Raw genomic sequence first — 55442 nt, 5'->3', positions numbered from 1 at the left:
CTGAACGCGGCTTCGGCCGTGCTGACCGGGGACGGCCACCACCCCTTGGCCTCCATCGCGTCGAACTCGTGGCAGATCCCGCTGGGAATGGTGTCGCCATGGATCGTGCACGTCATCGACGTGCGGGCCGCCGCCGAGGGGGTCGGCATGTACTTCGCCTCCGGCGACACCCCGGGCCTCACCGTCACCGACTCCGACCCGTACGCGGTGGCAGTCGGCGGCACCACCCTGGGTATCGGGGCCGCGAAGAACCGGGTGTTCGAGACCGGCTGGTCCGACGACTTCGGCTCGCTGGACGGCGGCAAGTGGACCGACCTCGGCGTCAGCGGAGGCGGCGGGGGCGTCAGCGACGTCTACCGGCAGCCGTCGTACCAGAAGGGCGTCGTCCCGGCGTCGATGGCACGGGTCAAGGTGGCCCACAAGACGGTGCTCGGCCGGACCGTGCCCGACATCGCCGCCGACGCCGACCCCGACACCGGCATGCTGACCGGCTACACCGACACGGACAGCGACGGGAACCCAGGGCGCTACCGCACCGTGTCGAGCGCCGGCACCAGCCTGGCCACCCCGCTGGTCGCGGGTCTCGTCGCCGACGCCCAGCAAGGACGGAAGTCGCCCTACGGCTTCATCAACCCGCTGCTCTACCGCCTGGCCCGCACCCATGCGTGCCACGACGCCCTGCCGATTAGCACGTCCACGCCGCAGCGCAACCGGGCCGCGTACATCGCGCCCGACGACACCTCCACCAGCGCGAACGTCGACGTCTTCGACGCCCAAAAACGCCCCGACACCCAGCAGGTGACCGCCAAGGGCTACGACACCATGACCGGCATCGGCACCCCCAACGGCGCCGCCTTCATCGCCGCCCTGCGCCGCGGCTACTGGATCCATCCCGGCGGCTGAGGCCGCCGGGATGGATCCACCGAGCGAGGCCGTGTCGATGGACAGTGACGTGCTCATCCGAGACGGGCGCGGCCACCCTGCACGCCACCAGTTCCTCCAACTCCTGCAGGCGGACTCAGAGGAAGTTGCCCACCAGATCGACCACCCCGTCCAGGCCCAGTGACAAGTATCGCGACCAGGTGACAACTATCTCGACCAATCACAGCAGGCCCAAGGCGGCCATCAGCAAAGCCTGCGTTGTCGGTGACGGCTGCAAGGCTGGTCCGTTGACTTCCTCCCCCTCCTGAAGGAGGGGGATTCCTACGGCTCGCGCTGTAGGGGTTCCTGCTTCAACGCCGGCTGCCCGCCAGGAGTGCTCCCGTGAGGTCTTACACCGGCTCCACAGGCCGAGACGGCCAGCCCGGCCGCCTTGATGGTGCAGGCCGCGTTGATGTCGCGGTCATGTACGGCGCCGCAGTCGCACGTCCACGCGCGGACATTCAGCGCCATCCTCGCCGCGACCGTGCCGCAGGCCCCGCACAGCTTGCTGCTGGGGAAGAAGCGGTCGACCACGACGAGTTCACGCCCATACCAAGCGCACTTGTACTCCAGCATCGACCTCAGATGCCTCCACGACACATCCGAGATGGCACGCGCCAGTGTGTGGTTGTTCAGCAGGTTGCGGACGGTGAGGTCCTCGATCACGACCGTTTGGTTCTTACGGACGAGCCGGGTCGACAGTTTGTGCAGGTGGTCGCGGCGCCGGTCGGCGATCCGCGCATGCACGCGGGCAACCCTGCGACGGGCCTTCTCCCGGTTCGCCGAGCCCTTCGCCTTCCGCGACAACTCCCGCTGCGCACGGGCCAGACGAGCACGGTCGCGGCGCTCGTGCCGGGGGTTGGCGACCTTCTCGCCGGTGGACAGCGTCACCAGGGAGGTGATCCCGGCGTCGATGCCAACCGCGTTCTTCGTGGCCGGAGCCGGGGTGATGCAGTCCTCGCACAGCAGCGACACGAACCAGCGTCCCGCACTGTCACGGGACACCGTCACCGTGGTCGGCTCCGCGCCCTGGGGCAGCGGACGCGACCAGCGGATGTCCAGGGGGTCGGCCATCTTCGCCAACGTCAGCCGTCCCTCACGCCACGTGAAGGCACTGCGCGTGTACTCGGCCGACGCACGGGATTTCTTCCGGGACTTGAAACGCGGATACTTCGCCCGCTGGGCGAAGAAGTTCCCGAACGCCGTCTGCAGATGGCGCAGCGCCTGCTGCAGCGGGACCGAGGACACCTCCGTCAGGAAGGCCAGCTCCCCGGTCTTCTTCCACTCCGTGAGTGCGGCGGAGGACTGCACGTAGGACAGACGGCGCTGCTCTGTGTACCAGGCCCGCGTGCGTTCCTCCAGCGCCTTGTTGTAGACGAGGCGGACGCAGCCGAACGTGCGCGACAACTCCGCCGCCTGCTCGCCTGTGGGGTAAAAGCGGTACGTGAACACCCGCTTGACCTGCCGCGCCATGCCTCACACCTTATCGGATTCCGTGTGATCGACAGGTTTCGGCCGGTGGATGGCGCACGCCGGTCCGCCCGGGCGGACCGGCTTTCCTGCCCTGCTTCGCAGGAGCTTCGTTTCCTCCCCCGGCTGAAGCCGGGGGTATCCACAAAGGAGAGCCCCGATGAACGGCGATGAGCAGCTGCTGAACGGCCGGGTCTACGGTGCGGAGCACGACGACCCCAACCCCGGCCCGCTCCCTCACCGGACCTACGCCGCACTGGTCGGCGGGCCGCTGGACGGCCTCCTGCTGGACATCCACGGATGGCGGACCGAGGAAGTCGACGACGGCGTCGCCCTGTCCACCGAGCTGACGCGGTGGCCCGGCGGCCGCGCCCTGTACGACCCGCACCCCGGCGAGCCCCGCACGCCAGGCCCGGGTGTGACGTGCCGCTTCTACTACTCCGGCGACACGCCCTGACACCGTCGCCCCGACCACGACCCCGAGCATCTCGACCGCAGGCCCGACCACGCTTGGTCAGCGTGCTGGCGAACCCTGACGCCGGTGGTGGAGGGCTGCTCGGGTGCCTGGTGCGGTTGGTGCTTTTAGGCTGTGTAGGATCCCGTCGCTCGTCTCCCACGGCGATCCTGTGACCTGCGGCTTCTCGCGGTGTCTCACGTCGTGGCCACTCACTCAGTCTCACGGCCCTGGCCGAATCCTCGGGATGACCGCAGAAAGATAACTCGGGGCGGCTTCCCCGCCTCAAGGGCCGGATGCGTGGGCTGTGTCCGTCATACCCGCAGGTCAGCCCCGCTCCCGGTACAGGTCCGCCGGCAGGGCTAGCGAGCCGCCGCTGACCGAGTCTGCCCGGCACCTGGCGGAGGAGTTCGCCCAGCAGCGGCGGGAGCGACGACCGGACTACCGCAAGGACTCTCGCACGCTCACCATCCTCAGGTACTGCCTGGGCGCCGGGACGGCTGTCTGCGAGCGCGCTCTGTCCACGCTCTTGCCCGGCTCGATGCGAACCGGGCGGCCAAGCCCGGTCTGCCAGTTCCTGCGCGGCCGCAGCCTGCTCGTGGGGGATCCCGAGCTCCACCGGAACGCGGATCTGGTGTGGATCAATACCGGAGGTCGATGAAGCAAATCGGCACCGCGCTGCTGTCCAACCCCGCCGTCAGCGCTAGCTGCAACTACACCAGTAGGCACGTTGGCCACTGTCGTGAGTAACTACTCCAGGCGTCCACACACAGCTACACGACCGCCTTCTGGGCTGCCGCCCCGTCCGCGGTCACGGCTGCCCTGGCGACGTTTCCTGGTCTGGCCCTGTACGTGAGTCGGGGCTCTAGGACCAGCCAGCCGGAACCCACCACGCCGAAAGCCCGCCGAGCTCGCTCGCGAGAAACACATGATGGCCGTCCGCGGCCGGTGCGGTGGCCAGCGCTCGGATCGGACCCGTCGCGCACAACACGGTGGACCTGCCGTCGTGCTCCCAGATCCGTACGTGATCGGAGTCGCCCGCAGTGACGAATCGCCCGTCGGATAGGGCGACGGCAGTGACGTCTCGGCCGTGGTGACCAAGGTGCGTCGGGTGCGGGAACGGTTCGGTGAGGTCCCAGAGGTAGAGGTCTCCAGGGCCGATGCCCACCGTGAGCAGGGTGGTCTCGGCCAGGGCCAGCATGATTTTGACCTTCCGACCGAGCCTGCCCAGTTCGAACGGACCGTCGATTGCGGTGAGATCCCACAGCAGCAGTTGACCATGGTCGCCGGACGCCGTGATGACGTGACGAGCGGAAACCGGAAGCAGGTGATCGACCGGTTCGACGAGCCCTGCGACGACCGCAGGGTCCGAGCCCGGAAGATCGGGGTCCCAGACCGCCAGCCCCAGCCGCCTGCCCGCGGTTACGACGTATCCGGTCGGCAGAACCGCGAGCGGAACGGCCTGTGTCCCCACGAACCCGAGGGATCGCGAGGGCTCTTCCGGGCTCGCGGGATCCCAGATCAGCAACTCTTCCAGCGCTCCGGCTTTGGTCACGGACTGGGTGACGACGTGTCCATCGGGCAGCACCGCGAGGGCGTCGACGTGGCCACCTGTGCTGCCCAACTTGGTCGGTTGCTGGCCGCCATCGGCCGGGTCCCAGACCAGCAGGTCGCCTTCCCAGCGGGACGCGCTGACTATGCGTTCGCCGGGCAGGGTGGCGAGCCTGTCGATGGGTTCATGGTAGGCGGGGCCATGCCGGTAGTGGTACCGGAAGGTGGTATCCCACCCCAGCAGTCGGCCCCCATCGCGGCCGGCGGTGATCAGGCGGTTGTGGGATACCGCCGACAGCTGGCGGACGGCCTCGCCATGGAATCCGAGTGGGATTGGCTCGCGATTGGCCCGCATCACATTCCAGTTGATCTCCTGGCCACGAGGGCCCGGTGAAGATCCCATCGTACTGAGCCACCAGACGAGCAGCCGGCCTTCAGGGCCGGATGCCGTTACAAGTTCGTCCGGAGTCATCGCGGCCGTTGTGTGCACGATGTCCTTGTGGTCGCCCTGTCTGCTCAGCTCGAACGGCGTCGTGCCAGGCTCGATCGGCTCCCACAGCAGGACTTGTCCCTCACGTTTGCCAACGGTCGCCAGGATTCCGTCCGTCAACAGGGCCATGCCGATCACCCGCTCGCCGTGCGAGCCGAGGCGAACCGGCCGCTCGTCAAGCTGGCTGGCGTGTGGCTCCCAGATGTCCAGGTGGCCTTCGGGTCCGGACGCCGTCAGCACTCGGCCGCCGGGCAGGCCGATCACCGCGTCCACAAAGTCGTTGTGGCGGCGGAGCTGCATCGGGTCCTTCGCTGGTGCGGTGAGGTCCCACACCAGCAACGGCCCAGCCACCCGGGTGGCGCTCACCAACCGTCCGTCCGGGAGCATCACAAGGTGGGCCACCAAGCCCGCACGTGCCGTGAACTCGGAGTCGGGGGCGCCTTTGGAGACCTGGCTCCAGAGGAACATCCGACCGGAGGCAGTTGCGGCGACGATCAGGTTCTCCGGTGTGCTGGTCATCGCGGTGACACCTAGGCCATGCTCGCCGAGCTCCCGCGGCCGGGATCCGGGCAGCGTCGGATCCCACAGCAGCAGCCTGCCGCGGGCGCCGCCCGCCGTCGCGATCTGGCCGTTCGACAACACGGTCAGGGCGGAGACCCCGCCCGGGTGGATGCCGAGCTCGTAGGCCAGCGCGGGGTTGGTGCGGTGGGCCCATAGCGGGAACGGCACCTTCTGATCGAGGTCGCTTAGGCGCTCCCGGCCGTACCGTTCGGTCACCAAGGCGCCGTCAAGCTGGGCTTGCAGGATTAACTGTCCGACGACGTAGCCAGGTCGCTCGGTGGGAAGCGGAGGGCGAAGATTGTGCGCTTGCGCCACGATCAGCTTGTCCGCGATCGAGGTACCCACCTCCGTGACGAGCCTGGCATTGCGCATGTGAGGGAGCACAGCGTCGACGCCGATGCTGCGAACGGCGGTGTCCTGCCAGCCGATGTCCGTGACGAATACGTGAAACCGCTCCCGGTCAAGGGCGGCCAGCACGGCGGGGTACGAGTCCAGGAGGTAGCGAGGGGTCGTGTCCGTCGGCCAGCCCTGAGCTTGCCATTCCTGCGCCCATTGATGGATCCGGGCTTGGAACTCCAGCTCACTGGTGTCCTCGCCGTTCGCGCAGTAGTCGAGGAGGGCAGCATGGGCGAACTGGTACCTGCGCTGCCCTTCCGCGCCTACTGGCTGCAGGCTGCGGGCCGCGCGTTCCGTAGCGAACCGCCGGATGGTTCGCGGGCGTTGGCCGGTGAGAGCAGTCAGGTCGTCGACGGCAAGCGGCCCGGACGCGGCGGCCAGGAGACCGAGCACCTCGACAGCCAGGTCGGCCTGCGGATCGTTGCCCCGGAGGAGCTCCTCGATTTCCTGTCTGGCCCGCTGCTCCACTGCCCGTGCCTCTGAGCTCTGCCGCAGGGGCGTGGGGGTGACACCTCGCAGCGGGTGGTCGACCGGTAGATCGGTCGGCAGGTCGGGGTGTGGCCGGCTGGTCACCAGCACGTGCGCGGCTCCGCCCGCAAGCGTAGGCAGGAGAGCGGCCACGCTCGGCGACCCTGGCGGCTGCAGGTCTTCGTCGAGCGCGTCGACGACCAGTAGGAGGTGGCGGTTGTGCTGCGCAGCCCACGCCGTCGCACGTTCCCAGAGCGCCCGGAACCCATGCAGGTCGGGATCTGGTGGGTCGTCGTCGAGCAGGTACGCGAGCTGCGGAACGACCGCGGCGAGGAAGTGGTTGCTGTCGGCGTCGGCTTCCCGCCGGGACAGGAAGTACGCCACCACGCGGACCTGCGGCGGCATCGCCCCCAGCACGACCTCCGCTGCCAGCGAGGTCTTGCCGGCCCACGCACCGCCGACCATCCAGCGATAGCTCTGGTCGCTGACGGCGAAGGCCGCGACGTCGGCGAGCTCGCGCTCCCGGTTCAGCAGCAGAGAAGTACGCGCGTGGATCTCGCGCAGCGTCGCGGTGTAGGCGGGGCGCTGCCGTTCGCCGCTGGGCGCGGGCATGAGTACCAGCCCGGCCGCGCACTCCACGCCGAGCTTTGGCCACCAGAGCTCGGCGTTGCTCAACCGTTCGAGGTGCGTGAGCGGCGTGACGGTGAGCGCCGATGCCCCTTCGCGGGGGGCGTGCTCGGTAACGACGCCGACGAGGTATTCGCCTGCCCAGACAGGTGCGCCCGACATGCCGGACCACTCCGTCTGGGCCAACAACTGCCCGTGCTGCGGCAACGGCCGAGGGGACGCGGTGACGTGCAGTGTGAGCAATTCGCTGACCAGGTTCGCCAGCACGGAGATGTGCCCGCTGACGCCTACCGTGTCCCTGACCGTGGCACCCTGCGTAGTACGTTCTTTGAAAGCCGGGTAGCCGACAGTGTGGCAGCGATCGATGACCTCGGGTACGGCACTTCCACGGTCCACCGCAGCAGCCAAGAGCGCTGGGAAGCCTGTGTCCTCGTCGAGCTCGACCAGCGCGAGGTCGACGGACTCCGGATCACCGACATAGGCGGGATCCACGCGAGCTGCGCGCTGGCGCTTGTCGCGTCCCCGTACCCAGACCGTGTCAGCCCCCACCACGGCATGCGCCGCGGTGAGCACAGTTCGCCCGGACATGACGCAGCCGGATCCGTACCGGTATCTCGGCGAGGTGCTCGGACCGAAGTCGCTGACAACCTCGACCACCCGGTCTGCCAGGGCCACCACGACGGGACTAGCCCTTCACCTGGTCTCCGGCCGAGACCACCTTGACCCGGTTGCCGGCTTGGTCGACGGGCGCGTCGAACACCACGGTGATCGCCTGCAGGCTTTCCTTCTGCCACCCGGTGCCAGCGCCCAACTCGGCGTTGACGAACGGAATCTTGAAGCCCGCCTTGCCGTCTGCCGAGCGCGTGGCGGCTACCTTCAGCTCGATCGTGATGCTCTGGATCGGGAACTGGATGTCCTGGTGACTCGGATCGCGCTGAGCGGCAAGTAGCTCGGCACGTAGCGTCTGGATGGCCTCGGTGAGTCCAATCCCCGGTATCCCCTGGTCCTCGCCGGCCATCCAACCCTCCACTCGACATCCACTGCTGTCCAGGACCAGTGTCGCAGGCCCGGTCGGCGGCGCGCCCCTATTCGGCTCCCGTCCTGCTCGACTGATCGACGACTTCACCGCCTCGACGGCGAAACACTGAGCGTGATGGCAGGACGATCATGGTGTACCCCCTCCCCCCACACACACGAGCCGGTTGCCGACCAGCCACGCTGTTAGGACACTGGGGGCCACGTCGCACGGCAGTGGACCGTGCCGGAGATGCCCCGTAGCGCTCCAGCCGCGACAGCGGCCTGGCCTGGCCTGGCCTGGCCATGAGATGAGTTGATCAGCGGGATATCGAAGCACACATACTCGAACTCACTTTTTGTACCACCGCGACCTTGAGGGAAATGTTCATGGCGGAGCGCGAGGCGACCCGGTCGGAATTGATGGCCGGGCAGCTGGGAATTTGGCACGCCCAACAACTCGCCCCCGACGACCCTCGCTACAACATCGGCGAGTACTTCGAGTTCCGGGGCCCGTTGGATCTCACCGCGTTCGAGGAAGCACTGCGGAGGACCCTGCGCGAGGTCGACGCGTTCCATCTGCGGTTCGGTGGTGACGGCGCGGACGTGTGGCAGGTCGTGGGGGACCGCGACGACTGGACATTGTGCCGGGTGGACGTCAGCGCCGAGGCCGACCCACGTGCGGCGGCGGCGGAGTGGATGCGGGCCGACATGGGCTGCCCCGTGGATCTCCAGGAGGGCCCGCTGTTCACCTCGGCGCTCCTCACCGTCGGCGACGACCACTATTTCTGCTATCAGCGGTGCCACCACATTGCCATCGACGGGTTCAGCGGCTCGGTCATCCTGGCACGCGTCGCACAGGTCTACGACGCGTTGACGGTCGGCGGCGACCCGGACGAGGGGCGGTTGGCGCCGGTTTCCGTCCTGTTCGAGGACGAGGGAGCCTATCGCGCATCGGCGGACCGCGCCGCGGACGAGGTGTACTGGAGAGAGACGCTCGCGCAGCCGCCCGCGCCGCTCGATTTCGGGGGACGTGGCACCGCGGGTGCGCGGTCGCGGGCAACGGTGCGTGCGACACACCCGATCGGTCCGGCCGGGACGGAGGCGCTGCGCGAGGCGGCCCGGGGGCTGCGGACGAGTCTGTCCGGCCTGGTCATCGCCGCCTCGGCGGTGTACGTGCACCGCGTCACGGGGGCGGAGGACTTTCTTGTGGGCATCCCTGTGCTCGGTCGCCCGGGGTCCCGGCGGCTCCGGATACCCGGCATGACCTCGAACGTCCTTCCCGTTCGCTGCCGCGTGCAGGCCGGCATGTCGCTGGGCGAGGTGGCGGCGGAGGTCACGGCGTCGGTGCGGCGCGGGCTGCGGCACCAGCGGTACCGCTACGAGGACATGCTCCGCGACCTGAGGCTCGTCGAGCGGGGCACTCTCGCCGACTTCCGTGTGAACGTGATGTCGTTCGACCACTCGGCGATGTCCTTCGGCGGGTGTGTGGTCAGCGGCCGGAACCTGTCGAACGGGCCGGTGGACGACGTGTCGCTCGCCGTGTACGACAGGCGAGGCGGTGACGGCATGGAGATCGTCGTCGACGCCGCCGCCGACAGGTACGACGCGCACGACGTCGGTGAGCACGTCGACAGGTTTCGGCGCGTGCTTGACTGGGCGGTCCGGTCCGGGGCCGACGCGACGGTGGGTGATGCCGAGTTGCTCGGCGACACCGAGCGTGGACGCGTCCTGGCCCTGGGCAGCCGTCCGGCGCCTACGGTGTCCGGAGCGGCGCTGCCGGAGCTGTTCGAGGCGCAGGTGGCACGCGCTCCGGGAGCGACGGCGCTGACGCACGGCGCCCAGGCGCTGTCGTACGGAGAGCTGAACGCGCGGGCCAACCGGCTCGCGCGCCTGCTGCGGTTCCGGGGTGCAGGGCCGGACACGCGCGTGGCCGTAGTGCTGGAGCGTTCCGCCGGGCTGGTGGTGGCGATCCTGGCGACGCTGAAGGTCGGCGCGGCCTACGTCCCGGTCGATCCCGGCTATCCGCCAGAGCGCATCGCCTCTTTACTGGAGGACTCCATGCCCCTGCTGGCGGTGACCGATACCGCGTCCGCCGGTGCGGTATCGGGCGGGGTGCCCGTCGTGGTGTCGGACGATCCGGGGACGGCCGAATGGCTGGCGGGGCTGAGCGGGGCGAACCTCACGCCGGGCGTGGACGCGCGGCAGCCGGCCTACGTGATCTTCACGTCCGGTTCGACGGGGCGGCCGAAGGGGGTCGCCGTGACGCACGGCAGCGTCGTGAGTCTGCTCGCGGCGACTCGTGAGCGCTTCGCGTTCGGCCCGCAGGACGTGTGGACGCTGTTCCACTCGTTCGCCTTCGACTTCTCTGTGTGGGAGCTGTGGGGGGCACTGCTGCACGGCGGCCGGCTCGTTGTCGTGCCGTTCTCGGTCTCGCGTTCGCCGGCGCAGTTCCTCGCGCTGCTGGTGAGTGAGCGGATCACGGTGCTGAACCAGACCCCCTCGGCCTTCTACCAGCTGGTGCGCGCCGACGAACAGGCACCGCGGCTGTCCGCGCGGCTGGAGCTGCGCACGGTGGTCCTCGGCGGCGAGGCACTGGACCATGCGCGTCTGCAGGGGTGGTTCGCACGGCACGGCGCCAAGTCGCCGAGCCTGGTGAACATGTACGGGATCACCGAGACGACGGTCCACGCGAGCTGCCAGGAGCTGCCTGTGGAGTCCGGATCGGCGCGGGCGTCGAGCGTGATCGGTCCGCCGTTGCCGGGCCTGGAGGCGTACGTGCTGGACGCGCGGCTGCGTCCGGTGCCGGTGGGCGTGGCGGGCGACCTCCATCTGGCGGGTGCCCAGCTCGCACACGGTTACCTGGGGCGCCCCGGCCTGACGGCGGAGCGGTTCGTCGCCTGTCCGTTCGGGGAACAGGGCAGGCGCATGTACCGGACCGGGGACGTCGTCCGGTGGAACCGTGAGGGGCGTCTTGAGTACCTCGGGCGCTCGGACTCGCAGGTCAAGGTGCGGGGTTTCCGGATCGAGCCGGGCGAGGTGGAGGCGCGGCTCGCCGCCCATACCACGGTGGGCGAGGCCGCCGTCGTGGTACGTGAGGACTCCCCTGGCGACCGGCGTCTCGTCGGCTACACGACATCGGCCGGCGGTCTCGACATCGCTGAGCTGCGGGCGTGGGTGGCGGCAGCGTTGCCCGAGCACATGGTGCCCGCTGCCTTCGTCGAGCTGCCCGCCCTCCCCCTCACGGTCAACGGAAAGCTCGACCGGGCGGCGCTGCCGGCTCCCGATTACGCGGCACCCCACGACGGTGCGCACCGGGAGGCGGCCACACCGGACGAGGAACTGCTGTGCACGACGTTCGCGCAGGTTCTCGGCGTCGACCGGGTGGGTGTCGACGACAACTTCTTCGAGCTGGGCGGCCACTCCCTGCTGGTGGTACAGCTGGTGGAGGCGTTGCGCGCCCAGGGGATACGGCTGGACGTCCGCGCCGTGTTCTCGGCACCGACCGCGGCCGGCCTCGCCTCGGCGCTCGGCGCGCCGGGCGCCGCGACAGAAGTACCGCCGAACCTGGTGACGCCCGGAACCCGGGCGATCACCCCGGAAATGCTGACGTTGGTCGAGCTGACCCAGGGGGAGATAGACCGGGTGCTCACCACCGTCCCGGAGGGGGCAGCGGACGTGCAGGACATCTATCCGCTGACCTCCCTCCAGGAGGGCATGCTCTTCCACCACGCCCTGGCGCAGGAGGGCGACCCGTACGTGATCTCGGGCCTGCTGGCCGTCGACTCGCGGGAAAGGCTCGACGCGTTCCTCGACGCACTCCACAAGGCCGTCGAGCGTCACGACGTCCTACGGACCGCGGTGGTGTGGCGGGGACTTCCGCTGCCGGTCCAGGTGGTGCGGCGGCGCGCGGAGCTGCCGGTCCGGTGGCTCGGGCAGGGCTCGGCCGCGGACCTGGCGAGTGCGGTCGACGCGCGCCGGTACCGGATGGATCTCGAAGCGGCACCCCTGCTGCGGGTCTCCACCATGTTCGACGCGGAACACGGGCGCTGGCTCGTCTCGCTGCTGCTGCACCACCTGGTGGACGACAACACGTCGCTGCAGTTTCTGCTCGCCGAGATCGGCGCGCACATGGCGGGAACCGGCGGACGGCTGCCGGACCCCGTGCCGTACCGCACGGTGGTCGCCCGGTCGCTCCTCGACGCCCAGGAGGCGGAGCACGACGGGTTCTTCCGGCGGATGCTGGACGGGGTGACCGGGCCGACAGCACCGTTCGGCGTTCTGGACGTGCAGGGGAACGGCCTCGGCGTCGACGAAGCACGGACGTGGCTCGACACGGAGCTGGCAGCGCGCGTACGAGGGACGGCGCGAGCAGCGGGGGTTTCTCCGGCGACGCTGTTCCACGTCGCTTGGGGACGGGCCCTGGCACGCACCACCGGCCAGGACGACGCGGTGTTCGGCACGGTGCTGTTCGGGCGGGGCGGCGCGCACGCGCAGCGAGGGATCGGCGCCTTCATCAACACGCTGCCGGTCCGGGTGGCGGCGGGCGCGCGAGACGCCGCTGCGTGCGTGCGAAGCACGCACCGGCTCCTGGCCGAGCTCATGCGCCACGAACACGCCTCGCTGGCACGGGCGCAGCGGTGCGGTGCGGTGGACGCCGGACTGCCGCTGTTCACGACCGTCCTCAACTACCGGCACGCCACGTCCGTCGTACTGGAACCGGGGGTGACGGAGATAGTGCCGGGCGTCACGCTCCTGGCCGGCGAGGAGCGGACGAACTACCCGGTTTTCCTGTCGGTCGACGACTCCGCGGACGGCTTCCTGCTCGTCGCCCAGGCGCTCCCGTCGATCGGCACCGACTGGGTGCGCACCGCACTGGTCGAAGCCCTGCACCACGTGGTCTCGGAGCTGGAGTCCACACCGGATTCGCCGACCCGAGATCACACCCTGCCGAAGACCACGGCGCCCACCCTCCCGCCCTTGCCCGCCCCACGTGTCGGCCGGGTGACCCCGCCAGGCTCGGAGGCAGTCCTGTCCAAACTCTTCGCCGAGATACTCGACATACCCTCCGTCGGCGCCGACGACGACTTCTTCGCGCTGGGCGGCCATTCGCTGCTCGCCCTGCGGATGACCGGCAGGGTGCTGGCCGCGCTGGACATCGAACTCCCGGTGCGCGCGCTGTTCGAGAACCCGACCGTCGCCGGGCTCGCCCGCCGGCTCAACCTCGCTTCGGAACAGCCACCCAAAGACAGCCCACTGCCGCACACAGCTTGTCCGTAACGTGAGCCGGCCCCTTTCACCGCGGAGATACCTATGCTTGCGCTGGGTTCGGGTCAGCCGCATGGTGCCCGAGGAGGAGCCGCTCTGCGTTCAGGCGAGCGAGCTTCGTCTTGTCCGGCGCGCTGATCGGGGCGGTGTCCACGAACTCCGGTGCGCCGGTGGTGCTCGTGTACCCGGCCGCGCCGTAGGGGTCGTCGGCGCCGTACATCACGCGGTCCGGTCCGAGCACGTCGAGCGCCTGGGCCAGCATGCGGTGGCTGAAGATGCCGCCGGCGGTGACGTTGAGGTTAGCTGTGATGTAGTCGAGGACTCGCCGCTGCAGATGTGTCCTCGCCGCGCTGAGCAGGTCGGCGCGATCGGCGAACGGCACGAGCATTTCACCCCAGTGCCCCAGGATGATCTGCAGATCCGGGTGGCGATCGAACGTGCCGGCCAGGATGAGCCGGAGCGTGGCCAGGCCGGCGTCTGCGTGCCAGCCCCAGCCGCCGGCGGCGAGGACCATGTTGGTGAAGTCGTCGAATCCGCTGAAGTAGGCGTCGCGCACCGGCTTGGGCGGCAACGCAGGGTGAATGTAGAGCGGTACCTGGAGGTGGGCGGCGACTTCGAACACGGGCCGGAACATGTCGTGGTCGAAGTAGGCCTCGCCGGTGCGCGGAAACAGCATGGCACCGACGAGGTGGAGTCGGGTGACACAGCGTTCCAGTTCGTCCGCCGCGGCCTGCGGATCGGGGGTCGGCAGCGTGGCGAACGCGGCGAGGCGGTCGGGTCGGCGCTTCACCGCGTCGGCGGGAGAGTCGTTCGCGTCGCGAGCCAGCGGGACGGCTTCGGCGGCCGGCAGGGGCTGGGTGCCGGGTGTCGTTATGGACAGGACCTGCAGGTCCACACCAGCGGCGTCCATCCGCGCCAGGCGTTCGTCGCCGACGCGGTGAAGGACACGAGTGCCGAGGCGATCACCCGGCTGCGCGCGCTCGGCCTGACTCCGGTGCTACTGACCGGCGACAACCGGGCCGTGGCCGAGTCCGTCGCCCGCGAGGTCGCCATCGCGCCCGAGGACGTCATCGCCGAGGTGCTGCCGCAGGACAAGGTCGACGTCGTCAAGCGCCTTCAGGGCGAGGGCCGTTCGGTGGCGATGGTCGGCGACGGCGTCAACGACGCGGCCGCCCTGGCCCAGGCGGATCTGGGGCTGGCCATGGGCACGGGTACGGACGCCGCGATCGAAGCGGGTGACCTGACGCTCGTGCGCGGTGACCTGCGTGCCGCGGCCGACGCCATCCGGCTGGCCCGCAGGACCTTCGGCACCATCCGTTCCAACCTGTTCTGGGCGTTCGCCTACAACGTCTCCGCGCTGCCGCTCGCCGCGGCCGGCCTACTCAATCCGATGATCGCCGGAGCGGCGATGGCCTTCTCCTCGGTCTTCGTGGTCGGCAACTCCCTGCGCCTGCGCTCGTTCCGCACCGCGGGCTGAACCGCCCGCACGCTCGGCCGACTCGGCATTGACCCTCGGCGATAAACCTTGCAACACTGTTTGGTCTTGCTCACGAACGGGGGAAAGCACGGGGGTTGACGGCTTTGAACGAGCACACTGTCGGGAGCTTCGCGCGGATACTGGCTGAGAGGGCAATGCGCTCGCCCGATGTCGTCGCGTACCGGTTCGTCGCCGACGACGAGTCGGCCGTCGAGATCACGTACGCCCAACTCGACGCGCGGGCACGCGCGGTCGCGGCCCGCATCATGACGGCCACCGGGGGACGGCGCGAACCGGCCTTCCTGCTGTTCGCGCCCGGCCTCGACTATCTCGCGGGCCTGTTCGGCTGTTTCTACGCGGGCGTGCCGGCGGTCCCCGCCTTCCCGCCCGACCCGGCACGGCTCGCGCGCACGATGCCCCGCCTCGCCGCCATCATCGAGGACGCCGGTTCGGACGTCGTCCTGACCACCTCGGACATCGCGCCGTTCGTGGAGGACCGGCTCGCCACCGCGCTCGGCGACCGCACCCCTCGTACGGTCGCGACCGACGTCGTCGACGTCAGCGAGGGGGCCGCGTCGACGCCCCTGTCCCGGCCGGATGCGCCGGCGCTGCTGCAGTACACCTCGGGATCGACGTCGCTGCCGCGCGGCGTGATGCTCACCCAAACACAACTGGTCGACAACTGCCGTGAGATCGCCCGCGGGTTCGGGATTCACCAGGACAGTTCGGGCGGCCTGTGGCTGCCTCCGTACCATGACATGGGGCTGATCGGCGGCATCCTCACCCCGCTGTACTCCGGCATACCGGTGACGCTGATGTCGCCGGTGACGTTTCTGCGGCGTCCCCTGTCGTGGCTGGCCATGGTCTCCCGCTACCGCTCGACGATCATCGGCGCCCCGAACTTCGCCTACGCCCTGTGCGTGCGGCGCGCGACCGACATCGATGTCAGCGGGCTCGACCTGTCCGGCGTGTCGAACTCACCTTCACCGGCGCCGAGCCCGTGCGCGCCGAGACGCTCACCCGCTTCGTCGAACGCTTCGGACAGTGCGGTTTCCGGGCCGAGTCGTTCTACCCGTGCTACGGGCTCGCGGAGGCGACGTTGTTCGTGACCCGTGGCACACGGTTGGGCGGATGGCGTTCGGTGTCCGTCGCCCGGGACCCGCTCGAAGTCGAGGGCATCGCCCGGCCCGCCGAGCCCGCCGATGCGTCACGGTCGCTGGTCGGCTGCGGTAGCCCGGGCCCGGACACCCGGCTACTGATCGTGGACCCAGGTTCCCACGAACCCCTGGACGACGGAGCGGTGGGCGAGATCTGGGTGAACTCCCCGAGCGTCGCCCGTGGTTACTGGCGCCGACCCGAAGAGTCCACCGCCACCTTCGGCGCCAGAACCTCGACCGGGGAGGGCCCCTACCTGCGCACCGGCGACCTCGGATTCCTCCTCGACGGCGAACTGTTCGTGGCCGGGCGTATGAAGGACCTGATCGTCATCAACGGACGCAACCACCATCCGGTCGACATCGAGCGGGTCTGCGAGTCGTCGGTCGCCGGGATCCGACGCAACTGCGGTGCCGCGTTCGCCGTCGAGGACGACGAGAGGGCTACCGAGCGGCTCGTGCTGGTCTACGAGGCCGATCCGGGCGGCGAGGAGCAGTACGCGGCGTCCGTCGACAGCATCCGGCGCACCGTCTCGATGGAGCTGAGCGTTCCGCCGTACGGCGTCGTCCTGGTGCGGCCACGGACGATCCCCAAGACATCGAGCGGAAAAGTGCAGCGCTGGCTGACCCGGCGGCAGTACCTGGCCGGTGAACTCGAAGAACTCGCGCGCTGGCAGGCGGTCCGCGGCGGAGGCAAGTCCTAGGAACAGGTCTTCGGCCTCTGTCCCACGCCGGCCCGCCCCTACCGAAGGTACTGAGCAATGACCCGCTTCGCGCTGCTGATCGGCTGTCTCGTCGTGTGTGCCGTCGGGGTGCCCCGGCCGCTGTCCCGGGCAGCGTGGCCGTCGCGCTTTCCCCAGTCGGCGTTGGCCGTGTGGATGGTTCTGGTGGTGACGGTGTCGGCCGCCGCGGTCGCCGCCGTCCTGATGACAGCACGGCATGTGCTCCGGCATTCGGCGGGCGGCGCCGTGCTGAGGTGCTGTGTGGAGCCCCTCTCCTCCCCCGCCCTGAGCCGGCTCGTCGCGATCGTCTGCCTGGCGGCAACGGGGTGGGGAGCCGCCGCCGTGCTGCGCGCCGCCTTCGTCGGCGGGCGCGCGCTGCGGCGACTGCGCAAGGGGTGGCGCGGGCATGTCGCGGCGCTCGACATGCTGGCCCGCCCGATTCCGGGGCTGGCCGCCCTGGTCCTGGAGCATGCGGCTCCGGCCGCGTACTGCGTACCCACACGGGGCGGCCGCGTGGTGATCACCTCGGGTGCGCTCAGTCGGCTCACCCCGGGCGAGGGGGCCGCCGTGGTCGAGCACGAACGGGCCCATCTGCTGGGCCGTCACCACCTGTTGACGGCCGTGACCACGTCTCTCGCGCGGGCGTTCCCGCACGTGCCGCTGTTCGGACTGGCCCGCCCCGCCGTCGCCCGGCTCATCGAACTGGCCGCGGACGACCGTGCGTCACGGCACTGCCGTTCCGATGTCGTGGTCGGGGCCCTGCGCGTCCTGGCCGCGGCTACGGGCACGCCGGCCGCGCAGCGGACGGACGACGGCAGGATCCCCGAACGCATCCATCGGCTGCGCCGGATACCCACGACCAGGTCATGTCAGGCGATGACGGCCATGGCCGGTTTCCTCGCCGCGATCGGTCCGCTCCCGCTGATCACCATATGGGCGTGGACAGGCGGCTGTTGACCAGGACGCCGGCCAGCGGGGCGGGAGCACTCGTCGAGATCGACGGGTGCTCCGGAGCGCCTTCGCCAGTCGCCGCGGCCTACGGCCGTCGTGCCGCGATCAGCCGGATGCCGAGGGCGGCGTCCTCCCATGCGGCCCGCAGTATGTCTTCCAACTCGTCCGCCGTCCACGCCGCTCCGCCCGCGAGGGCGAGGCCGAGACGTGCGACCGCGGCACCGATCGGGCGTTTGGGGAGCAGTGGGCAAGGGAGGACGATCCACCCGCCCGGTGTCAACGCCTGCTCGGCGGCCGTGACGGCCCGGCGCAGGACGTCGGCGGGCAGTCCGGCGACGGGCAACCAGACGAGACCGAGCTGATCGCCCTTCTCGAAGCCCGCGAGGTCGGTGACCCTCACCTGCACGTCAACGTCCTCGGTCACCGCCGCGGGCACCCGTCGCGATTCCATGGCGAGCACCGGCACGAACGGGACGTGACGTGCCAGCACGACTGCGGACCGGCCGTCGTCGTCGGCCGCGCAGCCGATGCGCGCGCCCGCGCCGGTGAGCAGCGCCGACAGCCCTTCCAGCCGTCCGAGCAGGGAGTTGACCAGCACGTCCGCGAGCGCTGACGCCTCGTCACCGCGGCCGGGCGCGGGTTCGTGTCCCGTACCCGGCTCGGCGGCACGCAACAGCGCTCCCCCGGCCAGTGCGCGCCGTACTCGTGCGGCGAACGCCGAGGTGCGCGGGCCCCCATGAGTACCCGCTCCAGTCCCGGGTCGACGGTGTGGCGGCCGTCGCCGTCCACCCGCACCACCGAGGCGCCCGCCAGGATATCCAGGAGTCCCCGCGTGAACTCCACGGGGAGGTCTGCGGCCGCCTGTTCAAGCGTGCACGGCTGCAGCAGCCGGGCGAGTAGTCCGGTCTCCTGGGCGACACCGCAGGCCAGCGGCGACCACGCGCCCGTGGCCGCCGCCGCGAGCCGTCCGGTGAAGAGGCCCGCCGGTCCGCGCGGCATCGTCTCGGGCATCCGCCCCGACCGTACGGTGGTCAGGAGCGCGTGGGCACGGTCGAGCAGCGCGGTCAGTTCGCCGCCCCGGCCGGCGGCTCCCGTGTCAGAGGGGTCGAGCCCGGCCGCCGACACCACCTCGCGTACGGCATGGGTGAGTTGCCCGGCGTTGTCGTCGTGCGCGACGGCTTCCGCCGCGTGCAGTGCCCACCAGGAGTCCGACAGTACGGCGATGCCGCGCTCGGGGGCATCCGCGCGCACCCGCTCGCCCTCCAGGCCGACGATCGTGCGCTGTCCCATCTGGATGAGGAGGAGTTCCTGGGAGCCCTGGCCGCCGATCATGCCGGTGATGTCACGGACGAACCGCTCCCATGGGAACGCGGAGATGTAGCCCTCGCCACCCTGGAGGTTCATCACCAACTGGCCGATGCGCAGCGCGCATTCCGCCGCGTGGTGTTTCGCCACGGTGGCGAACTCGTCGAAGTACGGGTCGCGGCCCGCTGCACGGGTGCCGTCCAGCGCCCGGTAGACGCTCGCGCGCGCGGCCTGGAGGAGCACACGCATCTCACCGATGGAGCGCTCGACGTTGGGGTGGTCGAGCACCCGGCGCCCGCTGCGCCTGCGCTCGGACAGCGACTCCACGCAGTTGTCGACGACGCTCTCCAATGCGCCGAGAATGCCGCAGCCGGTCATCGTGCGGCGCCCGCGCGCATAGGTGTTCAGCTCGCTGAGCGCGTCCGCACGCCACATCAGCCGCCATGAGGGCAGGCGCACCTCGTGCAGGATCACCTGGGCCAGGCCCATGGTGCGCAGGCCCATGGTCTCCAGAGGTGTCACCGTCACGCCCGGATCGTCCTTCTCGACCACGAACGCGAGCATGTCGTTGGACACCGCGTCGCGTACGAACAGGACGAACAGATCGGCGAAGGGGCCGCCGGTGACGAAGTTCTTGGTGCCGTTCAGGATCCACTCGTCGCCCGTGGGCCGGGCGACGGTCTCGTAGTCGTAGGGGTCCCTGCTCTCGTAGGCGCCCAGCGCCACGTAGCGTCGGCCGGCCACGAGGTCCGGGATGTAGCGGTCGGTCAACTCCCGTTTGCCACTGGACAGGATCACCTCGGTGATCTCGACCGTGGTGTCGATCAGCACGCGACACCGCGCGCACCACGCCCAGCAGCGACTCGAAGGTGGCGAGTCGGCCGCCTTCGGAGACGGGCACGATGTGCTCGTGCAGTCCGGCCGCCCAGGCGGCCTCGTAGGCCGCGGTGGGTTCGGTCTCCGCCTCGTCCGCGCGCACGCCGCCGGCCAGGGACATACCGGTGTCGGGGTCGAAGGGGCAGCCGAGCCGCCGCTCGAACTCCGCCGCCGGGTCGAACGATGTCGCCAACTGGCCTTCCGTGGTGGTCATGTGCGCTCCACCACGATCGCGTGGGGTCCGCCGCCGTCGTCCTCGGCGAGTCCCAGTTCGTGGACGAAGGCGATGTCCGCGCCGTGTCGGTACGCGGTGGTGCGGACCTGGAGCAGGTCCCACAGTTGGCCGGAGCGCAGCCACATCGCGTCGATCCGGCGGATCCCCTCCGCCAGCGCGCGGCGCAGCTCGGGGGTGCTCCTGCCGTGCCGTCGTACGCATTCCTCCCGGGCGCCGCCGGCGAAGCCGATGGACTCCGCCCAGTACCACTGGTCGGCCACCTCGCAGTGATGGCGGTGGACGCGGAACGTCGGCAGGTCGGTCGGGTCCGGCGTGAGCCGTTCGCCGTTCCGCTCCAACTCGGCCCGCAGTGCGGGCACTTGGGACCGGTGCGGCGAGCGTTCGTTCTCGTCGTCCCGGAAGGCGGCGACGAGTTTCTCCGGCAGCCCCGCCGGGGTACCGGAGAGCGCCCGGTCGCCGGCGAGCCGCAGTGGTACCGAGGCGGCGCGGGTCCGTGCCGCGACACCGGCCGGTCCGGAGATCGTCGTCTCGACCTCCAGTTGCGAGGACCGGGGTCCGCGCACCCGTGCCCGGACGTCCACTCGTGCCTCGTCGGCGTCCACGAACCGCAGCGTGTTGTCGTACTCCAACTCCCAGGCCCACAGCACGAATCCGACGCGGTGTCTGGTAACCAGGGTGCGGTGGCTGCCGACGTGGTCGCGCATCCAGCGGGTTCCGGCCTGGAACCCGAGTCGTCCGACGGCGGTGGCCTGCAGTTGCGTCGGGGTGAAGAGGCCGGCGTCGAGCACGACCTCGTAGGTGGAGCTGCGCGGCATCGGCTCAGCCTCCGGACACCGCGGTGACCATGTCCACCCTGTCGTCCTCGGTGGCCTCCCGGTCCAGTTCCTCCCGGGCGAGCTGTTCGCCGTTGAGAGCGATGAGATGGGTGGCCCGCACGTTGCCCTCGCGGTCCAGCAACACCTCGCCGAGGTGGGGATAGCGGTTGGTCAGCGCGACCAGGCCGTCGCGGACGGTACGGCCGCCGATCTCGATCTCGTTCTCGTAGTTGGTGAACCGGAGCAGGACGCCCCTCACCTTGACGATCATCGCCCGGCCTCCGGGCGCGCGCAGCACAGCGTTGCACTCACGGACGCACCTCCCCCGCACCCATGAACACGAACAACACTGTTCAGGTTAGGGGGTCATCGCGACCAGGACAACAAGTCGAACGATTCTGTAAGAGTTACGGAAGGTCGGTCTCGGGCTCGTCGGCGTCGGGCAGCCGGTGCAGAGCGGAACGCAGTGCCGTCGACCGCTCCGTGCCGAGCCCTTCGACAAAGTGCAGCAGCGCCACTTCGGGGTCGGCGCTGCTCCCCAGGACCTGTGTCATAAGCCGGGCGACACAGGCATCCCGGGCCTCGACCGGGGCGTAGACGAACTGCTTTCCGCGTTTGTCGCGCTCCAGCCACCCCTTGCGGAAGAGCTTGAACATCGTGGTCATCACCGTGGTGTACGCGAGGGGTTGAGCCCGGGAGGCGTTGATCTGTCCGGTCACGTCACGGACGGACACCGGTTCGGTGGCGGACCAGATCAGGTCCATCACCTCGGCCTCCAGACTGCCCAGATTCCACATCGCCCGACCTCCCCAACCGTGCCCCGCGATGATAGCGACAGGGCACGGCACCGGCTCACTTGCGCAGCGCGGCGAGCAAGGTGCGCTCCAGCACGGACGCTGCTTCTCCCGCCCGCAGCCGCCGCGCCCCGGTCTCCCCGGTCGCGGTGTGCAGCAGGCTGTAGAAGACGGTGACCAGCCAGGTACGGGGCAGGTCGGTGCGGAAGACGCCCTCCTCCTGCCCGCGGGCGATGAGGCGGTCGACGCGGTCCAGCACCGTACGGTGCTGCCGGCGCCGGCGCGGCTCGCCGACGAGGCCCTCGGAGGCGGTCACCAGGAAGGAGTGCTGGTCGAGGATCCGCCAACAGGAATGCACCATGCGGGCCATCGCCTCGTCGGCGGGGCCGACGTCCAGCTCCTGGGCTTCCAGCGCCTTGTCCGCCTCGTTGACGGAGTAGGCCAGCACGGCCTCGAACAGCGCCTCACGCGACGGGAAGTGCGAGTAGAGCGTCACCCGGCTGACCCCCGCGGCACGCGCGACGGCGGTCATGCTCGCCTGGGAATCCTCGCGGAAGCACTCAAGACCGGCGGCGACGATCGAGACGATGCTCCGCTCCGCGTCGGCACGCCTGCGCGGGGCTCCCGACGGGCCGCCCGCCGTCCGCGCCGCACCGCCCTGCGCGGGGCGGCTGGGGGTCGTAGGCATGCGGGGAGTCTACGACAACGCTCCGCTGCCCGGTCCCGGGTGGCTCCCCGCGTCAGGTCGTCCCGGAGGGGGCGTCGCTCGCGCCGTCGGCCGGCACGAGATGGCGTGACACGCTGCGCAGCTTCTCGCAGGTCTCCTCGAACTCACGCTCCGGGCGCGACTCCCCGACGATGCCCGCCCCGGCGCGCAGCCAGGTGCGGCCACCTCTGCGGTAGACCGTGCGCAGGACCAGGGCCGCGTCCAGGTCGCCCGCGCTGCCCACCATCAGGACCGCGCCACTGTACAGGCCCCGGGGCTCGGACTCGTGACGGCGGATCACCTCGTACGCGGCCGTCTTGGGCACGCCGGACGCGGTGACGGCCGGGAAGACGGCGGCCAGAGCCGGCCAGGGTCCCTCGGTCCGTTCGGCGAGCCGGCCGGTGACGCGGGAGGCCAGGTGCTGGACGCTGCCCCGTTGTTTCACCCCCATCAGTTCCTCGACCCTGGCCGATCCCGGCGCGCACACCGCCGTCATCTCGTTCCAGGCCACCTGCACGGATATCGCGTGCTCGTACACCTCCTTGGGGTCCGCGAGCAGTTCGAGGCGCAGCCGCTCGTCCTGGGTGGCGTCTCCGGTCAGTGCCCGGGTGCCGGCGAGCGGCTGGGTGGAGACCGCGCCGTCCGCGCCGACCTCCACCACGGTCTCCGGGCTGAACCCCGCGGCCTCGATGCCGCCGAGGCGCAACAGGAAGGAACGGGCCGGGTTGTTGGCCCGGCGTCCGGTCACGTAGGTGTCGATCAGGTCGATCTCCTGGTCCACGTCGACGGTCCGGGAGAGGATGACCTTGTGCAGTTCACCGCCGCGGATGGCGGAGACCGCGGCGGAGACGGCGGCCTGGTACGGCTCCCTGCCGCTACCGACGATGTCGACGCGGAGGGCGGGCGCAGGCACCGGTTCGGCATCGGGGTCGGCCAGCAGGCGACGGATCTTGTCCGCCATGGCCGGGTCGGTACATCGGATCAGTGCCTCCCCGGACCTGACCCGCACCTCTACCGCGGGCACGACGAGATGCATCAGCAGGTCCTCGGCCGGCCCGGCGGCCTGTTGTTCCGGCCGGCCGGCCAGTGTGTACGACAGCTCGAACGACGCCCAGCCGTAGGCGCGCCAGCCGTCGAACGGCAGCTTGTCGAGCGTCAGGTGGACCTGCCGCAGGGGTTCGTCCCCGCACGGGGTCGAGACGTGTTCCGTGCCGGTGCGGAGGTCGACGCGGTCGGGGAAGAGGGTGAGTTCGGCCTCGGCGCCCGCCGCGTAGCACCACTCGCCCGCGCGCTCGTACACGACGTACTGCTCATGCGGTCCGTGGCGGGCGAGGCGCGCCGCGTGGAGCATCGGGTCGCCCGGAACCGGCACGGTGATTTCGAGGTAGCGCTGCCGTTCGGTCATGGCCGTCCTTGAGGTTGAGGGTGATCGGATCGGGTCGGAGCGCTCGGCACGGTGCGATCACCCGGCGGGGCGGCCTCGGGATCGCCGGGGCCGGCGACCCGCCGGGGGATCAACGGGAGCGGGTGCCCGCGCCGGGATCGCCGGGGCGGAGCTCCGAGGCCGTCGCATCCGTTTTCGGGGTGACGGCACGGGCGAGTTCACGCTTGTCGACCTTGCCGACGCTGGTCAGCGGGAAGGCGTCGAAGATCCGCACCACGTCGGGGATCTTGTAGGTCGCGAGGCCTCGGTCGTGGAGGAAGGCGGTGAGGTCGGGGGCCTCGTCGTGGCCGTCGCGCAGGAGCAGGCACGCGCAGGTCCGCTCACCCAGATAGAGGTCGGGGACGGGCACGACGGCGGCGTCCAGGACGGCGGGGTGGGCACGCAGATGGTTCTGCAGCTCGTCAGCGGAGATCTTGTCGCCGCCGCGGTTCACCAGGTCCTTCTCCCGGCCCTCGACGACGAGTCGGCCTTCGGCGGTGAGTCTGACCAGGTCGCCGGTGCGGTAGTAGCCGTCCGCGGTGAAGGCCCGGAGGTTGTGCTCGGGGGCGCGGTAGTAGCCGCGCAGCGTGTACGGGCCCCGGGTGAGCAGGTTGCCGACCGCACCGGGCGGTACGTCCTCGCCTGCCGCGTCGACGACGCGTATCTCGTCGTCGGGGCTGAGCGGGAAGCCCTGGGTGGTGGCGACGGTCTCCGCGTCGTCGCCGCGGCGTGTGTAGCTGAGCAGGCCCTCCGCCATGCCGAAGACCTGCTGGAGTTCGCAGCCCAGGGCGGGGCCGATGAGCCGGGCCGCGTCCGGGGAGAGCCGGGCGCCGCCCACCTGGACGAGTTCGAGGCTGCCGATGTCGGCGGCACTCCATCGGACGGCCTGGGACCAGAGCGCGGCCAGCGGCGGCACCACGGCCGTCACGGTCGCCCGGAACCGTTCGATCGCGGCGAACGCGGTCTCCGGGCTCGGTGACGGGCACAGGGCGACCGTGCCGCCGGCGTGGAGCACCCCGAGGACGCCGGGGCAGGCCAGCGGGAAGTTGTGGCCGATGGGCAGGACGGCGAGGTAGACGCTGCGTTCGTGGAGCCCGCAGACCTCGGCACTGGCGCGGAGGTTGTAGAAGTAGTCGTCGTGGGTGCGCGGGATCAACTTGGGCAGCCCCGTCGTACCGCCGGACACCAGCAGCACCGCCGGATCGCCCGCCGCGGGCGCGGGCAGCGGCCGTGGAGCGGCGTCGACCTCGCGCAAGGGGGTGTACAGCCCCGGCTCACCGGCGACCAGCACGTGGCGCAGCGAGGGGGCCTTCGCCCGCACCTCGGCGGCGAGTTCGCGGTAGTCGAAGCCCGTGTCCGGGTCCGTGTCGGGTACGACGTAGGCGACGGCGTCGGTGCTGCGGCAGAGGTGGACGGCTTCGCTGGCGCGGTAGGCGGGCAGCCCGAGCACGGGCAGGGCGCCCAGGCGGAACAGGGCGATGAGCAACGGCAGGATCTCGGGGATGTTGGGGAGTTGGACGACCACCCGGTCTCCGGGACGGACCCCCAGGTCGACGAGACCGGCGGCGAGCCGGTCGCCGCGCTCGTCCAGTTCGGCATAGCTCCACGACAGGCCGTCGGAGAGCAGAGCCGGGGCGTCTGGGTGCTCGCGCGCCCGCTCGCGCAGCAGCTCTCCCAGCGGCCGCCCCTGCCAGTGGCCGGCCCGCCGATACCGCTCCACCAATTCCTCCGGCCAAGGAACCACGTCCACAGGATTCACACCCTAAAATCGAGATTCTCAGGAACTTCAAACACTTACGCAGATGTAAAGAATCTGATCCAGGAGAACACCTGAAGTCAATAACGTAAAGATAATGTTTAAGTAAAGCACACTCCAAACCGCTAAGCTGTTTGCCCGGTTATGAATAGACACTTCGGACACGCCCGACATACCCCTACCGGGTACTACCTCTTCGGCCACTCCCCTTTCGGTGTGCACGCACGATGTTTTACGTTGAGTTCGCTTGAGAGACAACAAAAGCCAGCTTTCTAATTCCTGAAAATTTCCCGTAATCGCCCTTCCCGAATCGCCGGTAAATCAGTCGGTGAGACCCCGAGAGAGGACAGCGATGACGCACCCCGCACCCGCTGTAGCGCGCAAGATCCGCGAGGCCCTGTCCGAAGTACTCGGTATCCCACCGGAGACGGTGGGGGACACGGACAACCTGATCTCGCACGGGCTCGACTCGATCCGCACCATGGCTCTCGTCGGGCGCTGGCGCTCCGCCGGGGCAGAGGTCGACTACGCGGAACTGGCCAAGGAACCGACCGTCGCCGCCTGGACCCGGCTCCTGGAACAACACCTCTCCGTCGCCCGCCCGCCGGAGGCCGACCGATGTACCGGCGGCCCGGACGAGGACGCCGCCTTCCCGCTGACGCCGGTGCAGCAGGCGTACTGGATCGGGCGCGCGGACGGCCAGTCGCTGGGCGGCAACGGCTGCCACGCCTATATGGAGTTCGACGGCCGTGACGTGCGCGCCACCCGCCTCGAGTCGGCCGTGCGTGCCCTCATCGCGCGCCACGGGATGCTCCGGGCGCGCTTCCTGGAGGACGGTACACAACGGGTGGCGGCCGTCTCACCCTGGCCGGGCCTGACCGTGCACGACTTCCGGCGGTTGTCGCCGGGGGCGGCGGAGAAGGCACTGCGCCAGGTCCGGGGGCGGCTCTCGCACCGGCGGTTCGACGTCGCCGCCGGCCATGTCCTCGACGTCCAACTGTCCCTGCGCCCCGGCGGCGAGACGCGCATCCACTTCGGGATCGACCTGCTCGTCGCCGACGTCCTCAGCATCCAGCACCTGCTCGCCGAGATGGCCCGGCACTATGCCGAGGGCACCGCCGCGTCCGGTCCCGCGTACTCCTTCCCCCGCTATCTCAACGACCTTTCCGCGCAACGGAGTTCGTCCCGCGAGCGCGCCCGCGCCTACTGGCGGGAACGTCTCCCCGAGCTGCCGGGTGGCCCCGCGCTGCCGCTGGCCGTGGACCCGGACCTGGTCGAGCGGCCCCGGTTCACGCGCCGTTTCACCCGGCTGGCGCCCGACGCGTGGCGGGGTTTCGCCGAGCGGGCCCGTGCCTGTGGGGTGACCCCCGCCATGGCGCTGGCGGCGGCCTACGCCGAGGTGCTCGGTGCCTGGAGTGCGCAGCGGCGCTTCGTGCTCAATCTGCCGCTCTTCGACCGGCAGCCGCTGCACCCCGAAGTGGGTGACCTGGTCGCCGACTTCACCAATCTCGTCCTGGTGACGGCCGACACCTCGGACGGCCTGCCGTTCAGGGAGCACGCCCGACGGCTGCAGACGCAGTTCCAGGGCGACGCCGCGCATGCCGAGTACTCCGCGGTCGAGGTGCTGCGGGACCTGGCACGGGCCCGGCCCGGTGACCGGGCGTCCGCCCCGGTGGTGTTCGCCAGCAATCTCGGTTCCGAGTTCGTCGACGAGCGGTTCCGCAGCAGCCTCGGCGAGTTCGGCTGGATGATCTCGCAGACCCCGCAGGTGTGGCTCGACCACCAGGTGTACGAGGACGCCGAAGGCCTGTTGCTCGCCTGGGACGCCGCGGAGGAGCTGTTCCCGGACGGCGTGCTGGACGCCATGTTCGACGCGTACGGACAGTTCGTGCGGGCGCTCGCCACCACCGACGGCGCCTGGTCGGCCCCCGTTCCCGCACTCCTGCCGGAGCGCCAGCGCGCCACCCGCAACCGGGTCAACGACACCGCGACCCCCGAGACCGGACAGCTCTTGCACGACGCCGTGGTCCAGGCGGCGCGGTGCCACGGGCAGGACACCGCCCTGCGCTGGGGCACCAACGAGCGGATGAGCTACGACGAACTCCTGCGCCGCGCCCTCACGGTGGCCGACGTGCTGCGCGCCAGGGGCATACGCACCGGCGAGCCGGTCGCCGTGGTCCTGGACAAGGGCTGGGAGCAGGTCGTCGCCGTCCTCGGCATTCTGCTCGCGGGCGGCGCGTATCTGCCCGTGGACACCAACCAGCCGCCGGCCCGCCGGGACGTCATGCTCACGGACGCCGGGGTGCGCGAACTCCTCACCCACTCCTGGTCGGCCGCCTTCGAGCACTTCCCGGCCGCACTGAACACCGTCGAGGTCGACGCCCTGGAACCCGCCGCCCTCGGGACACCGTTGCCCGAAGCGACGGCGAGCGGCGAGGACCTGGCGTACGTCATCTACACCTCCGGCTCGACCGGCCGCCCGAAGGGGGTGATGATCAGCCATCGGAGCGCGGTCAACACCGTCACCGACATCAACCACAGGTTCAAGGTCACCTCCGAGGACCGTGGACTCGCCCTCGCCGCACTGGGCTTCGACCTCTCCGTGTACGACGTCTTCGGCGTGCTGGGTGTCGGCGGCTGTCTCGTCCTGCCGGACCCGGAACGCCGCGGCGACCCCTCGCACTGGGCCGAGCTGATCACCCGGCACCGTGTCACCGTGTGGAACTCCGTACCGGCCCAGCTCCAGATGCTCCAGCACTTCGCGGAGAGCGAACCGGCCCTCGATCTGAGCACGCTCCGGCTCGCCCTGCTGTCGGGCGACTGGATCCCCGTGACCCTGCCCGACGCGGTACGCCGTCGCTGTCCCGGCCTCGAACTGATCAGCCTCGGCGGTGCCACCGAGGCAGCGATCTGGTCGATCTACCATCCCATCGGCGAGGTCCCCGCCGACTGGCGCAGCATCCCCTACGGCAAGCCGCTGGCCAACCAGACCTTCCACGTCCTGGACGACGCCATGCGCCCGCGCCCCGAACTGGTCCCCGGCGAGCTGTGGATCGGCGGTGTCGGTGTCGCCATGGGCTACCTGGGAGACGAGCGACGCACCGCCGAACGGTTCGTCACCCGTCCAGGCACGGGCGAACGCCTCTACCGCACCGGCGACCTGGGCCGCTGTCTCCCGGACGGCACCATCGAGTTCCTGGGCCGCGAGGACTCCCAGGTCAAGGTGCGCGGTCATCGGATCGAACTCGCCGAGATCGAGGCCGCGTTGCTCTCCTACCCGGAGGTCGGTACCACCGCGGTAGTCGTCGACGGTTCGACCGCCACGAACCGGCGCATCGCCGCCGTCGTGACCGGCAGCCGCGTCACGCAACCATCGGTCGCGGCCGAAATGGCTCGGGAACTGGCCGAGGCGGCCCACTTGGCCGGCACGCGAGCCGCCGCCCGGTCCGAGCTCTCCCGTGTCCGTGCGGAGCAACAGCGGCTGAACCATGTGGCGTTCACCGCCATGGCGGCGGCCCTGCGCGCGCTGGGCGCCTTCCCCCCGGACGCCGAAGCGCCGACGGCGACGCAGGTGCTGCGCCGCGCGGGCGTGCCACCGCGGTTCCACCGGGTCGTACGCCGCTGGCTCGTGGCGCTGGAGAAAGAAGGTCTGGTGCGCCGCGATCCCGACTCCGGCCGCTATCTGGATCTGCTGCCGGCCGACGCGCGGGTCCTCGACGAGGAACTGCGCCGGCTGGAGACCGAGGGCTGCGAGCCGCTGTGGACCGCGCCCGTACTGGAGTTGCTCACCACGAGCATGCGACGGCTGCCGGAACTGCTGCGCGGGGAACTGGACCAGGTACGACTGCTGTTCCCCGACGGCAAACCGCAGTCCGCGCGGGCCCTGTACGCGGACAACGCGATCATGCGGTATCTCAACCGTGCTACGGCGGCACTCGCCGGCGCACTCGCCGCGGGGACCGCACCCGGCCGACCCCTGCGCGTCCTGGAGGTCGGGGCCGGGGTCGGTGCGACGACGGACCAGATGGTCGCGGTGCTTCCCGCCGCCGCGGGGGCTCCGGGGATGGAACCCGACTACCTCTTCACCGACGTGTCGCACTTCTTCCTGAACGAGGCGCGCGCCCGCTTCGCCGCCCAACCCTGGGTGCGGCACGGCCTGTTCGACTTCAACACCGACTACCGCGCCCAGGGGTTCCGGCCGCAGAGCTTCGACCTGATCGTGATCGCCAACGCGCTCCACAACGCCCGGGACATCGACACCGTGCTCGGCGGACTGCGGGAGCTGCTCGCTCCGGGCGGCTGGCTGGTACTCACCGAACTCACCGTGGACCGGCCCGACTTGATGACCTGGATGGAGTTCCTCATCCAGCTCGACGGTGCGGCACCGGACGCCGAGGGTGACTTCGCGGACCAGAGGCGGGGCCGCGACCAGACCTTCTTCGACGTGGACGAGTGGCGCGCGCTCCTCACCGGGGCGGGAGCGCAGGCCGTCTTGGTCCTCCCGGAGGGGGACGGCGAACTCGCCTCGTTCGGGCAGCACTTGATCGCGGCCACCTTCAAACGGGACCGGGCCGACATCGACCTGGAGGACCTGCGCGACCATCTCGCCGAGCAGCTCCCCGAGTACATGATCCCGGCCCACATCGAGACGGTCGAGGAACTCCCGCTGAGCGCGAACGGCAAGGTCGACCGCAAGACCGTCCTGTCCTGGGTCGCCGACGGCCGCCCGGAGGACGCGATGCGCTCGGCGCCGCCCCTGGACGAGTTGGAGAGGCGTCTGGCCGGCATGTGGGAGGAGTTGCTCTCGGTGCACACGGTCGCCCGCGACGACAACTTCTACGAACTGGGCGGGGACTCCCTGCTCGTCGCCCAGTTCATCGGCCGGCTCCGCCGGGAGCTGCCGGAGGCGGGCGCGTTCTCCTTCGACGAACTCCTGCGGACCATGGTGCGCCGACCGGTTCTCGCCGCAGTCGCCGAACGGCTGCGGCAGGTGGACGGGGAAGGGGCGGACCGATGACCGGCACGACATCCGGGGCCACCGGACTCGCCCAGCAGTGGCTGCGCGGCCCCCGGCCCAGGCGCCGCCCCCGACTGCGCCTAGTCTGCTTCCCGCACGCCGGCGGCTCGGCCCGCTTCTTCTACCCCTGGCTGCGCGAACTCCCCACCGGGATCGAGCTGATGGCCGTCCAGTACCCGGGACGCGACGACCGTCTCGACGAACCTCTCCTGGACCGCATGGATCAGTTGGCCGACCCGCTGGCCGAGGCGGTCGCCGAGGTCGCCGACGTACCGCTGGTGCTCTTCGGGCACAGCATGGGAGCGTCCGTAGCCTTCGAAGTCGCGCGCCGCCTGAACCGCGGGTCCTCCGGTCTCGTGCGGCATCTGTTCCTCTCGGCACGACCGGCCCCCTTCTCGGCCGCTCCGGCCCTCGGTCCCCCACGGGACGACGACACCCTGGTCAGGGAACTGGCCCGGCTCGGCGGCACGGACTCGGCGCTGTTCGACGACCCCGAGATCCGCGCCACCCTGCTGCCCGCGATACGCGGCGACTACCGGCTGATCGAGGGCTATCGCTACCGGGCAGGCCCGCCACTGTCCTGCGCCACGACGGCCGTCGTCGGCAGCCATGATCCGGAGGTGCCCCGCCGGCTCGCCGAAGGCTGGCAGGCGGCCACCACTGGCACCTTCACACTGCGCGTCATGCAAGGCGGCCACTTCTATCTCACCGAGCGGCGCTCCGAGTTGGTGGCCTACCTGCTCACCGCACTCGGCATGCGGAGCGGTCACCGCGGCGACCCCGCCTCGACGCCCTGACAGCACCACTGCCGCGTACGGCTCAAGTCAGAGGACGGACTACTTCATGGAGGACGCGTGAGCGGGCTCGACAACGACGGTTACGAGGACGAGCCGGAACACGACGGCGGTACCCGGTGAACGACCCGCTCGCCAAACCCCGCGAGTCCTGCGGCGTGGCCGGCGCCTGGGGCCCGGCCGCACGGACCGTGCGCGGCCTGCTGATGGCCCTCCAGCACCGCGGACAGCAGAGCGCCGGAATCGCCGTGTGCGGCGAAGCCGGCATCGAGTGCCGGACCGGCCCCGGACGCGTGACCGATGTCTTCCCTAACCCCGAACTACACCTGCCCCACGGCACGTTGGGCACCATCGGACATGTGCGCTACGCGACGTCCGGCGGCCCGGACCCGGACGGCGAACTGGCGCAGCCCGTCGTCCTCGACGGTCCCGGCGGCCCGCTCGCTCTCGCGCACAACGGCACACTCGTCAACACCGCAAAGGCCCGGACCGAGTTGGGCGTCTCGGCCGATGCCACCGACACCGCCGTCCTCGGCCACCTCCTCGCGGCCGCCATGGAGAACCACGGCGTCAGCCTGTTCAAGGCCCTCCACCTCGTTCTGCCGCGCATCACCGGCGCGTACTCCCTGGTACTCACCGACGGCCGCCGGCTGTACGGAGTGCGTGATCCGCAGGCGTTCCGTCCGCTCTGCCTGGGCCGACTCGACGACACCTGGCTGCTGGCCTCGGAGTCCGCCGCGATCGCCGCGGTGGGTGGGACGCTCTTCCGCGAACTGGAGCCCGGCGAGGTCCTGGAGGCCGACGCCGTCGGGATGCACAGCAGCCGCCTGGACGTGCCGGCTGTCCGGCGTGCCTCGTGCGTGTTCGAGCACGTGTACTTCGCCCGCGCCGACTCCAGGATCGACGGGCGAAGCGTGTACGAGGCACGGTACGCGGCCGGGCGGGCCCTGGCCCGGTACGCGCCACCACCGCCGGGTTCCGACGTGGTGGTGGCCGTGCCCGACACGGCCCGGGTGGCCGCCGACGGCTACGCCAGACAGACCGGACTGCCCGTCGTACAGGGGCTGTTGCGGCACGAGGGCGTGGGCCGCTCCTTCATCACGGGCGACCGGGTGGGCCGGGAGGCGGCCGTCCGGCAGAAACTCTCCGCCGTCCCGGCCGCCGTCGCGGGACGCGAGGTCGTCCTCGTGGACGACTCGCTCGTCCGGGGCACCACCATGAACGCGGTCGTCGCCATGCTCCGCGCGGCCGGAGCCGCCGCCGTCCACCTGAGGATCGCGTCCCCGCCGCACCGCTGGCCGTGCTTCTACGGCATCGACACCGGGCGCGGGGACACACTGCTCGGCGCCCAGGTCCTGCCGGACCGGCTCGCCGGGCATCTCGGCTGCGACAGCGCGGAGTTCCTTCCGCTGGAGGCCCTGCTCGACGCGGTCGACGGCGCCCCGGACACGTACTGCACCGCGTGTCTCGACGGCCGGTTCCCCACCGAGGTGGACCTCCCGGACCCGGCATTCCTGCAGCAGCCAACCGGAGGGAAATGATGGGTACTTCACTACAGATCCGAGTTCTCAATCTCCTCTCGGCGGCCGGACGTCCCCTGCACGGACGCGAGGTGCAGGAGCAGCTCAACACGGAACGCGAGGACCGCCTCGCGTACACCACCGTCCTGACGGTACTGACCAGGCTCGTGAACAACGGTGCCGCCGCACGTCAGCGCAACGGGCGCCAGTACGTCTACCGCGCCACCTGCCGGGACGAAGTGGGCCTCGCCGTACGAAAAGTGTTCACCAGCTTCGGGCCCGACGCGGTGGCCCACTTCGTCGACCAGGCGTATGCCGATCCCGCGCTGCGGGCTCAGCTGCGCCTGGCCGTCGACGGCTCCGCGCTACTGCGTGAATCGTCCTAGGAGCGCGAGGGCCCGGTCGTTCAGTTCCCGTACCGCGTCCGGCCCGCAGCGTGTCTCGTCGTACCACCAGTCGATGTGGATCCGGCCGGCCTGCCGGTAGGTGCGCACGTCGAGTGCGTGGCCGCGGGCCAGGGCGGGCTCTCCCTGCGGGACGTCGCTCAGCGGTACCGCCTGGAGCGGCGTCCTGCGGCCGTCGGCCGGCCCGGCGGTGCGTGTCCCACCGTCCGTGAAGGTCACCTCCGCCGTGGGCAGCCGCCGCAGGGCTTCGGCGGTCTGCGGATGAAGGTGGCGCAGGACGCCGTAGTGCACCCCGTGGTACGGGATGCCGTCGAGCGCCTCACGCGTGTCACTCAGCAGGCGCGCCGGGTCGTCGCGGTGGGCGCCCGCGACGAGCGGGTACGTCGATGTGCAGCGCCCCACGGTCCGGCTGAGATCGATGCCGGGAAAGTCCCCGTCGCGTGCGCTGCCCACGATGTCGATCAGCGTGCCCTCGCCGTCCGTCTTCTCGGTGAGTGCCCCGCACACCGCGGCGAGCACCAACGCGCCCGGCCCCATGCGCTGTTGCCGCTGGACCGTTCGGAGCGAGCCCGTCAGCGTCGGATCGACGGTGCTGCGCAGCAGGCGTACCGGGCCGGTGGACGGTGGCGCCGGGAACGCGGGCCGGGTGCCGACGCGGCGCACGAGGTCCAGCCAGAAGGGCCGTTCGAGCAGTACGGCGTCGTCGAGGGCCCAGGTCGTCAGGCAGTCGGACCAGGTCTGCCACGTGGTGCTGCCGGCGGGCAGGTTGACCGGCCCTCCGGTCAGGAGCTGGCGGCAGGCGGTGGTCACGTCCTCGGCGAGGAGGCGTTGCGCGGTGATGTCGACCGCCGCGGCATGGACCAGCAACACCAGGTGACGGCCACCGTCCGGCCCACCGTCGACGAGCGCCGCTTCCAGCACGGCACGCCTTCCCGGAGCACGACGGCGGCGCAGTTCGGCCGTCGCGGCCTCGACGGTCGCAGCAGGGTCCGTCGATCCGTCTTCCTCCCACGGCACGACGGTCAGCAGGGACCCGACCGGGGGCACCCGGCGGTGTTCCCACATCCCCGACCGCTCGACCAACTCCACGCGCAGCGCGTCGTGATGGTCCACCACGTGCGCGAGCGCCTCGTCGAGCAGCTCGGCGGTGATGCCGTCGCCGACCCGGAAGGCCAACGGAACATCGAGGTCCGACAGTACGGCGGAGTCGGCCACCAGCTCCAACTGGGCGGGGACCAGGGGGAGTTCATCTCCGATTGTCTCCTTCGCGGGCAACGGGACGGGAGCCGCCACAGTCCCCTCGCCGGGCCCCACCGCTTCGGTCAACGTCCGCAGGGTGGGGTTCTGGAACAGGGCACGGGGGCTGAACCGCAGTCCCGCCGAACGCGCGCGGCCGGCGACCTGGGCGGCCATCACGGAGTCGCCACCGAGCAGGAAGAAATCGTCGTCGGGCTCGATCGTGTCGATACCGAGGACGTCGGACCAGAGGGTGGAGAGGACCTGCTCCGTCGTGCCCGTCGCGTGGGCCGAGGGCGCCTCCGTTGCTTGCCCTGACTCCCCTGACTCCGCGTACGCCGAGTCGATCCAGTGCCTCGACCGCTGGAAGGGGTATCCCGGCAACGAGGTCCGGCGTCGTCCAGGACGCAAAGGTGCCCAGTCCACCGGGACTCCGTGCGCCCACAGCCGGCCGAGGGCTTCCCGGAAGGCCTCGGGGCCGTCGGCGCCCTCATCGACATCGACGAACAGGTAGCCGGCGTCGCTCGCCTCGGCCGACGTCAGCCGTCCGCCGGCCCGGGCGGACAGGACGGGCAGCGTCGGCGTTCCTCGGACCGGGTCCGCAGGCTCACGTCCGGCCACGACCCGTACCGCGTCCTCCAGGCCCATCACTCCGGCGAGTTGAGCGGCGACGTACTCGCCGACGCCGTCGCCGGCAACGGCGGCCGGTCGCACTCCCCACCCCTCCAGTGCGCGAGCGAACGCGTACTGCGTGCAGAACGTCTGCACCGCCCGCGCCACCTCCGGGTCCTGTCGCAAGTCGTCCCCGAACTCGGCACCGAGCTCTTTGGAGAAGAGTTCGGCGCAGGCGTCGAAGGCCTCCGTGAACAGCGGATCCGTTCCGTGGAGCCCCGATGCCGTCCGTACGCGGCCCTGCTTCGCCGCGGAGAACAGCAGCAGTACGGCGGGGAGTTCGCCGTTCGCCGCGCTGTCGGTGACCGGACTGTCGGACCGGGCGAGGGCCGTCACGGCATGTTCGGCGTGCCGGGCTACGACGGCTCGGCGGTAGCGGAACGGGCGGCGGCCCTCCGCGAGGGTGAGCGCGGTGTCGGCCAGGTCGGTGCCGGGCCGCTCACGCAGGTGGTGGGTGAGGCGCTCGCCCGCCTCGGCGAGGGCACGCTCGGTGCGGGCGCTCAGCACCAGTACCTGGGGGTCGGAGCGGGAGGGCGGCACGGCGCGTTCCGGCGCTTCCTCCAGCACGACGTGCACGTTGGTGCCGCCCGCGCCGAGCGAGGTCACCCCGGCGAGCCTGGGTCGGTCGCCGGACCAGTCGGTCAGCGTGTCCTGGATACGGAAGGGGCCGCCGTCCAGTTCGAGTTCGGGGTTGGCTTCGGTGAAGTGGAGGGTGGGCACGAGCATGCGGTTCTCCAGGCACAGGACCGCTTTCATGAACCCGACGACTCCGGCCGCCGTCTCGCAGTGCCCCACGTTGCCCTTCACGGAGCCGAGCGCGCACCAGGGGCCGTCCGGCCGGTCGCCGAACGCCCGGCGCAGGGCGGCCACTTCGACGGGGTCGCCGAGTGCGGTGCCGGTGCCGTGGGCCTCGACGTATCCCACGTCGCGCGGGTCCACGCCGGCCACCGCGAGGGCTTCGCGGACCACGGCTGCCTGCATCTCGACGCTGGGGGCGGTGTAACCCATCTTCAGGGAGCCGTCGTTGTTGACGGCTGAGCCACGGATGACGGCCCGGATGTCGTCGCCGTCGGCGAGTGCGTCGCTGAGCCGCTTGAGTGCGACCACTCCCCCGCCGCTGGTGAAGACCGTCCCGCCGGACTTCGCGTCGAAGGGCCGGCAGTGGCCGTCCGGCGACATCACCGAGTCGAGGTCGCGCAGATAACCGACACGGTGCGGCACCTTGACCGACATGCCGCCGGCCAGCGCCAAGTCGGACTCTCCGCACAGCAGGCTCTGGCAGGCGAGATGGACGGCGGTGAGTGCGCTGGAGCACGCCGTCTGGACACTGAGTGCCGGGCCGTGCAGGTCGAAGGCGTGCGCGATGCGGGTCGCGTAGAAGTTGACGTCGTTCGCCGACCACAGGGACATCTGCGCGGACGACGAACCGGCACCCAGCAGTTCACGCAGGTTGTGCCGGGACAGCACGTGATACGGGTAGTAGCCGCACGCGGACCCGGAGACGAACACCCCGATCGCGTCGCTCTGCCGTCCCGGGTCGCAGCCGGCGTCCTCCAGCGCGTGCCAGGAGCATTCGAGCAGCAGCTTCAACTGCGGGTCCATGGTGGCGGCGAGGCTGGGTGCGAAGCCGAAGAACTCCGCGTCGAACTCCTCGATGCCATCAAGGGTTCCGGCTCGCCGCATGTAACTGGGGTCGCGCAGCACGGAGTCGGGTACGCCGTGGCGGCGCAGTTCGGTGTCGTCCAGCGACTCCAGACACTCCCTGCCCTCCCTCAGATTGCGCCAGAACTCGGTGACCGTACGCGCCATCGGGAACCGTCCCGCCATACCGACGACCGCGATGCCCTCGGGCTGTTCATCCGTCACGTCGTCCGTCATGTCGGTGTCCTGCGGGGTTCCGGTGTTCATTGCGGCCTCCTCCTGCGCGCCTGCTGCTGTGCCATGCGGGTTCGACGGGTCCGGGACCGCAGCTCGGCCCGCTCCTCGGCGGGCTCCGCCGACGTGCCCTGCGTGTCGGTGAGTCCGGCGGTGATCTCGTCGGCGAGTTCGGTCACGCTCACCCCTTGGAGGAGGCGGGAGACCGGGACGTCGATCCGGAAGTCGTCCCTGACGGCGTTCTTGATCCGTTGGGCGGCCAGGGAGTCGAGTCCGAGGTGGACCAGGGGTGTGGTGAGCGGCAGCCCGGCGCCCTGGTGACGGAGCAGCGGGCGGATCCGCTCGATGAGCCGCTCGGTCACCGCGCGGTGCACCGCCTCGTGGCTCATCCCTCGCAACCGGTGCCGCTCGAACCGGGCGGTGTCCGCCAGGTCCCGAGTCAGACCGGCGACGACCCTCGCGAAGTAGGAGGAGCGGCGGGTCTCCGGGAACACCACGGGATAGTCGGGCCCGAGCCGGACCACACCCGCCTGGGTGCTCTCGCGGGCCAGCAGTTCCTCCAGCGCGGCGAACGCCTCGCGTGGGCGTATCTTCCCGAGTCCGCCGACCTGCGCGTCGCGCGCTCCGCCGATCTCGGCCCAGGGTCCCCAGTTGACGGAGAGTCCGGGGAGCCCGCGGGCGCGGCGCCACCATGCGACGGCGTCGAGACACGCGTTGGCGGCAGCGTAGTTGGCCTGGCCCGGCGCGCCCAGCAGCGCGGCGGACGAGGAGTAGCCGATCCACCAGTCCACGCCGTCCCGCGGTGTCGCGAGGTGCAGCCGCCAGGCACCGACGGCCTTGGCCGACCACGCCCTGCCGATCCGTTCCGCGTCGAGATCGGTCACCAGGGCGTCGTCCAGCACGCCCGCCGCGTGGACGACGCCACGGACCGCGGCGCCCATTCCCGTCACCGCCTCCATGAGCCGGTCCGCGACCTCGGGTGCCGCGATGTCGCCGAGGACGAGCGCGACGCGAGTGCCGGTGGCGCGGATCTCCTCGATGGCGCGGGCGGTATCGGGCTCGGGCAGCGAGCGTCCGTTCAGTACGACGCAGCCGGCCCCGCCTTCCGCCAGGAGGCGGGCGGTGGCCAGGCCGAGTCCTCCGGTGCCGCCCGTCACCACGTATCCACCGTCGGACCGAACCAGCCCCCCACGCTCGGGTACGGCCGGACGATCGGCCGGCACCGGGGTCAGGCGGGCCACCTGACGTACACCCGCCCGCCAGAGGACCTCGTCGTCGGCCGAGCCGGAACACAGCTCGCGCATCAGGTCGGCGGGGTCAGGTGCAGGGTCCAAGTCGACCAGGGTGGGCCGCAGTTCAGGCCGTTCGGCGCGCAACGACCGCGTCAGTCCCGTCAGTCCGGCCTGCGCCAGGTCGACGGTGGTGTCGTCGCCCGGCAGGCAAGCGCCGCGGGTGACCGCATAGAACCGTGGCGGTACGGCGGTCCCGGTGCCGTCGGCGAGCCGAGCGGCAAGCCGGAACCAGGACAACAGGCGTTGCTCGGTGCCGGTGAGCGCATCGGCGTCCGCCTGGTCGGTGTCCCACGCGAGGAGTACGACTCCCTGTGCGGCGGGGAGAGCGGCCTTGGTGTCGGCGAGGGCCGTCGGCCGGATGCCGGCCCGCTCCATGTGGCTGAGCAGCCGGGCCCGGAACTCGTCCTCTGCGCCACCGCCGTACACCAGCCAGTCGCCCGAGGCCGCCGGCCCGTCCTCGGCCGGCAGAGGTGCCGGTTCGTACTCCAGTGTGTGGAGCAGGCCGTCCGTCGAGACGGGCAGGGCGTCCTCGTCGAGGTGCCGGAACAGCACGCCCCGGAGCTCGGCGACGAGCAGCCCGTCCTCGTCGTACACCTCCAAGTCCGCCGTGCAGCCATGGACTTGGACCTGAACGCGGGATCGGCACACCAGGTTGTCGCTCAGCTCACCGATCAGCCGCAGCCCGGAGATGCCTGCGGGGAGGCAGAGCCGCCCGGTGTCCCGCACGAGGGCCGTGGCGATGCCGTGCAGACAGGCGTCGAGCAGGGCCGGATGGAACGCCATCCGGGGGTCGGGTCGCACGGAGGCCGGGCGGGTCACGTGGCCGGTAGCCAGTCCGTCGGTGATCGAGACGCCGGTGAGCCCGGCGAACACCGGACCGTGGTTGAGTCCGGCGTCGCGCAGCCTGGGATAGATTTCGGCGGGGGCGAGCGACGGCCCGAGCAGACCGTTCAGGTCCAGGGTGTCCGCGGCTGCCGGTTCCCTGGTGCGGACCGTGGCCTTCGCCGTCGCGTGGACGACGTCCGTGCCGCCCTGCCGGCTGCCGATCTCCAGCTCCGCCTCGCCCGTCCCGGTGACGGTCACGGATGTGGTCACGGTCGTAGGGGCGGCGAGGGGCAGCAGTCGGCGGAATTCGATGTCAGACAGGACGACGTCCTCGGGCTTCGCCTCGAACGCGGTGCACGCTGCCGACAGGGCCATCTCGCAGTACCCGGTGCCGGGCAGGAGCGGCAGCTCGCCGAGTCGGTGGTCGTCGAGCCAGGTGAGCCGTGAGGTGTCGAGGGTCGTCTGCCAGACGTGCCGGGCCGGGGTGCCGGGCAGTTGAACGTGGACTCCGAGCAGCGGGTGGGTGTCCTCGGCCGCGACGGTGACCCGGCCGGTCACCGGTTGGCGCTGCCCGTGGTCCCAGACGGTCGTCGGCAGGTCCACGAGCCGGCCCGAGGGATACAGCCGCCCCCAGTCGACGTCCAGACCGCGGCAGTGAGCCCGGGCCAGCCCTACCAGTACGGCGGAGCCGGCCGGTTCTCCCCGGCGCAGGGTCTCCCAGGCGACGCCGTCACCGACCTCGGTGTCGGTCAGGATGTCCGCCAGCGAGCGCACGGCGACGGGATGCGGCGACACCTCGACGAAGGTGCGCAACCCGTCCGCGGTGGCGGCCCGGACCGCGTCGAGGAACCGCACCGGACGACGCACGTTGGCAGCCCAGTACGCGCCGTCGAAAGCCGGCGTGGCACGGGGGTCCGACAGGGTCGTCGAATAGAAACGGACCGTGGGCGTCTTACCGCCGATGTCCGAGAGCAGGCCGGTCAGTTCGGGTACCACGCGGTCGGCGAACCTGCTGTGTCCGGCGGCGTCGCCGCCACGGACCGGATACGTGGCGATGCCGTCCGCCTCGCACGAGGACAAGAACGCCTCCATGACGTTCACGTCGCCCGCCACCACGGTGGCTCGCGTCGAGCTGTGGACGGCGATCTCCAGATCGAACCCGGCGCGCAGTCGCCGTTCCACCTCGGGCACGGGCAGTTCCACGACGGCGGTGGCGCCGAGTCCGAACATCCGGCGCCGCATGACCTCCGAGCGCCGGAGGATGACGTGGGCAGCGTCCGTGAGGGGCAGTCCGCCGCTCACCACGGCCGCGGCGAGCTCTCCCATCGACTGACCCAGCACCGCGGCCGGCCTGATGCCGTAGTGCTGCCAGACCGCGGCGAGCCCCACCTGCATGGCGAAGAGCGCCGGCTGGATGGACGATGCCTCGGCCCGGGACAGTTCCGCCCGCGTCACCAACTCGCGCGGCGCGTCGCGTCCTTCGGCGCGGAACACGGGTTCCAGTTCGTCCAGTACGGCACGGAAGGCCGGCTCTTCGAGCAGTCCGCTGCCCATTCCGTCCCATTGGGAGCCGTATCCGGAGAAGACGAAGACCGCGTCCGAGGGCACCTGCCGGGGTTCGTCAGGCCCGACGATCCCTTCTCCGCTCTCTCCTGTCGCAAGGGTGCGCAGCCGGTCCGCCAACTCGTGGCGGTCGTGGGCGAGTACGGCGGCGCGCACGGGCAGCCGGGGGCGGCGACGGGCGAGTGTGTGGGCGACATCGGCGAGGTCGGCCCCGGTACCGGGGCCGGAGAGCCAGTCGGCCAGCGCCCCGGCCCGCGCACGCACTCCCTTCGGGGACCGGCATGACACGGGAAAGAGCAACGGGCGTGTAGGTGCTGTCAGTTCGGTCGTCACAGGTATGCGGCCTGTTCGCTCAGTTCCGTGTACCAGTCCAGGAGCGGCAGTACGTCCTCGCGTTCGCCCGGGGGCAGTGTGAACACGCATCGGGTGACGCCCGCCTCCACGCAGCGGGCGACCGCCTCCTCCTCCGGTGGTACCTCCACCACGGTGACCGGCACGGGTCCCAGGCCCAGTTCGGCGGCCTGTTCGTTGAGTTGGGCGATCCGTTCGGCGAGCCCGTCGCCCTCCAGGCCGTACATCGGCATCCACTCGGCGCGGGCCTGCGTCACCCGGTCCAGGGCCCTGGTTCCGGTCAGCCCCATCAGGATCGGCGGGTGCGGCCGGCATACGGGTTTCGGCAGCGAGACGATGGGGCCGAACTTGACGAACTCCCCGGCGTACGAGGCCTCATGCTCGGTCCAGATGGTCCGCATGACCTCCAGGTACTCCATGAGGCGGGCAGAGCGGGTGGCCGGGTCGACACCGTGATTGAGCAGTTCCTCGCGTACCCACCCGGTGCCCACGCCGAAGAGGAACCTGCCCTGGGCGATCACGTCGAGGCTGGCCACCTGTTTCGCCAGGATGATCGGGTCGCGTGTCGGCACCTCGCAGATCCCGGTGCCGAGCAGCAGTGTGGAGGTCGAGGCGGCGACGGCGGACAGGACGACGAACGGGTCGAGGCCCTGGAGTGCCTCGGGGACGACCGATCCGCCGTCCGGTCGTGTGCTCTCGATGTGCACGGGCATGTGGGTGTGCTCCGGCACGAACAGGGAGTCGAAGCCGCGTTCCTCGGCCTGGAGTCCGAGCTCGGTCGGGTCGATGGAGAAGTCGGTGACGACGGACAGCAGTCCGAACTTCATGAGGTCCTCACAGTCACGGGCGTACGGTGCGGGGCGGATCGGAGAGGACGGCGTGCGCGTTGGTCCCGCCGATGCCGAAGGAACTGACGCCGGCCACGCGTTCGCCTGCGCTCGCGGGCCAGTCGGTGAGCCGCGAGACCACTTCCAGCCCGAGGTCGAACAGAGGGACGGCGGGGTTGGGCCGGGTGTGGTGGAGGGTGGGGGGAATCCGTCCGTGGTGCAGTGCGAGGACGTTCTTCACCAGGCCCACCAGCCCGGCAGCGGCTTCCAGGTGACCGAGGTTCGACTTGACCGAGCCGATGAACAGCGGGCCGCTCCCCGCCCGGGCCGGACCGCCGAGTTCCTTGCCCAGGGCGCCCGCCTCGATGGGGTCCCCGAGGCGGGTCCCGGTTCCGTGGGCCTCCACATATCCGACCGCGGCAGGCGCGATCCGGGCTCGTTCATAGGCCTGGGCGAGCAGGTCCTGTTGTGCGGCCGGGTTGGGTGCCGTCAGCCCGTTCGACCGGCCGTCCTGGTTGGTGGCGGTGCCGCGCACCAGGGCCAGCACCCGGTCGCCGTCGCGGACCGCGTCGCCGTACCGCTTGAGTACGACGCTCACGCAGCCCTCGCCGCGCACGATGCCGTCCGCATCCGCGTCGAACGGCCGGCACCGTCCAGTCGGCGAGGAGGCCTCGGCCTGGTCGGCATAAACGGTGCCGCCGGGCGAGAGCAGTACGTTGACGCCGGCGACGACCGCGAGCTCGCTCTCGCCGGTGAGCAGACTCTGCGCCGCCAGGTGCAGTGCGACGAGCGAGGAGGAGCAGGCAGTGTCGACGGTGAGGCTCGGGCCGCGCAGGTCGAGCAGGTACGACAGCCGGTTGGCGATCACGCTGAGCGTGGTGCCGGGCAGGGACCAGCCGGTGATGCCGGGCAGGTCCTCCATCCGCAGGCGTGCGAAGTCGTCGCCGCTCGCGCCGACGAACACTCCGGTACGGCTGCCGGCGAGACCGTCGGCGGGGATCCCGGCGTGTTCGAGCGACTCCCAGGCGACTTCCAGGAACATCCGCTGTTGCGGGTCGAGTTCGGCCGCCTCGGCGGGCGCGATGCCGAAGAACTCGGCGTCGAAGCCCTCGATGTCGTCGAGGTAGCCGCCCAGGCGGGTGGTGCCGTCGAGGACGGCGACGTGGGCGGGCGACGTACGGCGGTACGCCTCCCAACGCCCCTCGGGCACTTCGCGGATCGCATCGCCGCCGGAGCACAGGAACTCCCAGAACGTGCCGGGCGACGATATCCCGCCGGGCAGTCGGCAGCCGATGCCGATGACGGCGAGCGCGGTGTCGTCGTTCCGGCCGAGAACCACCGCAGGAGCGCGGGCGGGTTCGGGGGGCGGAGTATCCGTCAGGTGGTCGGTCAGTCGGCGCACCGTGGGGTGTTCCCAGATGATGGTCGGGGCGACCGGACGGCCCAGGAACTGGGCCAACTGCCCGGAGAGTGCGACCGCGTTGCGCGAACTCAGTCCGTACTCGCGGAACGGCCGGTCGAGGTCGATGCGGTCGGTCGCGACCGAGCAGAGCCGGGCCAGCCGTTCCACGAGCCAGGGGCGCAGCTCGGTCACGACGTCGTCCGATCGGCCGCCACGATCTGCGCGGCGAGTTCCCCGTCGCTGTACATGTCCCGGCAGATGCGGCGGCGCAACTTGCCGCTGGACGTCTTGGGGATCGTGCCGCGGGTGACGAGGGCGACGTCGTGCAGGTCGATGTCGTGGGCGTCGGCCACGGCACCGCGGATCGCGGTGCGCAGTTCCTCCAGGTCGACGGTGGCCTCCGGGCGCAACTCGACGACCACGACGGCCAGTTCGCGTTCGCCGGTCTCCACCGGGAAGGCGGCGACGTGGCCGCGTCGCACCGCCGGAGCGACCTGCTCGACGGTCACCTCGATGTCGATGGCGTGGTGGTTGCGGCCGTCGACGATGAGGACGTCCTTGGCACGGCCGGCGATGAAGAGTTCCCCGTCATGGAAGAAGCCCAGGTCGCCGGTGCTCATCCAGTCGGCGGTGCCGTCGAGCCGGCGCCCGAAGGTGTCGCCGCTGTCCTCGCGCCGCCAGTACCCGCGGCACACGTTGCCGCCCCGGACCAGCAGTTCGCCCACTTCACCTGCGGGTGCCTCGCGGCCGGTGCCGGGATCGACGACGCGGACGTCCTGGCCCTGGAACTCCGGCCCGCACCCCACGAGTTGGCGGGCTGCCGGGTTCGTGTCGACGCACGGTTCGACGCGTCCGGCGGAGAGTGCCTCGCGGTCGAAACTGCCGACCACGGGCTCAGCCTCCGCACTGATGCCCGTCACGATCAGGGTCGCCTCGGCGAGCCCCCAGCAGGGCGAGTGGACCGTGTGCCGGAAGCCGTGCGGGGCGTACGCCTCGGTGAACCGCTCCAGGGACTGGGCCCGGACGGGTTCGGAGGCGTTGCCGAAGTACCGCACGGAGGACAGGTCGAGGCCGGCCCGGTCCGGTTCCGGGACCGCGTCCACGCACACGTCGAGGCAGAAGTTGGGGATCATCGTGTGGGTGCCGCGGTGCTCCCCGAACTGCCGTAGCCAGCGCAGCGGTTGCTGGATGAAGGCGTACGGCGTCATCTGTACGGCGGGTATCCCCACGGCCAGCGGCATGATGAGCGCGAACACGAGCCCCATGTCGTGGAAGAAGGGGAGCCAGCTGACGATCGTCGCGTGTTCGTCGACCTGTTGGCGGTCGACGTGCTGGGCGACCGCCACGGCGATGTTGCGGTGGGTGACCTCGACGCCGCCCGGTTTGCGGGTCGAGCCGGAGGTGTACTGCAGATACGCCGTTGCGGAGAGGTCGGGCTCGACGGGGATCCACACGTCCCCTTGTCCGTCGCCCACTTGGTCGGCGAGGACGATGTGCGCGGCGGAGGTGCTTCCGCCGACCGCGGCCAGCACCTCGTCGACCGACTCCTTGTGCCGGGCGAGGGTGACGACCACCGCGGGTGTGCAGTCGGCGAGGGTGGGCGCCAACCGCTCGGCGCGGCGCTGGAGTTCGGGGGGCAGCAACGGCACGGGCAGCAGGCCGGCGTACAGGCAGCCGAGGAAAGCGGCCACGTACTCGGGGCCGTTGGGGCAGAGGATGGCCACGCGGTCTCCCGGACGCGCCAACTTCCGTAGCTGCCCGGCCATGGCCGTGGCCCTGGCGTCGAGTTCGCCGCGGGTCAGCCGGGTGGTCCGGCCGGCCCAGTCGGTCTCGTAGTCCAGGAAGGTCATGGCCAGCGCGTCGGGTCGCTCCCTGGCCCGCTCGCGGACCGCTGCGGCGAAGCCGTCGTTAAGCGACGCGATCTCGTCCCGCAGGGCCGGCGTCACGATGTCGTGCACAGCGGATCACCTTCCTTGGCAAGCCAGTCGGAGAACGTCGCCAGATCGGGCAGGATCACGGTCGAGCACGACAGGACCGCCACGTTGTAGCGCATGTCGGTGATCGTGACGACGGTCCGTCCGGCGGTGAAGGCGGCGTACATCTCGGCGGCGGTGCCCATGCTCGGTTCGTGTCCGGGCAGCCAGACGACACAGATGTCACTGGCTGCCGCGAGCCGGGCCATCTCGTGGAACGTGTCGAGGAGTTCGAGCACCTGGGGGTCAAGTCGCCCGCGGACGACGACAGGGGTGTCGGCCACGGCGGTGAGCGCCTGCCGGAACTCGGGTACGCGATCGCCGTACCGCTCAAGGACCAGTTCATGTGGGTCGTGGACCACCGAGGCAGGGCACGTTTCCTCGATCGTCCCGCGCAGTGCCGCGCGGTAGGACTGGTCGGTCGCGTCGATGGCGCGGCGGCTGCCCTGCATGACGCCGGCCAGGAAGAAACTGGTGGTCACTCGTCCTCCGCCGAGTAGTCGGGCCACTTCTGATCGAGCGGTACGACCCGGTGGTAGATCGCCGCGGCGTCCATGACGTACGCGGTGACCTCCTCGGGGGTGCCGTCCACCGCGTCGGCGATCAGTTCCAGGACGCGGGCGAAGTCGGGGGTTCCGGCCTGGCTGACCCGGCCCTGGTTGTCCTTGGCGATCAGGAAGGCGGGGTCCACGAGCTGCTCGCGGGGTCGTCCGGTGAAGGGCAGGACGAGTTCGCCGATCCGGCGTTCGCCGCGGTGCAGGGCCCGGATGGACAGGTTGTTCTGCATGGGTTCGAGGAGCAGCCGTCGGGCGAATCCGTCGGGCACCGGGAAGGTGGGCAGTTCGGTGGCCAGGTGGAAGGTGAACGCGCGATGGGTAACCATGGCCGACCGGCGCGGGCTGAAGCGCGCGTACTCCAGCAGCAGGACTCCGTCGGCGACCCACCAGGTCCCGCTGAGCCGGGAGGGCGCGGGTGTCCCGTCGGGGCGGCTTCGGATCGGGTAGGCGTCGGTGCCTGCGCGCACCGTTCCGGACACGGCGTCCGCGCGGGACAGCCGCAGCGGCTCGACGTGCGGCAGATAGGGGTCGAGTACGGTGATGTCGTCCTCGCCGAAGTACATCGCGGGCGAGTGGCCGCCAGCGTACAGGTGAGTCGGCCGGGCCCCGCAGCGTTCCTCGACGAGCCGGGCGACCTCGAAGGTCTGCCAGCCGCAGCCGCGCCCCAGCCGCCACGGTGGCGCGCCAGTCCCGTAGTACTCGTGGTAGGAGGCGGCGCTGCTGTAGGGGACCCGGAACTGCACCTCTTCGAGGGCGTCGGCGAAGGTCGTCCGCGCGGTCACAGCCGGATCGCCGTTCCGCTGTAGTAGGGCCCGCTCAGCGGCGGTTTGGGGCTGAGACGCACCGGGTCAGAGAGACGTACGTCGAATCCCAGGGCCTCCATCCGCTCGACGGAAGGCCGGTTGGGGCGGCAGCCGAACTGCACGCGTCGCAGCAGCGGGGCGGCCAGGTCCTGGGCCCGGCCGCGTCTGCCGTCGTCACGGACGTGCTCGAAGAAGGACAGTTTTCCCCCGGGTTTCAGAACCCGGCGGATCTCCGTCAGGACCGCGTCCAGGTCATCGACGACGCAGAGGAGAAGGAACGCGACGGCGGCATCGAACTCTCCGTCGGGAAAAGGGAGATGTTCACCGGTCGCATCGACCAGTTCCACCGTCGGAACTGTGTTGACCAGCTTTCCGGCCACCTGTGCACGCATTCCTGCGGATGGCTCGACGGCCACCACGTGGTCCGCCTTTGTGTAGTACGGAAGATTACGTCCGGTGCCCGCCCCGATCTCCACCACTCGGCCGGTCAGATCGCCGACCAGAGTGGTGCGCAACTGGGGTCCGCCGATTCCTCTTTCGAGTCTCTCCGAGAGGCGGTCGTACTGTCGGGCGAGCACGTGTGATACGCGGCCGTTTCCCATGTCGGGCGACTCTAGACCCCGAGACCGAACCATCGCAATAGGCCATTGAATTTCTACGAAAACGTAGAACTACGCTTCCGTAGAAAGGAAATGGACTGTTGCTTCTGACGCGTTTTCGTCGCTACGGTATTTCCCGTGGCCGAGGGAGGCGAACGTGATCCACACTGATGCTTGGGTCCTCCACGCAGGACCGAAGGACGTCGACACGGAGGCCCGACCGCCCGGGAATCTGCACCGTGAACCCTATTCCTTCACCGCCCCGGACGAGCGAGAGGCGCTGGTCGAGCCACTGTACGGCTCTTGGGAGGCGAACATAGAGCACGCACTGTCCCGCCGACCGGTCGATGTCTGCCGTTTACGGGACGAGGGAGCGGTCGTCCTGGGAAATCTCGGCATCGTGCGCGTTCTCGACGCCGGTAAATCCTCTTCTCTCAGGGAGGGGCAGATCTGCATGGTGATGCCCTTCGCGAAACGCGACACTTATGGCTACGCGGAACTCATCTACGCGTACGACGCCCCGCGCACGATCGGGTTGTTGGCGCAGCGTACGAAAATAGCGGCGGACCTGCTGCTGCCCCTTCCCGAGGACAGCAGGTTCTCGCTTCGCCAATGGGCCGCCTACGCCCGCTACTTCACCGCCTGGGACAACTGGCAGGTGGCGTACCGGTGTTGGTCGGCCCAGATGAGGGACCAGGATCCGGGCGAGCATCTGGTCTTCGGGTGGGGCGGCGGTGTGGTGCTGGCCGAGCTGCTGCTGGCGAAGCGCGCCGGATTCCGGGTCGCCATGACGGCCAGCACCGACGGCCGACTGGCCGAACTCGCCGGTCTCGGCATCACCGCGGTGGATCGCCGGCTCTTTCCGCATCTGACCCACGACCCCGAGCACCCGCCGACGGATCCGGCCGAAGTGGCCCGCTACCGGACCTCCGAGAAGGAGTTCCTCAGGACGGTCGACGCCCTCAGCGACGGAGCCGGCGCGGCCATATTCGTCGACAACATAGGTGCCCCGCTGTACAAGGCCACGGTGAAATCCCTGGCACGGCAGGGAGTGGTGACCACCGTCGGCTGGAAGGAGGGAATGCGTACGTTCAATCTGCGGGCCAGCGAGTGCATCAACCGGCACCTTCACGTGAATACGCATGTCTGGCGCTACGCGGACTGTGCGACCATACGCGACTTCCAGGAGGACACCGCCTGGATTCCCTCGATCGATCCGGCCGGAATATACGAGTTCGACGAGGTCGAGCAGCTCGCGGCGGACTACTCGACCGGAAAGATCGACTCCTACTTTCCGCTGTACCGCGTGAACCAGCCCTGAGAATCCCCCACAAGACTCCGGGAAAGGAGATCACCGTATGGTGAGGCATGCCCCGAACAGCGTGGAGAACCGGCCGGGTGTGGGTATCAGAGCGATCGGGCGTCATCTCCCTGAACGCATCGTCACCAACGCGGAACTGGCGCAGAGGCTTCCGACGAACGACGGTTGGATTCGTGAGCGCATAGGAATCAAGGAGCGCCGCTTCTCCGCACCGGACGAGTGGTCGTCCGACCTGGGAGCGAAGGCCCTGACCGACGCCTGCCGACAACTCGGCCTGTCCGTCGGCGAGATCGACCTGGTCATCTGCAGCACCTACACACCCGACCACATGCTGCCCAACACCGCGTCCGCCATCATGCACAAGGTGGGGATGTCGGCCACGCCGGGCTTCGACGTCAACAGCGGAGGGTGCCCCGGAGCCGTGTTCGCGCTGGATGTCGGCGCGAAGTACGTGGCCTCCGGCCGCTATCCGCGGGTCGCGGTGGTGCTCACCGATGTCGGTACGAAACTCTTCGACCCGGAGGACCGCACGGTCGGCGTCATCTTCGGTGACGCGGCGGCCTGCTACATCCTGGAGCCGACGCGCCCCGGCACGGGTGTGGGCGAGATCCTCCTGCGCAGTGATCCCGCGCACTACACATCGGTGTACGCGGCCCGGGAAGTACGCACGGACCAAGAGGGCCGCCCGAAGAAGTCCGCGTTCGGGGACAACTTCACCACCATGCGGGGAAGCGACATCAAGGAGTTCGTGCTCGGTGTCGTCCCGGAGTTCATGCGCGAGTTCGTCCAGAAGGCCGGACTGGAGCTGGACGACATCGACTTCTTCGCCCTGCACCAGGCCAACCGCAATCTGGTGCACGGAATCCTGGACGCGCTGGGCCAGCCCCGCGACAAGACACTGACGAACATCGAACGCATCGGCAACACCTCCGGGGCGTCGGTGCCCCTCGTGCTGCGCGAGGCCGTCGAACTGGGCCGGCTGCGCCCCGGGCACCTCGCGCTCCTCACCGCCTTCGGCGGCGGTCTGAACTACGGAGCGGCCCTCGTCCGCTGGTGCGGCGCCGAGGACTTCGTGACACACCAGGCGTGAACCACGCCCAGGAGGGGGACCAACTCGTGCACGTCACCTATGACTTCACCGGACGCACGGTCGCCATCACCGGCGCCGGCCGGGGCATCGGACTGGCCGCCGCCCGGTTCTTCCACGGCGCCGGAGCCGTCGTTTGGCTGGTGGGCCGGGACGGCGCCCGCCTCAAGGAAGCCGCGGACGACCTGGACGGGGCGCGCTTCGCCGAAGTGGACGTGACGCGCACCGCCGAGGTCGAGAGCGTCGTGTCGGACATCGTCGCGGACACGGGCCGGATCGACATCCTCGTCAACAACGCGGGAATCCTCCGGGACCGGATGCTGTGGAACCTCACCGACGAGGACTGGGACTCGGTCCTCGCGGTGCACCTCGGCGGCCCGTTCCGTTTCATCCGGGCCTGCACACCGCACTTCCGCAGCCAGGGCTGGGGGCGCGTGATCAACGTGACGTCGTATGCCGGGATCCACGGCAACGTGGGCCAGACGGCGTACTCCGCGGCGAAGTCGGGGATCATCGGCCTCACCAAGACCGCCGCCAAGGAGCTGGTCCGGTTCGGGGTCACGGTCAACGCCATCTCTCCGGTCGCCGAGACCCGCATGATCAGTTCCCTTCCCGACGAGCGGCGCGAAAGTCTCCAGAGCATCATTCCGGCCGGGTACTTCGCTCCGGCCGGCGAGATCTCCTGGGCCCTGGCCTATCTGGCGTCCGATCAGGCCGGCTATGTCACCGGTACCGTGCTCCCCGTCGACGGCGGGATGTCGATCTGATGGCGACTCCCCCACGCCGACGGGGACACGACCGGGTCGGCACCCCTTCAGCCGGTCTGCTTCTCCTGCAGGCGTACGCGCTCGGACCGCCCCGGAGCCAGCAGCAGCACGGCACCAGCGCCTACCACCACGAAGAGCGCGGCGACCAGCATCGCCCGGTCCAGACCGTCGGCGAAGGCAAGACGTGCCGCGTCGGCCACGCGCGCGCCGCTCGCGCCGCCGATCCGCTCCGCGATGGCCAGCGCGGCATCGATGGAGTTCCGCGCCGCACCGAGCGAGTCGGACGGGATCGCGTCTCTACGGTCGCCGATGCCGGAGCGGTAGCCGCTGTTGAACGCGCTGCCCAGGATCGCGACGCCCAGCGCTCCCCCGACCTCACGGGTGACGTCGTTCACGGCGGACGCGACACCCTGCTTGGCCGCCGGGAGGGACGCGACGATCGAGTCGGTGGCCGGCGCCAGACACAGTGCGATGCCCGCACCGACGACAGTCGTGCCCAACAGCACCGGAACATAGGACGAGTTCTTGTCCAGGGTGGTGAGCACCCCCATGCCCGCGGCCATGACGACCATCGCCGCGGTCAGCACGACCCGCAGACCCGCGCGCCGCACCAGCACCGGGGCGAGCGGCGACACCACCCCGACGGCGACGGTCATGGGCATCAACGACAGGCCCGCGACCAACGGCGAATAGCCCTTCAGCCACTGGAGGTACTGCAGCATCACGAAGAAGAGCCCGAAGGTCGCCACACTGGCCATGACGATCACGATCGAACCGGCGGCGAAGGCCCCGATCCGGAAGAACCGGGGATCGAGCAGCGGATGGTCGACCCGCAGCTCCCACAGCACGAAACCCACCAGGGCCGCGACACCGCCGACAGCGGCCAGCATGACGACCGGGTCGGTGACCCCGCGCTCAGGGCCCTCGATGATCGCGTACACCACCGCACAGAGTCCGACGACCGACAGCAGCGCCCCCATGACATCGACGGGCAGTCCGTCGGGATCCTTCGACGTCGGCACGATGACGGCCACCAGAACAGCCGACAGGATCGCGAGTCCGACGCTCAGTCCGAAGATGGACCGCCAGGAGAACGACTCCAGCAGCGCGCCGGAGATCAGGAGTCCCAGCAGAGCCCCGCCGGCGGCGACGGCCGACCAGACGGCCACCGCCCCCGCCCGCTCCTCCGACGGAAAGATGGTGGTCACGATCGAGAGCGTCATCGGCATGATCATGGCCGAGCCCAGGCCGGCCGCGATCCTCAACAGGATCAGCACACTCGGATCGTCCACCCACATTGCCGCCGCCGACGACGCCCCGAAGACCAGCACGCCGACGAGCAGCATGCCCTTGCGCCCGTACCGGTCGCCGAGCGCTCCGGCCGGCAACAGGAACCCGGCGAAGACGAGGCCGTAGGCATTCATGATCCACAGCAGTTCCGCCTGACCGGCACCGGTGTCCCGGGCGATGCCCGGCAGCGCCACGGTCAGGCCGACCACCATGCTGACGATCATCATCAGGGCGACGCACATGACCGCCAGGACGACCCGGCGTCGTACGAGTCCGAACGGCGCGTCCTCCTCCGGAGGGGCGGCCGTCCCCTGCGTTTGCTCCATGTTCCGCTCCTTGCGCGGCCGTGCCCGTGCGAGGCAGACCCCATCGATACAAACGATTGTTTCAAGCGAGTGTTTGAAACCACCGTACGACAGGTGCGCCGAGCCCCGCAACAAGGCACGTCAGAACCCCAAGTCACTGGAGGCAGACATGACTTCGCAGGCGATCACGGAGAAGAACAAGGAGACGGTGCGCGCGTTCATCGACGCGCTCAACCGGCAGGACCTCGCCGGCCTGGACGCGCTCCTCGCGGACGACGCCATCTGGACGGTCTGTGCGCGCGACATCCCCGGCGCCGGTGCGCACGAGAAGAAGGTGGTCCTGGACCGCATACTCCCGACCATGCTCGCGATCTTCGAGCCGGGTGAGCCCCGGACGGAGATCACCCGACTGATCGCGGAGGGCGACGTGGTGTCGGCCGAGGCGGTCAGCCACGGCCGGCTGCTCCATGGCGCGGTCTACAACAACCAGTACTCACATGTCTACGAGATCCGCGGCGACCGCATCGCGTCCATCAGGGAGTACACGGACACGGACTACGCGGCGAAGATCATGGCGGGAGCGGTCGAGGCCGGCCACACGCTCGACCTCGACTGATCGCGCTACTGGCCGTTCCATGCAGGGAAGTTGGACCGACAGGGACCGCACATCCGTTGCGGTTCCCGTCCGTTCACCTGCCTCAGGGAGCCCGGAAGACGGCCAGCACGGTCGCCACGAGGCGCTCGGTCTCCTCGTCCGGCCCCTCGGGCGACGATCCGTCGCTCACGCCCCGGGGGGCCAGGTCGGCGAGAGCCCCCGCCTGGTGCAGGGCGAGCAGGCCGATCATGACCCGGTAGCGGAAGGCGACCTCGGCGGCTGACAGGGCGGGCAGCGCACGGGTCAGCTCCTCCAGATAACGACCCTCGACCGCCCCGACCTCGTCGGCGAACAACCGCCGGATCTCCGGATCCGGTTCGCACATCACCCGGCCGAGGAAGCGGGCCACCGCCGCCGCACCGCCTTCCCTCGGTCGCGTCAGGTCCGCCCCCGTGCGCACGAAACCCTCGACGAGGTCGGCCACTTCGGGCTTGCCGCCGTCGGCCAGGAACCCGTCCAGCAGGCGCTGCCGTGCTTCGTTGACCGGACCCATGGCCCGGTCGACGACCGCCCGCAGCAACCCTTCCTTCGATCCGAAGTGGTAGTTGACCGCTGCCACGTTGGCACCGGCGGCCACCGTCACGGCGCGCAGCGAGGTCGCCGCGTATCCGCGCTCACCGAACAGCCGCTCGGCGACGTCGAGGATCCGCTTCTTGGTGCCGGCCGACGCGGACACGCCCTTCTCCATCACGGACCCAATCTAAAACGACCGCTTGAAACGGGCAAGGCCGACCTGCCGAGGAGGGGCCGCCAGGCCACGACCACCGAAAAACACTTACAGTCCCGTTCACTTTCGACTAAGGTCCTGACACCTAAACCCTTACAGCACTGTTAGAGATAAGGAGCGCCGGTGATTCAGGAGAGCCCTCCTCACGGCCCCGCCCACCACCCGGTACAGCACCACGGAGAGGGGAACGGCCCGCCCGTGCCCCGCCGTTGGGCGACTTTGGCCCTGCTGTGCATGGCCCAGTTCCTCCTGATCGTCGACGTCACGGTCATCAACGTCGCGCTGCCCACGGTCGGCGACGCGCTCGACCTCGGCCCCGGCGAACTGACCTGGGCGGTGACGGCGTACACCCTGTGTTTCGGCAGTCTGCTGATCCTCGGCGGGCGCGCCGGAGACTCTTTCGGCCGCAAGCGGATGTTCCTCACCGGGCTTCTCGTCTTCACCGCGGCGTCGTTGCTGTCCGGTCTGGCCGAGGGCGGTGGCGCGCTGATCACCTCGCGCGCCGCCCAGGGGGTGGGCGCGGCCCTGCTCTCCCCGGCCGCCATGGCGATCATCACGTCGATGTTCGACGGCCCCGAGCGGAATCGTGCGCTGGGAGTCTGGGCGGCGATCGGCGGCAGCGGTGCGGCGTTCGGCGTACTGCTCGGCGGTGTGCTCACCACGAGTCTCGGCTGGAGGTGGATCTTCTTCATCAACGTCCCGATCGGGGCGGTGGTGTTCGCATGCGTGGCGGTCCTGCTCAAGGAGCCGGCCGTGCACCCCCACGGACACTCCGCGGAGCCCCGCAAGGGTGTCGACCCGGCTGGGGCACTCACCATGACAGCCGCCCCCGGGCTGCTGATCTACGGTCTCGTCCAGGCCCGTGACCACGGCTTCGGTTCCACCTCGGTGCTGTTGCCCCTGCTGGGCGCGGTGGTCTGCGCGGGCGTGTTCGTGGCCGTGGAGCGGTCGGTGCGCGTGCCACTGGTCCGGCTGTCCGTCCTGACGCGTCGCAATCTGGTCGGCGGCGGTCTGGTCATGCTCGCCGCCTCCGGCGTACTGATCTCCACGTTCTTCCTCTGCTCGCTCTACCTGCAGCACGTCCTGGGGCTGAGCGCCCTCAAGACCGGCCTGGTCTTCCTCCCGGTGGCGGTCGCCATCACCCTGGGAGCGCACTTCAGTTCACGCGTGATCGCCCTGTTCGGCTGGCGGCCCGCGGCAGCCTGCGGCTTCACGCTCGGCGCGGTCGGCAGCCTGCTGCTGTCACGGGTCGAGGCGGGCGGGGGCGCGTGGACGCAGGTGCTGCCGGGGTTCCTGGTCGGCGCAGTGGGCCTGGGTGCAGGGTTCGTCTGCGCCACCACCAGCGCGATGAGCGGGGTGCCGCACGAGGACATGGGTCTCACCTCGGGCCTGGTGAACACCTGTCACGAACTGGGTGCCGCCCTCGGCGTGGCGGTCGTGGCCACGGTCGCCGGTACGAGTCTCGACACCGGCGCCGGCCCCGCGGCACCGCCGGTGAGCGGTTTCGACAGCGCGTTCGTGGCCTGTGCGGTGATCTCGCTGGGCGCCGCGGTGATCGGCGGCGTACTGCTCCCGCGCGGTCGCCCCGACCCCTCGCAGGGACCGGTCTTCGCGCACTGACCGACCGCCTCAGCCCACCACGCGCCGGTTCGCACACCGTCCCTCGGCGCACACCAACTCCCGCCACCCGGACCGCCATCCCCCGTCGTGTCCGGGTGGCGGGGTCAGCGATAACCGCTTGACTCCACAACTACGGCGATCGATAGTACTTTCCGGGAGCAGGCGTCGTGCGCTGTCTAGCGGGAGGGACATCGTCATGGGGGAAATCCGTTCCTGTTGTCATCGGGCTCAGTGTTTATGACGGCGGCCACGGGGGGTCGCAACACAACGTCCGAGCGGTACGGCCCGCACCCGAGGGATCGCTCGGACGGCCACATCCTGCTGATCGACCCGGACCCCAGCTCCCGGACCCTGATCCGGCGGGCGCTGGAGGACTCCCGCCCCTGCGCACCCGTGACCTCGGTCGCCACCTCGGCGAGCGTCCCCGTCGGCGGGCTCGGCGCCCCGCTCACCCTGGTCCTCTCCTCTGAGGTCGACCACCACGACATGGCCCCCCTGGTGGGTCTCATGACCCGGTCGGACACGC

At 70.3% G+C, this 55442-nt stretch carries 36 protein-coding genes and 3 pseudogenes; 17 read left to right on the top strand and 22 right to left on the bottom strand.

Annotation, left to right across the window (positions count from 1 at the left end):
- Window positions 1–903, top strand: a 903-nt coding sequence (locus M2283_RS49125) for a S8 family serine peptidase (protein ID WP_280883144.1), incomplete at its 5' end; no start/stop codon positions are given.
- A 300-nt stretch (window positions 904–1203) separates the two neighbouring features.
- Here the strand turns inward: M2283_RS49125 and M2283_RS49120 are convergent.
- The gene (locus M2283_RS49120; RefSeq protein ID WP_280883143.1) at window positions 1204–2394 is read right to left on the bottom strand and encodes an RNA-guided endonuclease InsQ/TnpB family protein; all 1191 of its coding nucleotides are present in this window, start codon (window positions 2392–2394) and stop codon (window positions 1204–1206) included.
- A gap of 157 nt (window positions 2395–2551) precedes the next feature.
- Between M2283_RS49120 and M2283_RS49115 the strand changes: the two genes are divergently transcribed.
- Window positions 2552–2848 carry a hypothetical protein gene (locus M2283_RS49115; RefSeq protein WP_280883142.1) on the top strand — a complete coding sequence of 99 codons (297 nt, stop codon included), beginning with the start codon at window positions 2552–2554 and terminating at the stop codon, window positions 2846–2848.
- An 862-nt stretch (window positions 2849–3710) separates the two neighbouring features.
- Here the strand turns inward: M2283_RS49115 and M2283_RS49110 are convergent.
- Both M2283_RS49110 and M2283_RS49105 read right to left on the bottom strand, forming a co-directional pair.
- Window positions 3711–7613 carry a trypsin-like peptidase domain-containing protein gene (locus tag M2283_RS49110; RefSeq protein WP_280883141.1) on the bottom strand — a complete coding sequence of 1301 codons (3903 nt, stop codon included), beginning with the start codon at window positions 7611–7613 and terminating at the stop codon, window positions 3711–3713.
- Window positions 7614–7623: 10 nt separating this feature from the next.
- Window positions 7624–7956 carry a trypco2 family protein gene (locus M2283_RS49105; RefSeq protein WP_280883140.1) on the bottom strand — a complete coding sequence of 111 codons (333 nt, stop codon included), beginning with the start codon at window positions 7954–7956 and terminating at the stop codon, window positions 7624–7626.
- A 386-nt stretch (window positions 7957–8342) separates the two neighbouring features.
- On the opposite strand from M2283_RS49105, the gene M2283_RS49100 reads away from it, so the two are divergent.
- On the top strand, window positions 8343–13232 hold the full coding sequence (locus tag M2283_RS49100; RefSeq protein ID WP_280883139.1) for a non-ribosomal peptide synthetase: 4890 nt from the start codon (window positions 8343–8345) through the stop codon (window positions 13230–13232).
- Between the two features lie 31 nt (window positions 13233–13263).
- On the opposite strand, the gene M2283_RS49095 is transcribed toward M2283_RS49100, so the two are convergent.
- A complete protein-coding gene (locus M2283_RS49095) occupies window positions 13264–14130 on the bottom strand; it encodes an amidohydrolase family protein (RefSeq protein WP_280883138.1) in 867 nt (288 codons plus the stop codon).
- Between the two features lie 15 nt (window positions 14131–14145).
- Here M2283_RS49095 and M2283_RS49090 point away from each other — a divergent pair.
- The 4 genes and pseudogenes from M2283_RS49090 to M2283_RS49075 all read left to right on the top strand — a co-directional run.
- A pseudogene (locus tag M2283_RS49090) lies at window positions 14146–14697 on the top strand (HAD-IC family P-type ATPase); the annotation flags it as partial.
- Between the two features lie 155 nt (window positions 14698–14852).
- On the top strand, window positions 14853–15806 hold the full coding sequence (locus M2283_RS49085) for an AMP-binding protein (RefSeq protein WP_280883137.1): 954 nt from the start codon (window positions 14853–14855) through the stop codon (window positions 15804–15806).
- Complete coding sequence (locus tag M2283_RS49080) at window positions 15698–16555, top strand: AMP-binding protein (protein ID WP_280883136.1); 858 nt, start codon at window positions 15698–15700, stop codon at window positions 16553–16555. The genes M2283_RS49085 and M2283_RS49080 overlap by 109 nt, the downstream gene beginning before the upstream one ends.
- A gap of 57 nt (window positions 16556–16612) precedes the next feature.
- On the top strand, window positions 16613–17530 hold the full coding sequence (locus tag M2283_RS49075) for a M56 family metallopeptidase (RefSeq protein ID WP_280883135.1): 918 nt from the start codon (window positions 16613–16615) through the stop codon (window positions 17528–17530).
- 79 nt (window positions 17531–17609) lie between these two features.
- Here M2283_RS49075 and M2283_RS49070 read toward each other — a convergent pair whose 3' ends face one another.
- From M2283_RS49070 to M2283_RS49035, 8 genes are all read right to left on the bottom strand, one after another.
- Complete coding sequence (locus tag M2283_RS49070; RefSeq protein WP_280883134.1) at window positions 17610–17948, bottom strand: hypothetical protein; 339 nt, start codon at window positions 17946–17948, stop codon at window positions 17610–17612.
- Complete coding sequence (locus tag M2283_RS49065; protein ID WP_280883133.1) at window positions 17945–19660, bottom strand: acyl-CoA dehydrogenase family protein; 1716 nt, start codon at window positions 19658–19660, stop codon at window positions 17945–17947. The genes M2283_RS49070 and M2283_RS49065 overlap by 4 nt, the downstream gene beginning before the upstream one ends.
- A 255-nt stretch (window positions 19661–19915) precedes the next feature.
- Window positions 19916–20755: an acyl-CoA thioesterase gene (locus tag M2283_RS49060; RefSeq protein WP_280883132.1), complete on the bottom strand. Its 840-nt coding sequence runs from the start codon at window positions 20753–20755 to the stop codon at window positions 19916–19918.
- 4 nt (window positions 20756–20759) lie between these two features.
- The gene (locus M2283_RS49055; RefSeq protein WP_280883131.1) at window positions 20760–21026 is read right to left on the bottom strand and encodes a MoaD/ThiS family protein; all 267 of its coding nucleotides are present in this window, start codon (window positions 21024–21026) and stop codon (window positions 20760–20762) included.
- Window positions 21027–21162: 136 nt separating this feature from the next.
- The gene (locus tag M2283_RS49050; protein WP_280883130.1) at window positions 21163–21552 is read right to left on the bottom strand and encodes a BlaI/MecI/CopY family transcriptional regulator; all 390 of its coding nucleotides are present in this window, start codon (window positions 21550–21552) and stop codon (window positions 21163–21165) included.
- Window positions 21553–21607: 55 nt separating this feature from the next.
- A complete protein-coding gene (locus tag M2283_RS49045) occupies window positions 21608–22237 on the bottom strand; it encodes a TetR/AcrR family transcriptional regulator (protein ID WP_280883129.1) in 630 nt (209 codons plus the stop codon).
- 52 nt (window positions 22238–22289) lie between these two features.
- The gene (locus tag M2283_RS49040; protein WP_280883128.1) at window positions 22290–23660 is read right to left on the bottom strand and encodes a salicylate synthase; all 1371 of its coding nucleotides are present in this window, start codon (window positions 23658–23660) and stop codon (window positions 22290–22292) included.
- A 109-nt stretch (window positions 23661–23769) separates the two neighbouring features.
- Window positions 23770–25428 (bottom strand): (2,3-dihydroxybenzoyl)adenylate synthase, encoded by a 1659-nt coding sequence (locus tag M2283_RS49035; protein WP_280883127.1) that lies wholly within the window; start codon window positions 25426–25428, stop codon window positions 23770–23772.
- Window positions 25429–25786: 358 nt separating this feature from the next.
- Here M2283_RS49035 and M2283_RS49030 point away from each other — a divergent pair, with 358 nt between their 5' ends.
- The 4 genes and pseudogenes from M2283_RS49030 to M2283_RS49015 all read left to right on the top strand — a co-directional run.
- Window positions 25787–30451: a non-ribosomal peptide synthetase gene (locus M2283_RS49030; RefSeq protein WP_280883126.1), complete on the top strand. Its 4665-nt coding sequence runs from the start codon at window positions 25787–25789 to the stop codon at window positions 30449–30451.
- Window positions 30448–31248 (top strand): thioesterase II family protein, encoded by an 801-nt coding sequence (locus M2283_RS49025; RefSeq protein WP_280883125.1) that lies wholly within the window; start codon window positions 30448–30450, stop codon window positions 31246–31248. Before M2283_RS49030 ends, M2283_RS49025 begins: the two co-directional genes overlap by 4 nt.
- Window positions 31249–31364: 116 nt before the next feature.
- Window positions 31365–32786 (top strand): amidophosphoribosyltransferase, encoded by a 1422-nt coding sequence (purF, locus tag M2283_RS49020; protein ID WP_280883124.1) that lies wholly within the window; start codon window positions 31365–31367, stop codon window positions 32784–32786.
- A pseudogene (locus M2283_RS49015) lies at window positions 32783–33097 on the top strand (BlaI/MecI/CopY family transcriptional regulator); the annotation flags it as partial. The gene purF and the pseudogene M2283_RS49015, both read left to right, overlap by 4 nt.
- Window positions 33098–33391: 294 nt before the next feature.
- On the opposite strand, the pseudogene M2283_RS49010 reads toward M2283_RS49015, so the two are convergent.
- The 8 genes and pseudogenes from M2283_RS49010 to M2283_RS48975 form a co-directional block, all read right to left on the bottom strand.
- A pseudogene (locus tag M2283_RS49010) lies at window positions 33392–36955 on the bottom strand (type I polyketide synthase); the annotation flags it as partial.
- Window positions 36956–36981: 26 nt separating this feature from the next.
- Window positions 36982–41055, bottom strand: a complete 4074-nt coding sequence (locus tag M2283_RS49005) for an SDR family NAD(P)-dependent oxidoreductase (protein ID WP_432423252.1) — start codon at window positions 41053–41055, stop codon at window positions 36982–36984.
- Window positions 40962–41810, bottom strand: coding sequence for an LLM class F420-dependent oxidoreductase (locus M2283_RS49000; RefSeq protein WP_280883120.1), 849 nt, complete (start codon window positions 41808–41810; stop codon window positions 40962–40964). The genes M2283_RS49005 and M2283_RS49000 overlap by 94 nt, the downstream gene beginning before the upstream one ends.
- A 13-nt stretch (window positions 41811–41823) precedes the next feature.
- Complete coding sequence (locus M2283_RS48995; RefSeq protein ID WP_280883119.1) at window positions 41824–43404, bottom strand: type I polyketide synthase; 1581 nt, start codon at window positions 43402–43404, stop codon at window positions 41824–41826.
- Complete coding sequence (locus M2283_RS48990) at window positions 43401–45170, bottom strand: fatty acyl-AMP ligase (protein ID WP_280883118.1); 1770 nt, start codon at window positions 45168–45170, stop codon at window positions 43401–43403. The genes M2283_RS48995 and M2283_RS48990 overlap by 4 nt, the downstream gene beginning before the upstream one ends.
- Entirely contained in the window at window positions 45155–45667 is a 513-nt protein-coding gene (locus M2283_RS48985) for a hypothetical protein (protein ID WP_280883117.1), read from the bottom strand. Before M2283_RS48985 ends, M2283_RS48990 begins: the two co-directional genes overlap by 16 nt.
- Window positions 45664–46524, bottom strand: a complete 861-nt coding sequence (locus tag M2283_RS48980; protein WP_280883116.1) for a hypothetical protein — start codon at window positions 46522–46524, stop codon at window positions 45664–45666. The genes M2283_RS48985 and M2283_RS48980 overlap by 4 nt, the downstream gene beginning before the upstream one ends.
- A complete protein-coding gene (locus M2283_RS48975; RefSeq protein WP_280883115.1) occupies window positions 46521–47147 on the bottom strand; it encodes a class I SAM-dependent methyltransferase in 627 nt (208 codons plus the stop codon). The genes M2283_RS48980 and M2283_RS48975 overlap by 4 nt, the downstream gene beginning before the upstream one ends.
- Before the next feature lie 451 nt (window positions 47148–47598).
- Here M2283_RS48975 and M2283_RS48970 point away from each other — a divergent pair, with 451 nt between their 5' ends.
- From M2283_RS48970 to M2283_RS48960, 3 genes are read left to right on the top strand one after another with little or no spacing between them, the layout of a single operon-like run.
- Window positions 47599–48465, top strand: coding sequence for a zinc-binding alcohol dehydrogenase family protein (locus M2283_RS48970; RefSeq protein ID WP_280883114.1), 867 nt, complete (start codon window positions 47599–47601; stop codon window positions 48463–48465).
- 37 nt (window positions 48466–48502) lie between these two features.
- On the top strand, window positions 48503–49555 hold the full coding sequence (locus tag M2283_RS48965; RefSeq protein ID WP_280883113.1) for a 3-oxoacyl-ACP synthase III family protein: 1053 nt from the start codon (window positions 48503–48505) through the stop codon (window positions 49553–49555).
- Window positions 49552–50319 (top strand): SDR family oxidoreductase, encoded by a 768-nt coding sequence (locus M2283_RS48960; protein ID WP_280883112.1) that lies wholly within the window; start codon window positions 49552–49554, stop codon window positions 50317–50319. The genes M2283_RS48965 and M2283_RS48960 overlap by 4 nt, the downstream gene beginning before the upstream one ends.
- A gap of 47 nt (window positions 50320–50366) precedes the next feature.
- On the opposite strand, the gene M2283_RS48955 is transcribed toward M2283_RS48960, so the two are convergent.
- Complete coding sequence (locus M2283_RS48955; RefSeq protein ID WP_280883111.1) at window positions 50367–51935, bottom strand: DHA2 family efflux MFS transporter permease subunit; 1569 nt, start codon at window positions 51933–51935, stop codon at window positions 50367–50369.
- Window positions 51936–52083: 148 nt separating this feature from the next.
- Here M2283_RS48955 and M2283_RS48950 point away from each other — a divergent pair, with 148 nt between their 5' ends.
- Window positions 52084–52530: a nuclear transport factor 2 family protein gene (locus tag M2283_RS48950; protein ID WP_280883108.1), complete on the top strand. Its 447-nt coding sequence runs from the start codon at window positions 52084–52086 to the stop codon at window positions 52528–52530.
- An 82-nt stretch (window positions 52531–52612) separates the two neighbouring features.
- Here M2283_RS48950 and M2283_RS48945 read toward each other — a convergent pair whose 3' ends face one another.
- Window positions 52613–53257, bottom strand: coding sequence for a TetR/AcrR family transcriptional regulator (locus tag M2283_RS48945; protein WP_280883145.1), 645 nt, complete (start codon window positions 53255–53257; stop codon window positions 52613–52615).
- Between the two features lie 273 nt (window positions 53258–53530).
- Here M2283_RS48945 and M2283_RS48940 point away from each other — a divergent pair, with 273 nt between their 5' ends.
- Window positions 53531–54916, top strand: coding sequence for an MFS transporter (locus M2283_RS48940; protein ID WP_280883107.1), 1386 nt, complete (start codon window positions 53531–53533; stop codon window positions 54914–54916).
- A gap of 237 nt (window positions 54917–55153) precedes the next feature.
- On the top strand, window positions 55154–55442 hold a 289-nt coding region (locus tag M2283_RS48935; protein WP_280883106.1), incomplete at its 3' end, for a hypothetical protein.

It is taken from the genome of Streptomyces pseudovenezuelae, from assembly GCF_029892565.1.
GTDB classification, from domain to species: Bacteria; Actinomycetota; Actinomycetes; order Streptomycetales; family Streptomycetaceae; genus Streptomyces; species Streptomyces pseudovenezuelae_A.
Note: the sequence above shows the minus strand (reverse complement) of the source record. Positions and strands in the feature narration are given on the sequence as shown.

Bases quoted from the DNA above. Each gene is read 5' to 3' on its own strand.
- M2283_RS49120 (WP_280883143.1), bottom strand. From the start codon at position 2,394: ATGGCGCGGCAGGTCAAGCGGGTGTTCACGTACCGCTTTTACCCCACA.
- M2283_RS49115 (WP_280883142.1), top strand. From the start codon at position 2,552: ATGAACGGCGATGAGCAGCTGCTGAACGGCCGGGTCTACGGTGCGGAG.
- M2283_RS49105 (WP_280883140.1), bottom strand. From the start codon at position 7,956: ATGGCCGGCGAGGACCAGGGGATACCGGGGATTGGACTCACCGAGGCC.
- M2283_RS49100 (WP_280883139.1), top strand. From the start codon at position 8,343: ATGGCGGAGCGCGAGGCGACCCGGTCGGAATTGATGGCCGGGCAGCTG.
- M2283_RS49095 (WP_280883138.1), bottom strand. From the start codon at position 14,130: ATGGACGCCGCTGGTGTGGACCTGCAGGTCCTGTCCATAACGACACCC.
- M2283_RS49085 (WP_280883137.1), top strand. From the start codon at position 14,853: ATGCGCTCGCCCGATGTCGTCGCGTACCGGTTCGTCGCCGACGACGAG.
- M2283_RS49075 (WP_280883135.1), top strand. From the start codon at position 16,613: ATGACCCGCTTCGCGCTGCTGATCGGCTGTCTCGTCGTGTGTGCCGTC.
- M2283_RS49060 (WP_280883132.1), bottom strand. From the start codon at position 20,755: ATGCCGCGCAGCTCCACCTACGAGGTCGTGCTCGACGCCGGCCTCTTC.
- M2283_RS49055 (WP_280883131.1), bottom strand. From the start codon at position 21,026: ATGATCGTCAAGGTGAGGGGCGTCCTGCTCCGGTTCACCAACTACGAG.
- M2283_RS49050 (WP_280883130.1), bottom strand. From the start codon at position 21,552: ATGTGGAATCTGGGCAGTCTGGAGGCCGAGGTGATGGACCTGATCTGG.
- M2283_RS49045 (WP_280883129.1), bottom strand. From the start codon at position 22,237: ATGCCTACGACCCCCAGCCGCCCCGCGCAGGGCGGTGCGGCGCGGACG.
- M2283_RS49040 (WP_280883128.1), bottom strand. From the start codon at position 23,660: ATGACCGAACGGCAGCGCTACCTCGAAATCACCGTGCCGGTTCCGGGC.
- M2283_RS49030 (WP_280883126.1), top strand. From the start codon at position 25,787: ATGACGCACCCCGCACCCGCTGTAGCGCGCAAGATCCGCGAGGCCCTG.
- M2283_RS49025 (WP_280883125.1), top strand. From the start codon at position 30,448: ATGACCGGCACGACATCCGGGGCCACCGGACTCGCCCAGCAGTGGCTG.
- M2283_RS49005 (WP_432423252.1), bottom strand. From the start codon at position 41,055: ATGCGTGTTCACACTGCCCCCGGGCGAACGCGAGGACGTACTGCCGCT.
- M2283_RS49000 (WP_280883120.1), bottom strand. From the start codon at position 41,810: ATGAAGTTCGGACTGCTGTCCGTCGTCACCGACTTCTCCATCGACCCG.
- M2283_RS48975 (WP_280883115.1), bottom strand. From the start codon at position 47,147: ATGGGAAACGGCCGCGTATCACACGTGCTCGCCCGACAGTACGACCGC.
- M2283_RS48970 (WP_280883114.1), top strand. From the start codon at position 47,599: ATGGTGATGCCCTTCGCGAAACGCGACACTTATGGCTACGCGGAACTC.
- M2283_RS48965 (WP_280883113.1), top strand. From the start codon at position 48,503: ATGGTGAGGCATGCCCCGAACAGCGTGGAGAACCGGCCGGGTGTGGGT.
- M2283_RS48955 (WP_280883111.1), bottom strand. From the start codon at position 51,935: ATGGAGCAAACGCAGGGGACGGCCGCCCCTCCGGAGGAGGACGCGCCG.
- M2283_RS48950 (WP_280883108.1), top strand. From the start codon at position 52,084: ATGACTTCGCAGGCGATCACGGAGAAGAACAAGGAGACGGTGCGCGCG.
- M2283_RS48945 (WP_280883145.1), bottom strand. From the start codon at position 53,257: ATGGAGAAGGGCGTGTCCGCGTCGGCCGGCACCAAGAAGCGGATCCTC.
- M2283_RS48940 (WP_280883107.1), top strand. From the start codon at position 53,531: ATGGCCCAGTTCCTCCTGATCGTCGACGTCACGGTCATCAACGTCGCG.